55 protein-coding genes (1 of these 55 cut by a window edge) are annotated in these 51,486 nt (G+C 72.2%); 27 read left to right on the forward strand and 28 right to left on the reverse strand.

Annotated features, from left to right (window positions below; translation table 11 throughout):
- The 3 genes from N912_RS0131805 to N912_RS0131815 form a co-directional block, all read right to left on the reverse strand.
- Positions 1 to 77: the 5' portion of a DUF899 domain-containing protein gene (locus N912_RS0131805; protein WP_028925572.1), read on the reverse strand. The gene continues 613 nt to the left of window position 1, outside the view; only the first 77 of its 690 coding nucleotides appear in the window; it begins with the start codon at positions 75 to 77; its stop codon lies off the left edge, out of view.
- A gap of 60 nt (positions 78 to 137) precedes the next feature.
- On the reverse strand, positions 138 to 1,286 hold the full coding sequence (locus tag N912_RS0131810) for a hypothetical protein (protein WP_037067563.1): 1,149 nt from the start codon (positions 1,284 to 1,286) through the stop codon (positions 138 to 140).
- 107 nt (positions 1,287 to 1,393) lie between these two features.
- Complete coding sequence (locus N912_RS0131815; RefSeq protein ID WP_245645547.1) at positions 1,394 to 2,599, reverse strand: hypothetical protein; 1,206 nt, start codon at positions 2,597 to 2,599, stop codon at positions 1,394 to 1,396.
- A gap of 180 nt (positions 2,600 to 2,779) precedes the next feature.
- Between N912_RS0131815 and N912_RS0131820 the strand changes: the two genes are divergently transcribed.
- The 3 genes from N912_RS0131820 to N912_RS55975 all read left to right on the forward strand — a co-directional run bounded on the left by N912_RS0131820 (position 2,780) and on the right by N912_RS55975 (position 5,721).
- The gene (locus N912_RS0131820) at positions 2,780 to 4,045 is read left to right on the forward strand and encodes an aspartate kinase (protein WP_028925575.1); all 1,266 of its coding nucleotides are present in this window, start codon (positions 2,780 to 2,782) and stop codon (positions 4,043 to 4,045) included.
- A gap of 4 nt (positions 4,046 to 4,049) precedes the next feature.
- Complete coding sequence (locus N912_RS0131825) at positions 4,050 to 5,105, forward strand: aspartate-semialdehyde dehydrogenase (RefSeq protein ID WP_028925576.1); 1,056 nt, start codon at positions 4,050 to 4,052, stop codon at positions 5,103 to 5,105.
- Between the two features lie 79 nt (positions 5,106 to 5,184).
- Positions 5,185 to 5,721 (forward strand): beta-class carbonic anhydrase, encoded by a 537-nt coding sequence (locus tag N912_RS55975; protein ID WP_051581087.1) that lies wholly within the window; start codon positions 5,185 to 5,187, stop codon positions 5,719 to 5,721.
- A 79-nt stretch (positions 5,722 to 5,800) separates the two neighbouring features.
- Here the strand turns inward: N912_RS55975 and N912_RS0131835 are convergent, their stop codons facing one another.
- Positions 5,801 to 6,466 (reverse strand): diacylglycerol kinase family protein, encoded by a 666-nt coding sequence (locus tag N912_RS0131835; RefSeq protein WP_028925577.1) that lies wholly within the window; start codon positions 6,464 to 6,466, stop codon positions 5,801 to 5,803.
- Positions 6,467 to 6,633: 167 nt separating this feature from the next.
- Between N912_RS0131835 and N912_RS0131840 the strand changes: the two genes are divergently transcribed.
- On the forward strand, positions 6,634 to 7,911 hold the full coding sequence (locus N912_RS0131840) for an adenylosuccinate synthase (protein WP_028925578.1): 1,278 nt from the start codon (positions 6,634 to 6,636) through the stop codon (positions 7,909 to 7,911).
- Positions 7,912 to 7,953: 42 nt separating this feature from the next.
- Here the strand turns inward: N912_RS0131840 and N912_RS0131845 are convergent, their stop codons facing one another.
- On the reverse strand, positions 7,954 to 9,519 hold the full coding sequence (locus N912_RS0131845; protein ID WP_028925579.1) for a Na+/H+ antiporter: 1,566 nt from the start codon (positions 9,517 to 9,519) through the stop codon (positions 7,954 to 7,956).
- Positions 9,520 to 9,559: 40 nt separating this feature from the next.
- Between N912_RS0131845 and N912_RS65975 the strand changes: the two genes are divergently transcribed.
- Positions 9,560 to 9,874 carry a UBP-type zinc finger domain-containing protein gene (locus N912_RS65975; protein ID WP_342670885.1) on the forward strand — a complete coding sequence of 105 codons (315 nt, stop codon included), beginning with the start codon at positions 9,560 to 9,562 and terminating at the stop codon, positions 9,872 to 9,874.
- Here N912_RS65975 and N912_RS55980 read toward each other — a convergent pair.
- Positions 9,871 to 10,914, reverse strand: a complete 1,044-nt coding sequence (locus tag N912_RS55980; protein WP_084211400.1) for a glycerophosphodiester phosphodiesterase — start codon at positions 10,912 to 10,914, stop codon at positions 9,871 to 9,873. The genes N912_RS65975 and N912_RS55980 overlap by 4 nt on opposite strands.
- Positions 10,915 to 11,108: 194 nt before the next feature.
- Here N912_RS55980 and purD point away from each other — a divergent pair, with 194 nt between their 5' ends.
- Positions 11,109 to 12,347, forward strand: coding sequence for a phosphoribosylamine--glycine ligase (gene purD / locus N912_RS0131860; RefSeq protein WP_028925581.1), 1,239 nt, complete (start codon positions 11,109 to 11,111; stop codon positions 12,345 to 12,347).
- A 1-nt stretch (position 12,348) separates the two neighbouring features.
- Here the strand turns inward: purD and N912_RS0131865 are convergent, their stop codons facing one another.
- Entirely contained in the window at positions 12,349 to 13,569 is a 1,221-nt protein-coding gene (locus N912_RS0131865; RefSeq protein ID WP_028925582.1) for a glycosyltransferase, read from the reverse strand.
- A gap of 393 nt (positions 13,570 to 13,962) precedes the next feature.
- On the opposite strand from N912_RS0131865, the gene dusB reads away from it, so the two are divergent.
- The 4 genes from dusB to phoU all read left to right on the forward strand — a co-directional run bounded on the left by dusB (position 13,963) and on the right by phoU (position 19,270).
- Positions 13,963 to 15,126, forward strand: a complete 1,164-nt coding sequence (dusB, locus tag N912_RS0131875) for a tRNA dihydrouridine synthase DusB (protein ID WP_245645549.1) — start codon at positions 13,963 to 13,965, stop codon at positions 15,124 to 15,126.
- Between the two features lie 226 nt (positions 15,127 to 15,352).
- Entirely contained in the window at positions 15,353 to 16,165 is an 813-nt protein-coding gene (locus N912_RS0131880) for a GGDEF domain-containing protein (protein ID WP_245645551.1), read from the forward strand.
- Positions 16,166 to 16,279: 114 nt separating this feature from the next.
- Positions 16,280 to 18,523 carry an LCP family protein gene (locus N912_RS0131885; protein WP_028925585.1) on the forward strand — a complete coding sequence of 748 codons (2,244 nt, stop codon included), beginning with the start codon at positions 16,280 to 16,282 and terminating at the stop codon, positions 18,521 to 18,523.
- A 90-nt stretch (positions 18,524 to 18,613) separates the two neighbouring features.
- Positions 18,614 to 19,270, forward strand: a complete 657-nt coding sequence (gene phoU / locus N912_RS0131890; RefSeq protein WP_028925586.1) for a phosphate signaling complex protein PhoU — start codon at positions 18,614 to 18,616, stop codon at positions 19,268 to 19,270.
- Between the two features lie 54 nt (positions 19,271 to 19,324).
- Here phoU and N912_RS63950 read toward each other — a convergent pair whose 3' ends face one another.
- The 7 genes from N912_RS63950 to N912_RS0131925 all read right to left on the reverse strand — a co-directional run bounded on the left by N912_RS63950 (position 19,325) and on the right by N912_RS0131925 (position 25,790).
- Positions 19,325 to 19,771 carry a hypothetical protein gene (locus N912_RS63950; RefSeq protein ID WP_156994174.1) on the reverse strand — a complete coding sequence of 149 codons (447 nt, stop codon included), beginning with the start codon at positions 19,769 to 19,771 and terminating at the stop codon, positions 19,325 to 19,327.
- 116 nt (positions 19,772 to 19,887) lie between these two features.
- On the reverse strand, positions 19,888 to 20,664 hold the full coding sequence (gene pstB / locus N912_RS0131900) for a phosphate ABC transporter ATP-binding protein PstB (protein ID WP_028925588.1): 777 nt from the start codon (positions 20,662 to 20,664) through the stop codon (positions 19,888 to 19,890).
- Positions 20,665 to 20,671: 7 nt separating this feature from the next.
- On the reverse strand, positions 20,672 to 21,595 hold the full coding sequence (gene pstA, locus N912_RS0131905) for a phosphate ABC transporter permease PstA (RefSeq protein ID WP_028925589.1): 924 nt from the start codon (positions 21,593 to 21,595) through the stop codon (positions 20,672 to 20,674).
- A complete protein-coding gene (gene pstC, locus N912_RS0131910) occupies positions 21,592 to 22,737 on the reverse strand; it encodes a phosphate ABC transporter permease subunit PstC (protein WP_084211381.1) in 1,146 nt (381 codons plus the stop codon). The genes pstA and pstC overlap by 4 nt, the downstream gene beginning before the upstream one ends.
- Before the next feature lie 47 nt (positions 22,738 to 22,784).
- Positions 22,785 to 23,897 carry a phosphate ABC transporter substrate-binding protein PstS gene (pstS, locus tag N912_RS0131915; protein WP_028925591.1) on the reverse strand — a complete coding sequence of 371 codons (1,113 nt, stop codon included), beginning with the start codon at positions 23,895 to 23,897 and terminating at the stop codon, positions 22,785 to 22,787.
- Positions 23,898 to 24,135: 238 nt separating this feature from the next.
- Positions 24,136 to 25,008: a mycothiol synthase gene (gene mshD, locus N912_RS0131920; protein ID WP_051581089.1), complete on the reverse strand. Its 873-nt coding sequence runs from the start codon at positions 25,006 to 25,008 to the stop codon at positions 24,136 to 24,138.
- 11 nt (positions 25,009 to 25,019) lie between these two features.
- Complete coding sequence (locus N912_RS0131925; protein ID WP_028925593.1) at positions 25,020 to 25,790, reverse strand: winged helix-turn-helix transcriptional regulator; 771 nt, start codon at positions 25,788 to 25,790, stop codon at positions 25,020 to 25,022.
- Positions 25,791 to 25,949: 159 nt separating this feature from the next.
- Here N912_RS0131925 and N912_RS55990 point away from each other — a divergent pair, with 159 nt between their 5' ends.
- From N912_RS55990 to N912_RS0131940, 4 genes are all read left to right on the forward strand, one after another.
- A complete protein-coding gene (locus N912_RS55990) occupies positions 25,950 to 26,765 on the forward strand; it encodes an LmeA family phospholipid-binding protein (RefSeq protein ID WP_037067570.1) in 816 nt (271 codons plus the stop codon).
- 54 nt (positions 26,766 to 26,819) lie between these two features.
- Complete coding sequence (locus N912_RS67115; protein WP_425415334.1) at positions 26,820 to 26,894, forward strand: putative leader peptide; 75 nt, start codon at positions 26,820 to 26,822, stop codon at positions 26,892 to 26,894.
- Positions 26,895 to 27,053: 159 nt separating this feature from the next.
- A complete protein-coding gene (locus N912_RS0131935) occupies positions 27,054 to 27,893 on the forward strand; it encodes a sulfurtransferase (RefSeq protein ID WP_028925594.1) in 840 nt (279 codons plus the stop codon).
- Complete coding sequence (locus tag N912_RS0131940; protein ID WP_028925595.1) at positions 27,893 to 28,195, forward strand: DUF1416 domain-containing protein; 303 nt, start codon at positions 27,893 to 27,895, stop codon at positions 28,193 to 28,195. The genes N912_RS0131935 and N912_RS0131940 overlap by 1 nt, the downstream gene beginning before the upstream one ends.
- Here N912_RS0131940 and N912_RS0131945 read toward each other — a convergent pair.
- Positions 28,145 to 29,125: a DMT family transporter gene (locus N912_RS0131945; protein WP_064745452.1), complete on the reverse strand. Its 981-nt coding sequence runs from the start codon at positions 29,123 to 29,125 to the stop codon at positions 28,145 to 28,147. The two genes, N912_RS0131940 and N912_RS0131945, sit on opposite strands and share 51 nt — an antisense overlap.
- 70 nt (positions 29,126 to 29,195) lie before the next feature.
- Here N912_RS0131945 and N912_RS0131950 point away from each other — a divergent pair, with 70 nt between their 5' ends.
- Positions 29,196 to 30,050 carry a LysR family transcriptional regulator gene (locus N912_RS0131950; protein ID WP_028925597.1) on the forward strand — a complete coding sequence of 285 codons (855 nt, stop codon included), beginning with the start codon at positions 29,196 to 29,198 and terminating at the stop codon, positions 30,048 to 30,050.
- 13 nt (positions 30,051 to 30,063) lie between these two features.
- On the opposite strand, the gene N912_RS0131955 is transcribed toward N912_RS0131950, so the two are convergent.
- Positions 30,064 to 30,651 (reverse strand): TetR/AcrR family transcriptional regulator, encoded by a 588-nt coding sequence (locus tag N912_RS0131955; protein ID WP_028925598.1) that lies wholly within the window; start codon positions 30,649 to 30,651, stop codon positions 30,064 to 30,066.
- A gap of 119 nt (positions 30,652 to 30,770) precedes the next feature.
- On the opposite strand from N912_RS0131955, the gene N912_RS0131960 reads away from it, so the two are divergent.
- Positions 30,771 to 31,979 (forward strand): FAD-dependent monooxygenase, encoded by a 1,209-nt coding sequence (locus N912_RS0131960; RefSeq protein ID WP_028925599.1) that lies wholly within the window; start codon positions 30,771 to 30,773, stop codon positions 31,977 to 31,979.
- Here the strand turns inward: N912_RS0131960 and N912_RS0131965 are convergent.
- Positions 31,969 to 32,835: an NAD(P)H-binding protein gene (locus tag N912_RS0131965; RefSeq protein WP_037067572.1), complete on the reverse strand. Its 867-nt coding sequence runs from the start codon at positions 32,833 to 32,835 to the stop codon at positions 31,969 to 31,971. The two genes, N912_RS0131960 and N912_RS0131965, sit on opposite strands and share 11 nt — an antisense overlap.
- Positions 32,836 to 32,924: 89 nt before the next feature.
- Between N912_RS0131965 and N912_RS0131970 the strand changes: the two genes are divergently transcribed.
- From N912_RS0131970 to N912_RS0131980, 3 genes are read left to right on the forward strand one after another with little or no spacing between them, the layout of a single operon-like run.
- A complete protein-coding gene (locus tag N912_RS0131970) occupies positions 32,925 to 33,308 on the forward strand; it encodes a winged helix-turn-helix transcriptional regulator (RefSeq protein WP_028925601.1) in 384 nt (127 codons plus the stop codon).
- A 33-nt stretch (positions 33,309 to 33,341) separates the two neighbouring features.
- A complete protein-coding gene (locus N912_RS0131975; RefSeq protein ID WP_211261463.1) occupies positions 33,342 to 34,661 on the forward strand; it encodes a cytochrome P450 in 1,320 nt (439 codons plus the stop codon).
- Between the two features lie 34 nt (positions 34,662 to 34,695).
- Entirely contained in the window at positions 34,696 to 35,076 is a 381-nt protein-coding gene (locus N912_RS0131980) for a VOC family protein (protein ID WP_028925603.1), read from the forward strand.
- On the opposite strand, the gene N912_RS0131985 is transcribed toward N912_RS0131980, so the two are convergent.
- Positions 35,073 to 36,407 (reverse strand): cytochrome P450, encoded by a 1,335-nt coding sequence (locus N912_RS0131985; protein ID WP_051581091.1) that lies wholly within the window; start codon positions 36,405 to 36,407, stop codon positions 35,073 to 35,075. The genes N912_RS0131980 and N912_RS0131985 overlap by 4 nt on opposite strands.
- A gap of 212 nt (positions 36,408 to 36,619) precedes the next feature.
- Between N912_RS0131985 and N912_RS0131995 the strand changes: the two genes are divergently transcribed.
- On the forward strand, positions 36,620 to 37,264 hold the full coding sequence (locus N912_RS0131995) for a heme-binding beta-barrel domain-containing protein (RefSeq protein WP_028925605.1): 645 nt from the start codon (positions 36,620 to 36,622) through the stop codon (positions 37,262 to 37,264).
- A gap of 7 nt (positions 37,265 to 37,271) precedes the next feature.
- On the opposite strand, the gene N912_RS0132000 is transcribed toward N912_RS0131995, so the two are convergent.
- The 3 genes from N912_RS0132000 to N912_RS60925 form a co-directional block, all read right to left on the reverse strand.
- Positions 37,272 to 37,682: a hypothetical protein gene (locus N912_RS0132000; RefSeq protein WP_051581112.1), complete on the reverse strand. Its 411-nt coding sequence runs from the start codon at positions 37,680 to 37,682 to the stop codon at positions 37,272 to 37,274.
- A gap of 92 nt (positions 37,683 to 37,774) precedes the next feature.
- Complete coding sequence (locus N912_RS0132005; protein WP_156994176.1) at positions 37,775 to 38,818, reverse strand: hypothetical protein; 1,044 nt, start codon at positions 38,816 to 38,818, stop codon at positions 37,775 to 37,777.
- A 110-nt stretch (positions 38,819 to 38,928) separates the two neighbouring features.
- On the reverse strand, positions 38,929 to 40,227 hold the full coding sequence (locus tag N912_RS60925) for a hypothetical protein (protein WP_156994177.1): 1,299 nt from the start codon (positions 40,225 to 40,227) through the stop codon (positions 38,929 to 38,931).
- A 211-nt stretch (positions 40,228 to 40,438) separates the two neighbouring features.
- On the opposite strand from N912_RS60925, the gene N912_RS56000 reads away from it, so the two are divergent.
- The 3 genes from N912_RS56000 (at position 40,439) to N912_RS0132025 (ending at position 42,365) form a co-directional block, all read left to right on the forward strand.
- On the forward strand, positions 40,439 to 40,882 hold the full coding sequence (locus tag N912_RS56000) for a Fur family transcriptional regulator (RefSeq protein WP_037067574.1): 444 nt from the start codon (positions 40,439 to 40,441) through the stop codon (positions 40,880 to 40,882).
- On the forward strand, positions 40,879 to 41,988 hold the full coding sequence (ygfZ, locus tag N912_RS0132020; RefSeq protein ID WP_028925609.1) for a CAF17-like 4Fe-4S cluster assembly/insertion protein YgfZ: 1,110 nt from the start codon (positions 40,879 to 40,881) through the stop codon (positions 41,986 to 41,988). Before N912_RS56000 ends, ygfZ begins: the two co-directional genes overlap by 4 nt.
- Positions 41,989 to 42,185: 197 nt before the next feature.
- Positions 42,186 to 42,365 (forward strand): DUF3073 domain-containing protein, encoded by a 180-nt coding sequence (locus N912_RS0132025; RefSeq protein WP_028925610.1) that lies wholly within the window; start codon positions 42,186 to 42,188, stop codon positions 42,363 to 42,365.
- 85 nt (positions 42,366 to 42,450) lie between these two features.
- Here the strand turns inward: N912_RS0132025 and purM are convergent, their stop codons facing one another.
- The 4 genes from purM to N912_RS0132045 form a co-directional block, all read right to left on the reverse strand.
- Positions 42,451 to 43,569: a phosphoribosylformylglycinamidine cyclo-ligase gene (purM, locus tag N912_RS0132030; protein WP_037067577.1), complete on the reverse strand. Its 1,119-nt coding sequence runs from the start codon at positions 43,567 to 43,569 to the stop codon at positions 42,451 to 42,453.
- A gap of 55 nt (positions 43,570 to 43,624) precedes the next feature.
- The gene (purF, locus tag N912_RS0132035; RefSeq protein WP_084211403.1) at positions 43,625 to 45,142 is read right to left on the reverse strand and encodes an amidophosphoribosyltransferase; all 1,518 of its coding nucleotides are present in this window, start codon (positions 45,140 to 45,142) and stop codon (positions 43,625 to 43,627) included.
- 268 nt (positions 45,143 to 45,410) lie between these two features.
- Positions 45,411 to 45,623, reverse strand: a complete 213-nt coding sequence (locus N912_RS0132040; RefSeq protein ID WP_028925613.1) for a DUF397 domain-containing protein — start codon at positions 45,621 to 45,623, stop codon at positions 45,411 to 45,413.
- Positions 45,624 to 45,625: 2 nt separating this feature from the next.
- Entirely contained in the window at positions 45,626 to 46,489 is an 864-nt protein-coding gene (locus tag N912_RS0132045) for a helix-turn-helix domain-containing protein (RefSeq protein WP_028925614.1), read from the reverse strand.
- Between the two features lie 192 nt (positions 46,490 to 46,681).
- On the opposite strand from N912_RS0132045, the gene N912_RS56005 reads away from it, so the two are divergent.
- From N912_RS56005 to N912_RS0132060, 3 genes are read left to right on the forward strand one after another with little or no spacing between them, the layout of a single operon-like run.
- The gene (locus N912_RS56005) at positions 46,682 to 47,059 is read left to right on the forward strand and encodes a hypothetical protein (RefSeq protein WP_156994178.1); all 378 of its coding nucleotides are present in this window, start codon (positions 46,682 to 46,684) and stop codon (positions 47,057 to 47,059) included.
- An 11-nt stretch (positions 47,060 to 47,070) separates the two neighbouring features.
- Positions 47,071 to 47,262 (forward strand): hypothetical protein, encoded by a 192-nt coding sequence (locus tag N912_RS0132055; protein ID WP_028925615.1) that lies wholly within the window; start codon positions 47,071 to 47,073, stop codon positions 47,260 to 47,262.
- Positions 47,259 to 47,489 (forward strand): hypothetical protein, encoded by a 231-nt coding sequence (locus tag N912_RS0132060; protein WP_028925616.1) that lies wholly within the window; start codon positions 47,259 to 47,261, stop codon positions 47,487 to 47,489. The genes N912_RS0132055 and N912_RS0132060 overlap by 4 nt, the downstream gene beginning before the upstream one ends.
- A gap of 75 nt (positions 47,490 to 47,564) precedes the next feature.
- Here the strand turns inward: N912_RS0132060 and N912_RS56010 are convergent, their stop codons facing one another.
- Positions 47,565 to 49,610, reverse strand: coding sequence for a putative bifunctional diguanylate cyclase/phosphodiesterase (locus N912_RS56010; RefSeq protein WP_051581092.1), 2,046 nt, complete (start codon positions 49,608 to 49,610; stop codon positions 47,565 to 47,567).
- 223 nt (positions 49,611 to 49,833) lie between these two features.
- Positions 49,834 to 50,235, reverse strand: a complete 402-nt coding sequence (locus tag N912_RS0132070) for a sterol carrier family protein (RefSeq protein WP_028925617.1) — start codon at positions 50,233 to 50,235, stop codon at positions 49,834 to 49,836.
- A 56-nt stretch (positions 50,236 to 50,291) separates the two neighbouring features.
- Between N912_RS0132070 and N912_RS56015 the strand changes: the two genes are divergently transcribed.
- On the forward strand, positions 50,292 to 50,990 hold the full coding sequence (locus N912_RS56015; RefSeq protein WP_156994179.1) for an SGNH/GDSL hydrolase family protein: 699 nt from the start codon (positions 50,292 to 50,294) through the stop codon (positions 50,988 to 50,990).
- Positions 50,991 to 51,059: 69 nt separating this feature from the next.
- Here N912_RS56015 and N912_RS64675 read toward each other — a convergent pair.
- A partial coding sequence (locus N912_RS64675; RefSeq protein ID WP_028925618.1) for an efflux RND transporter periplasmic adaptor subunit occupies positions 51,060 to 51,486 on the reverse strand: 427 nt, incomplete at its 5' end.

The following is a 51,486-nucleotide window of genomic DNA, read 5'->3' on the forward strand; positions in this document are numbered from 1 at the left end:
CGTGCGCGCAGGTCGTCGAGCGCGGCCTGCCAGGTCTGCCGGTCGACGATGGTGGGTAGGGCGGTGTGTTCGGTCACGGTTCCTCCCGGGCTCGGATGGTTGTGCTCCGAGGTGTTGACCGGGGAGGGCCGCGAAAGTCATCGGCCCCCGCGGCGCCGCGCCTTCGCCACCAGGTAGCGGCGGCGGAGCTGGCCGAGGGCGGCGTTGCGTTGGCTCAGCTCGACGGCCGTGCGGCGCCATCCGGGTTGCTTCGGCGGCGTGTGATCGGCCGACCACCGCAGCATGCCGGCGAGCGCGTGGATCGCGGCGTCCAGGAGCTCGGCGTCGGTGGCGTCGTCGGGGTGGCGGTGCTCGGGGTCGGGCGCGGCGGGGATCAGGTCGTTCAGGTCGCCGATGACCGGGTAGTCACGTTCGCGGAGGGTGTCCACCATCTCTTTGGAACGGCGGGTTACCCACTCCTGGTCGGTGGCGGGCAGCCGCAGTGGGACGCTGGATTCGCGGCGGGCCAGGACGGTGACGGCCAGGTAATCTTTCACCAGCTCGTCGTAGGAGGGCCAGTCGAGGCCGTCCGCCATTGCGATGTTGAGGCGGCGCACCACATTGGTCTCGACAATTCCCATCGAATGGTTCGCCTTATCGACGAGATCGATGTCACAGGTGTCCGGGGCGATATCGATCGCCCGACTGAACCGCGTCCACAGCTCGCTCGGCCTACTTCCGGGTGGCGGAACGGTGACCAGGTGCACTCGGCCGGCGCTCTCGGCCCAGGCGTCGAGCACGCGCGGGATGTCCTGCAGCCGCCAGAACAGGTCGACCAGGTAGTGCGGCCGCTCACCGGGCGCGGACAGCTCGCGGGCGAACTCCGCGAACGTGAGCGTCTGCCGGTTCTTGACGTCCTCCTGCCAGACCGCGGGCACCTGCCGGGCCAGGTCCCGGGCGGTGAGCACCACGTGTACGTCCGCCCAGGCCAGGTCGGCCAGCGCGGCACGGACCTCCCGCTGGTCGAGCATGCTGAACAGCTCGTGGGAGAGGACCACGTCGCCGCGCCAGGACCGGGCCTGGTCCGCCAGCCGCCGCCAGGCGCCGGCCACCGCCGGGTTGGCGTGCTCCTGGTAATGCGCCTTCCGCAGGTCCATGACGGCGTGGAACTGGGCGTCCTTGCTCAGGCCCGGATAAAGCACGCCGGACCGCCGCAGCGCGTCCCTATTGGCCCACAATACTTCCTGGACGAACGTGGTGCCGGTTTTCGGCGCCCCAACGTGCACATAGACGCGGTTCGCGCACATTGGAGGCACCCCCTCACACTACTTATAAACTCTCAGGATCGTATCAAACGGCCGAGGGGGTGCCTCGATGGGCCGTTCTCGAAATAAGCCTGTGAGTTCCCTATGAATTAAATCGCGTACGACCAGCCGGTGAGCGCGTAACCGCCGAACCACGCCGAGGCCAGCGTGACCGCCGTGAGCACCGCCATCGCGGTGGCCCGCCGCCGCTTCGCCAGCGCCAGCGCGACCGGCACCAGCAGCGTCACCGCCGGCAGCGCCAGCCGGGCCTTGGAGTTCATCAGGCCGTTCGAGGCCAGCGTCATCGCCAGCACCCCGGCCGCGTAGGCGATCAGCGGCCACGGCACCCGCCGCGCCCAGCAGACCGCCAGCAACACCACGGCGCCGACCAGCACGCCGACCGTGACCACCTCCAGCACCGACCGCCCGCTGGCCAGCACCTCCTCGGTGAACGCCCAGGTCGCCGCGCCGCCGTCGAAGCCCGAGCTCCAGCCGCGTTCCTGCAGCTCGAACCAGCCGCCGAGCGACCCCGTCCGGGACGCCACGAACCCCAGGTAGCCGACCAGCCCGAGCGGGGCGATCATCCCGCCCACCCAGGGCCGCCAGCCGTCCTCGCGCCTGAACACCGTGACCAAAGCGGCCAGCCCGACCGCGAGCAGCAGCGCGGCCCCGGTCGGCCGGATCGTCCCGGCCAGCGCCGTGCAGCAGCCCGCGAGCACCCAGTTGCGCCGCAGCACCGCGACCAGCGCCCAGACCACGAAGGCGCAGAACAGCCCCTCCGAGTACGTCATGCTCCAGACCACGCCCATCGGCGCCGCCGCCACCAGCGCGACCAGCAGCAGCCCGACCCGCCGCGAGCCGCCGGGCACCAGCTCGCCCAGCCGCGCCAGCCCGTACGCCAGCACCACGCCGGCGACCAGCGACACCATCAGCCCGGCGACCACCAGGTTGGCCCCGGTCACGAACCGCACCACCGCCACGGCGGCCGGGTAGCCGGGGAAGAACGCCAGCGGGGTGGTCGGGTCGCGGTGGCCGAACGCGTCCACCAGCCCGTGCGGCACGCCGGAGTACCCGCCGCCGGCGATGGCCAGCATCCACTGGCCGTCCCAGACCGAGAGCCTGGACAGCAGCAGGCCGCCGTTCACCTCGGTCTGCCAGCCCAGGATGAGCACCCCGACCAGCCGTACCCCCAGGAAGACCAGTGCGGGAGCGGTCACCTCGAGCAGCCGGGAGGCGCGGGCGAGCAGTTCCGGGTCGGGGGTGGGGTCGGGAGCGTCGGTCCGGTTGGCGTCCACCGCCGGCTCGGTCACTGCCACTGAGACAACCCCCTGGCGCCTGTCCTTCGACTGTGTGGGCTGAACCATGAAGGCTAGTGATGCGTACCAGCGTCGGTAGGGTGGGTTCGCGAAACTGAACTAAACAGACGCACGGCGCGCCTGGTCACCCGGTTGGGCGAGGGCCGGCAGACCCCCAACGGTGACTGGAGGCGATCGCAGGTGGCTCTTGTCGTACAGAAGTACGGCGGATCCTCCGTGCAGGATGCCGAGCGAATCAAGCGGGTGGCGGAACGGATCGTCCGCGCCCGCAAGGAAGGCCACGACGTGGTGGTGGTCGCGTCCGCGATGGGCGACACCACCGACGAGCTGATCGACCTGGCCGAGCAGGTCAGCCCGGCCCCGCCGCCGCGCGAGCTGGACATGCTGCTCACCTCGGGCGAGCGGATCTCCAACGCGCTGCTGGCCATGGCGATCCACGCGCTGGGCGCCGAGGCGCGCTCGTTCACCGGCTCGCAGGCCGGCATGATCACGACGTCCAAGCACGGCGACGCCCGGATCCTGGAGGTCAACCCCGGCCGGCTCAAGGCCGCGCTGAACGAGGGCGCCGTGGTCCTGGTGGCCGGCTTCCAGGGCATGAGCGGGGACTCCAAGGAGATCACCACGCTCGGCCGGGGCGGCTCGGACACCACAGCGGTCGCGCTGGCCGCCGCCCTGCAGGCCGACGTCTGCGAGATCTACACCGACGTGGACGGCGTCTTCTCCGCCGACCCGCGCATCGTGCGCAACGCGCACCACCTGGACACCGTCTGCTACGAGGAGATGCTGGAGCTGGCCGCGTGCGGGGCGAAGGTGCTGCACCTGCGCGCGGTGGAGTACGCGCGGAGGTATCAGGTGCCGCTGCGGGTGCGCTCTTCATACAACGACAAGCCAGGCACGCTGATCACCGGCTCGCTGGAGGACATCCCGATGGAACAGGCCATCTTGACGGGCGTCGCGCACGACCGTTCCGAGGGAAAGGTCACGGTCACCGGCGTTCCGGACACGCCCGGTCACGCCGCGAAGATCTTCCGGACGGTGGCGGACGCGGACATCAACATCGACATGGTGCTGCAGAACATCTCGCACGAGTCCGACAAGCGCACCGACATCACGTTCACGCTGCCCCGCTCGGACGGGCCTACGGCGGTCTCGGCGCTGACGAAGGCACGCCACGAGATCGGCTTCGACGAGGTCATCTACGACGACAACGTGGGCAAGGTGTCGCTGGTCGGCGCGGGGATGCGCTCGCACCCGGGGGTCACCGCCACGTTCTGCGAATCTCTGTCGCGGGCGGGTATCAATATCGAGACGATGAACACCTCGGAGATTCGCATCTCGGTGCTCTGCCGGGAGGATCAGCTCGACGACGCGGTGCGCGCGCTGCACGACGCGTTCGAGCTGGGCGGCGAGGAGGAGGCTGTCGTGCACGCTGGATCGGGTCGGTGATCTCGTGACCGTATTGGCAATCGTGGGCGCCACCGGGGCGGTGGGTTCCACAATGATCGACATCATCGATGCGCGGGAGAGCGTGCCGTGGTCGGAGATCCGGCTGGTGGCCTCGGCCCGGTCGGCGGGCAAGGTGCTGACAGTTCGCGGTGAGCAGGTCACCGTGCGGGAGCTGGCGCCCGAGGTGTTCGACGGGGTGGACGTCGCGCTGTTCGACGTGCCGGACGAGGTCAGCGCCGAGTGGGCGCCGGTCGCGGCGGCGCGCGGGGCGGTCGCGGTGGACAACTCCGGGGCGTTCCGGATGGATCCGGACGTGCCGCTGGTCGTCCCCGAGGTGAACGCCCACCAGGTGGCGGAGCGGCCGAAGGGCATCATCGCCAACCCGAACTGCACGACGCTGTCCATGATGGCCGCGATGGGCGCGCTGCACCGGGCGTTCGAGCTGCGCGAGCTGGTGGTGGCCTCGTACCAGGCCGCGTCCGGGGCGGGGCAGGTCGGCGTGGATCGGCTCTACGCCGAGCTGGCCGCCGTGGGCGGCAAGGAGGTCGGGGTGCGCGCCGGGGACGTGGCCGAGGCGCTGGCCGAGGCCGGGCTCGGGTCGGACTCGCCGTTCCCGGCGCCGCTGGCCATGAACGTGGTGCCGTGGGCCGGTTCGTTGAAGGACGACGGCTGGTCGTCCGAGGAGCTGAAGGTCCGCAACGAGTCGCGCAAGATCCTGGGCATCCCGTCCCTGAAGGTGTCCGCGACGTGCGTGCGGGTGCCGGTGGTGACCACGCACGCGCTGGCCGTGCACGCCACGTTCGGCTCGGAGGTGTCCGTGGACAAGGCGCGCGCCGTGCTCGCCGCCCAGCCCTCGATCGTGCTGCGCGATGACCCAGCCGCCGGCCAGTGGCCCACGCCGGCCGACACCGTGGGCGGCGACCCGACCTGGGTGGGCCGGATCCGTCAGGCGCTGGACTTCCCGAACACCCTGGAGCTGTTCCTCTGCGGCGACAACCTGCGCAAGGGCGCCGCGCTGAACACCTACGAGATCGCCGAGGCGGTGGTCGCTTCCGGTTAGCCGCCGCCGGCGGACGCGCCGGTTACCGATGTGCCCGAGTCTGAGCCACCGATAACGACGCGCTGAGAGGTTTCGCACCATGAGCATGGAAGAGCTGCTGTCCCGCCGACCCAACCCGGCCGGGGTGGTGCGGAACCTTGCCGCCACGCCGCTGGAACGGCTCGCGGTCGTGACCTGCATGGACGCTCGCATCGACACGTTCGGTGTGCTCGGGCTGCGGATCGGCGACGCGCACGTGATCCGCAACGCGGGCGGCGTGGTGACCGACGACGTGATCCGCTCGCTGGCCATCAGCCAGCGCAAGCTCGCCACCCGCTACGTCATCCTCATCGCGCACACCGGCTGCGGCATGCTCTCGTTCACCGACGACGAGTTCGTCGCCGAGCTGGCCCACGAGACCGGCCAGCCGCCGACCTGGCGCCCCGGCACCTTCCCCGACCCGGCCCAACACGTCCGCCACGGCATGCAGCAGCTGCGCACCAGCCCGTTCCTGCGCGCGGACACCGAGGTCCGGGGGTTCGTGTTCGACCTCACCACCGGCGCGGTCGACGAGGTCCACACGCCGGCCGCCACCGCCGCCACGCCCGCGCCCCGCGACGCGCCGGCCAACGACTAGGGGCTCGCACATCCGGTGTGTACGTGGCACACGCGCTGCAGCGGGTGTGCGGGGTACGAACTGGGTGTGCGAGCCGATGTCAGGGCTGGCCGCGGACTAGGCGGAGGTCCTCGGTGTGCTTGTACCAGGTCCAGCGGGTTACGGGGCGGGGGTGGGGGGCGCCGTCGTGGAGGACGGTGGCCGGTAGGCAGCCGATTTGGACGGCTCGGCCCGTGGCGGCGCGCACCTTTCGTCCTAGTAGGCCTACGCGTACCGCTCGGACGTCCACGCCGACCGGGGCGATTGGGGTGACCTCCAGGCGGTTCGCCTGGCCGCGCAGGACAAGCTCGTCGTCGCAGTAGACGACGCCGCGCGCCGGGCGCACCTCGCCCCGGCCGAGCAGGATTCCGCCGGCGTCGTCCCTGATCAGCGGCACCCGGTCCGGCTCGCCGTGTAGCGCCAGGGTGACCGCCTGCGTTGGGTCGGTGGGCAGGCCCCAGGTGGCGGCCACCGCCGAGTCCGCCGACGCGGGGAGGTAGGCCACCGCCACGGACGCCAGCCGCTCGGTACGCAGCAGGCGCAGGACCACCGCGGCGAGGTCACCGTCCGTACCCGCCACCACGACGCGGTCCGGTGCCAGCTCGGCCAGCAGCGGGTCCACGTCGGCGCGCTCCGGCCGGCCGGCCAGCTCGCGGACCACCACGTCGTCCGGCACGGGCAGCTCGCCGCCCGGCCAGGAACTGCAGCGCAGCGCCAGGATCGTCATAATGCTCGGCAGCTTCGCACACGGCCGGGGCCGGCGTGTGTGATAGCACGCTGCTTGGGTACCGCCGTCCCGGGCTCGTTGAGTTAGGCTCTCAGGGGCCCCATGACGGCCCCGGTAGTGCGTGATACCGAGAAACGAGCCGAAACCGGGATTGGGGTCGGACTGACATGCCCGCGATTGTGTTGATCGGCGCCCAGTGGGGCGACGAGGGCAAAGGGAAGGCCACCGACCTGCTCGGCGGCCAGGTCCAGTGGGTGGTGCGTTACCAGGGCGGCAACAACGCCGGGCACACGGTGGTGCTCCCTGACGGGCAGGACTACGCGCTCAAGCTCATCCCGTCCGGGATCCTCACCCCGGGGGTTCGCAACGTGATCGGCAACGGGGTGGTGGTCGACCCCGGCGCGCTGATCGACGAGCTGGGCGGCCTGCAGGAGCGCGGGGTGGACACCTCCGGCCTGCTGCTCTCGGCGGACGCCCACCTGATCATGCCGTACCACACAGCGATCGACCGGGTCAGCGAGCGGTACCTGGGCAAGGCCAAGATCGGCACCACCGGCCGGGGCATCGGCCCCGCGTACCAGGACAAGATCGCCCGCGTCGGCGTCCGCGCCGCCGACCTGCTGGACGCCAAGATCCTGCGCCAGAAGGTCGAGGCCGCGCTGGAGTACAAGAACCAGGTGCTGGTCAAGGTGTACAACCGGCGCGCGCTGGACCTGGACGAGGTGCTGGACACCGTGCAGGCCGCCGGCCGCCGCATCGAGCACCTGATCGCGGACACCCGCCTGCTACTCAACCAGGCGCTGGACGCGGGCGAAACCGTCCTGCTGGAAGGCTCGCAGGGCACCCTGCTGGACGTCGACCACGGCACCTACCCGTTCGTGACCTCGTCCAACCCCACGGCGGGGGGCGCGGCGGTCGGCGCCGGGATCGGGCCGATGCGGATCGACCGCGTGATCGGCATCCTCAAGGCGTACACCACGCGGGTGGGCTCCGGCCCGTTCCCGACGGAGCTGCACGACGCGATGGGCGAGCACCTGCGCAAGGTCGGCGGCGAGGTCGGGGTGAACACCCGCCGGCCGCGCCGGTGCGGGTGGTTCGACGCGGTGATCGGGCGGTATGCGACCAGGGTGAACGGCATCACCGACTACTTCCTGACCAAGCTGGACGTGCTGTCCGGGCTGGAGAAGGTGCCGGTGTGCGTGGCGTACGAGGTGGACGGGCGCCGCTGCGACGAGATGCCGATGACGCAGACGGACGTGCACCACGCCGTGCCCGTATACGAGGAGTTCCCCGGTTGGTGGGAGGACATCTCGCGGTGCCAGACGTTCGACGAGCTGCCCGCGAACGCGCGCTCGTACGTGCTGCGGCTGGAGGAGATGATCGGCGCGAAGGTGTCCGCGATCGGCGTCGGGCCCGGGCGCGACCAGACCATCGAAAGGCCGTGAGTGGCTAAGGGGGCTATGGCACCCCTAGCCACTCACGGCTGGTCAGTCGTCCCTGCTGAGCATGGCTTCTTCGAGGTCCAGCTCGCGCAGGACCCTGCGGAGGACCTCGTCGTCGATGCGGCGTTCGTCGCGGAACCTGACGAAGGTTTCGCGTTCGGCGGCCACCATGGCGCGGCGTAGGCGGCGGTGGGCCGCGCTCGGGCTCTCGCCGGTCTCCGAGGCGTCGCGGCCCAGGCGTTCCCAGGACGAGTTGGTGCGCATCTGGGCCAGGTAGCGCAGCTTCTGGACGGTGCGTTCGATCGCGGCGTCGCCGTCCTCGGCCAGGTCGTCGAGCCTGGCCACGGCGGCGCGGCCGGCGGCGTGCTGGGCCTCGGCCTCGGCGAGCGCGTCGGAGGCGGACTCCGCGCCGTGCACGCCGAGGCGGCGGATCAGCCAGGGCAGCGTGGTGCCGTGCAGGAGCAAAGTGGCCACCGTGACCACGAACGCCAGGAAGATGAGCTTCTCCCGCTGCGGCACCTGCGCGGTGATGGCGAACGCGGCGGCCAGCGACACCACGCCCCGCATGCCCGCCCAGGAGAGCACCGCCGGGGTCCGCCAGTTCGGGTACGGGTCGCGGGCGCGCAGCTTGGGCATCAGCAGCCGGGGCACGTAGGTCGCCGGGTACACCCAGACGATCCGGGCCAGCACGGCCACCCCGGTCAGCGCCAGCCCGACCACCACCAGCGGGCCGACCGCGCCGACCTCGCGGACCACCGTGGTCAGCTGCAGGCCGATCAGCGCGAACACGATCGACTCCAGCACGGTGTCCGAGGCCCGCCACACCGCGTCGTCCTGCAGCCGGGTGGCGTAGCCGGTCTGCGGGGCGCGGTGGCCCAGGTAGAGGCCGGCCACCACGACCGCGAGCAGGCCGGACGCGTGCACCTCCTCGGCGACCAGGTAGACGGCGAAGGGCACCACCAGCCCGAGCGCGCTCTCGATCGGCGGGTCGTTCAGCCGCACCCGGATCCGGTGCACCACCCAGGCCATGGCCAGCCCGATCGCCACCCCGCCCACGCCGGCGACCAGGAACATGCCCACCCCGGACAGCAGCGAGAAGCTCGCGCCCGCTGCCGCCGCCACCGCGACCCGGAACAGGGTCAGCGCGGTGGCGTCGTTGACCAGGCTCTCGCCGGCCAGCACCGTCATCACCCGTCTGGGGAGCCCGAGCTGGCGGCCGACCGTGACGGCGGCCACCGCGTCCGGCGGCGCCACCACCGCGCCGAGCACCAGCGCGGCCGGCAGCGGCAACCCCGGGATGAGCCACCACGCGGCCACCCCGACCGCGGCCGTGGTGAAGATCACCAGCCCGACCGCGAGCAGCCCGATCGGGCGCAGGTTGGCCCGAAAGCCCAGGTACGAGGAGTCCAGGGCGGCGGAGTAGAGCAGCGGCGTGAGCACCAGCAGCAGCACGATGTCCGGGTTGATCCGGAAGTCGGGCACGAACGGCAGGAACGACACGGCGATGCCGACCACCACCAGCACCAGCGGCGGGGCCACCCGGAGCCGCCGGCACACGGCGGTCACCGCGAGCGACCCGATCAGCAGCGCAATCAGCGGTACACCTTCCACATCGGGAAGGATGGACCGTGCCGGGCCGCTATGCACCCCGGTGAGCACGATCGATGCGCTCGAAGCAAGGAAGGCCAGACCAGTGAGCTGCCAGCACACCGAGAAAATCGACGCGCCGGGCTGGACCGAGCCGGCGCCGGACACCACCGAGGGCTGCTACGACTGCCTGGCGGCCGACGAGCACGTCTGGGCGCACCTGCGCATCTGCCTGGAGTGCGGCCACGTCGCCTGCTGTGACTCCAGCCCGCACCGCCACGCCGCCGCGCACGCCCGCGCCGACCACCACCCGGTCATGCGCTCGTTCGAACCCGGCGAGACCTGGCGCTGGTGCTACCTCGACGAACGCCTGGTCTAGCCGGTCAGGTGTTCGGCGCGGGCGAAGACGGCCGTGTCGGGGTGGTCGGCGAAGACGGCGTCCACGCCGAGGGTGAGGAAGCGGGCCAGCTCGGCCACCGCGTCGCCGTGGCCGTTCGGGCCGGTCGCCGAGCGCAGTGACGCCGGCAGGAAGCGGTTCTCGTTGCGGAAGGTGTACGGGTGCACGCGCAGGCCGGCGGCGTGCGCGTGGGCCAGCAGCGTGGTCGGCACCCCGTCCGGGGTCACGACCAGGTTCTTGTCCGGCGCGAGCACCGTGGCGTACTCGGCGATCTCGCGCAGCCCGTCCGGGCAGAGCATCGTGCGGTGGTCGGCGGGCAGGCCGGCGGCGACCAGGTCGGCGGGCGGGTCGTCCGGGTCGACCAGCTGCACCAGCGGCACCTTGAGCACGGCGGCCAGCTCGCGCAGGTTGGCCGTCTCGAAGGACTGGACGAACACCGCCGCGTCCGGGCGGTCCAGGCCGGCGTCGCGGAGCTGGCGGACCAGGGTCGGCTCCAGCGGCAGGCCGATCGAGGCGTGGTAGCCGGGGTGCTTGGTCTCCGGGTAGACGCCGACGGTGCGGCCCAGCTCCTCGGACAGCCGGACCGCGAGCGCGAGCACCTCGGCGAAGGTGGGCACTGTGTAGCGCCCGTCGAAGCGGGTGTTGCGGCCCCGGGTGTCCGGGATCCGCTCCATGGCGCGCAGCGTGCGCAGCTCGGCCAGCGTGAAGTCCTCGGCGAACCAGCCGTGGCGCAGCTGCCCGTCGATGAGCTTGGTGCACCGCCGGTCGGCGAACTCCGGGTGCGCGGACACGTCGGTGGTGCCGCCGATCTCCGGCTCGTGCCTGGCCACCAGCACGCCGTCGGCGGTGCTCACCAGGTCGGGCTCCAGGAAGTCGGCGCCGAGCCGGGCGGCCAGCTCGTAGCCGGCCAGGGTGTGCTCGGGGCGGTAGCCGCTGGCGCCCCGGTGGCCGATGATCAGCGGCAGCTGCGTGGTCAGCGAGAGCTCGAGCGCGGCCGGCTCGGTCGCTACGAGGGAGGCCATGTCGGCCACGATTGTGCGTGGACTCGACGACGCCGCGACGGCGGGGGTGCCGGAGCCGGTCGGTCAGGTGAACGACCGGCGGCCGCGTTAACACCGGGTGAACATTGCCTGACCTGCGCCGTCAGGTGTGCTGAACGTAACGTACGGGACGGCCGGGGAACACGCGAAACGGCGCACGGCCTAGGCTCGCGCCCGTGCGAGTCCTGGTGATAGGGGCTGGAGCCCGCGAGCACGCCCTGGTGTTGGCCATGGCGCAGGATCCGGCCGTCACGGCGCTGGCCTGCGCCCCCGGCAACGCCGGCGTCCATTCCGTGGCCGAGCGGCTGGGGCTGCCCGACCCGACCGACGGCGAGCAGGTCGCCGGGCTGGCCCGCCAGTGGCACGCCGACCTTGTGGTGATCGGGCCGGAGATGCCGCTGGTGGCCGGGGTGGCCGACGCGGTGCGCGCGGCCGGCGTGGCCTGCTTCGGCCCGAGCGCGGCGGCCGCCGCCATCGAGGGCTCCAAGGCGTTCGCCAAGGACGTCATGTCCGCCGCGAAGGTGCCCACCGCGCACGCCGAGACGGTGGACAACCCGGCGCACCTGGACGCGGCGCTGGCCCGGTTCGAGCCGCCGTACGTGGTCAAGGACGACGGGCTGGCCGCCGGCAAGGGCGTGGTCGTCAGCTCCGACCTCGACGAGGCCAGGGCGCACGCCATGACGCTGCTCGACGCCGGCCACCCGGTGCTGCTGGAGTCGTTCCTGGACGGGCCGGAGGTCTCGCTGTTCTGCCTGGTGGACGGCCGCACCGTGCGCCCGCTGCTGCCCGCGCAGGACTTCAAGCGGGTGGGCGACGACGACACCGGCCCGAACACCGGCGGGATGGGCTCCTACGCGCCGCTGCCGTGGGCCGAGGCGTCGCTGGCCGACGACGTGGTGAGCACGATCGTCGAGCCGGTGGTGGCCGAGCTGGACGCGCGCGGCACGCCGTTCTCCGGGCTGCTCTACGCCGGGCTGGCGCTGACCTCGACCGGCCCGGCAGTGGTGGAGTTCAACTGCCGCTTCGGCGACCCGGAGACCCAGGCGATCCTGCCGCTGCTGCGCACCCCGCTGGCCGGGCTGCTGCACGCCACCGCCACCGGCCGGCTGGCCGAACAGCTCGCGCTGGACTGGGCGCCGGGCGCGGCGGTCGTCGTGGTGCTGGCCGCCGAGGGCTACCCGGGCACGCCCCGGATCGGCGACGTGATCGTCGGCGCGGACGCGGACGGCGTGCTGCACGCGGGCACCCGCCGGCGCGACGACGGCGCGGTGGTCAGCTCGGGCGGGCGGGTGCTGTCCGTGGTCGGCACCGGCTCGGACCTGACGGCCGCGCGCGAGGACGCCTACCGCCGGGTGGCCAAGATCCGCCTGCCCGGCTCGCACTACCGCTCGGACATCGCGCTCAAGCGCCAGTGAGTCACGACCACAGCTCGTCGGCGAGCTTGTCCAGGTGGTTGATGCGGGTCTCGATGCCGGGCGAGAGCGGGATGCCGGCGAGCGCGGCCATCTCCCGCCAGCGGTGCGCGACGTCGTTGTAGCGCAGCGCGGCCTCCCTGGCGGTGGTGCCCAGCCGCTCGCTCTCCGCCGGGTCGGCCAGCGCGGCGGCCACCTCGGCCGGCAGCCGGTCGGCGGTCATCGGGAAGTGCATCGGCGCCGCGGCCGACACGTACTCGCCGAACTGGCGCGACGAGATCGGCAGGTCACCGGCCAGCGCGCAGCCGGCGGCCATCGCCTCGTAGAACCGGGGCCCGACCTCGCGGTGCGCGCCGGCGTGCTTGCGGTGGCCGAACTGGTCGTAGTTGGTCAGGAACAGCCGCGACCGGGTGGCCATCGTGGTGAAGATCCGGCGGTGCTGGGCCAGCGAGGTGATCAGCCCGAGCTGGCCGATGTCCTGCTGGTACTTGCCGTCGTGCGCGCTGGCCCACTGGCGCAGCAGCAGGTGCTGGCCGGGCGGGTCGACACCGGGGCTGAAGATGTCGATGTTGCGCTCGGACTGCTCCCTGGCCGGGAACGCCAGCACGTCGAGCAGCGGCGGCACCACCCCGACGGTGCGTAATCGGTCCGAGAGCAGGTGCCCGAGCGGCGGCATCTCGCTGCCGCTGAACAGCGCGTCCACCCGCCGGCGCAGCTGCCCGACCAGCTCCGGGTAGCGGCGCAGCTCGTACTCGGTGACCACCGAGACGTGCACGATCACGTACTCCGCGAGCCGGTGCCAGTCCGGCACGCCGACCAGCACCGAGGCGTCCGCCAGGTCGCGCGCGAGCACGACCAGCACGTCGGCCGGCTCGCCCAGCCACTGGTGGTGCTCGATCCGGTACGGGCGGGCCAGCCGGGTGCTGGCCAGCAGGCGGCGCACCTCCCGGCGGTCCAGCGGCGGGCGGGTGTACCTCGGCGAGGACACCATGACCCGGTACAGCCCGGCGGACAGGGCGTCGCGCAGCACGTCCTCGGCCTCCAGCAGCCCGCCGAAGTCCGCGACCGGGCGCACCTCGCGCAGGCTCAGGATGGTCACCCTCGGGCCGGCCTCCGGCTCGGTGGTGTCCGGGCGCTCCGGCCGGGGGCGCGGGATCTCGACCACCTCGCCGGGCACCACCGAGGGCAGTTCGGTGCGCGGGTACGGGGTGGGACGCTGCGGCATCTGCGGACTTCTTCTCCTGCTGTCGAGAGCTGTCCTCCCTGATCGGGTGACAGTATGGCCCAGCACCCGTCCAGAAACACTGAGTTCACCGCACAACGCGCCCGCGTTCCATCAGGCGCGCCGACCCGTCGGGTTGGCCGTGCGGGCGCCCCGGCCGCGCCCGCGCGCCCTCCGCGGCCGCTCCCGAGGCCACCTGAGGCCCCGGTGACAGATCTTCATATTGCTTGATATCACCGGTCACCGCGTTGAACCGGGCCTTCACCGCTTCGGGCGGCAGGGTGGTGGCCTTGGGTCACCGTTGACCGCGCCCCGCTGGCCTCCCGTGGAGTGGACGTCGGGCGGGTTCACCCGGCCCGGTACCGTCGGGCTCGTGACCGGGTTGGTGGCCGGCGGGTGGCCGGGCGGGTGGCGCAGCTGACCGCGCCCGCCCCCACGCGGGCGACGCCGCGGATCGGACCGTTCCAGGTTGATCCGCCGGTCGTTCTCGCCCCGATGGCGGGCATCACGAACCTGGCGTTCCGCCGGCTGTGCCGGGAGTACGGCGCCGGGCTGTACGTGTGCGAGATGATCACCTCGCGGGCGCTGGTCGAGCGGAACGCCGAGACGCTGCGGATGATCCGGTTCGCGCCCGAGGAGCGGCCCCGGTCGCTGCAGCTCTACGGCGTGGACCCGGCGACCGTGGCGGCCGCCGTGCGGATGGTGGCCGACGAGGACCTCGCCGACCACGTGGACCTCAACTTCGGCTGCCCGGTGCCCAAGGTGACCAGGCGCGGCGGCGGCGCGGCGCTGCCGTACAAGCGCCGGCTGTTCGAGCGGATCGTGGCGGCCGCCGTGCACGCGGCCGCACCGGCCGGGGTGCCGGTCACCGTGAAGATGCGCATCGGCATCGACGAGCAGCACCAGACCTACCTGAGGGCCGCGCGCGCCGCCGCCGACGCCGGAGTGGCCGCCGTGTCCCTGCACGCCCGCACCGCCGCCCAGCGCTACTCCGGGCGGGCCGACTGGTCGGCGATCGCGCGGCTGCGCGCCGAGCTGCCCGCCGAGCTGCCGGTGTTCGGCAACGGCGACGTGTTCAGCGCGGCCGACGCGCTGGCGCTGATGGCGGCCACCGGGTGCGACGGGGTGGTGATCGGCCGGGGTTGCCTCGGCCGGCCGTGGCTGTTCGGCGAGCTGGAGGCGGCGCTGCGCGGCCAGCCGCCCCCGCCGGCGCCCAGGCTGGGCCAGGTGGCCGCCACGCTGGCCCGCCACGCGCGGCTGCTCACCGAGCTGCACGGCCCGGACAAGGGCATCCGCGACCTGCGCAAGCACGTGGCCTGGTACCTCAAGGGCTTCCCCGTCGGCTCCGGGCCGAGGCGCCGGCTGGGCATGGTCTCGTCCCTGGACGAGCTGGACGAGCTGCTCGGCGGGCTGGACCCTTCGGCGGTGGCCGAGGACGTGGACGGCCCGCGCGGGCGCCAGGGCTCGCCGGGGCGGGTGGTGCTGCCGGAGGGCTGGCTGGACGACCCCGACGACCTCACCGTGCCCGGCGGAGCCGAGCTCGCCGACTCCGGGGGTTAGCGCGTGTTGGGCACATTCACAGGCTTCATCGCTCACACGGGCGAAATGCTCAGGACAACGAGTGTGATCACCGGTAAACGGACGGGACAGCACGGACGATGGGCCGTGAGGAGGTGGATGCCACGTGAGTGCACAGCGGCGCGGCCACACGGCCGAGCGACCCTCTCCCCGTAAGGAGGGTCCGGCCGGGGCTGCGCGCATCGCCGCCTCGCACCCGGGTGCCTCGTTGCAGCCCCACTTGGACGTGCGCTTCGACGCGCCGGTCGAGGTGCCGGAGGCGCACCTGGACTCCGATCCGGTGCAGGCGCACATCACCGCGTCCGAGGAGCTGGCCAGCCTCGGCTACTGGGAGGACGCCTACCAGCGGCTGCGCAGCGCCGTCGAGCTGATGGCCGGCCCCGAGCACCGCCCGCACCTGGTGCGCGCCGAGCTGGACCGGCTGCGCCGCGAGCACGCGATGGTCCACGAGCAGGCCCGGCGCGACTTCCTCACCGCCAGCTACAACCGCCGCTACCTGGACGACCGGCTGGCCACCCTGCTGGACGACCCGTCGGTGGCCAGGTCCGGGATGGGCCTGGCCATGGTGGACATCGACCACTTCAAGAAGGTCAACGACAGGTACGGGCACCCGTTCGGCGACCGGGTGCTGCAGCGGGTGGTGGCCGAGCTGGGCGCCGCGCTGCCGGAGGGCGCGTTCTGCGCCCGCTACGGCGGCGAGGAGTTCGCGCTGGTGCTGCCAGGGTGCGACCCGACCGAGGCGGTCGCGGTATGCGAGCGGGCGCGGATCCGGATCGACAGGCACCGCTGGCTGGAGCTGGACCCGGAGCTGCGGGTGACGGTGAGCGCCGGTGTGGCGCACACGGTCGCCCAGCCGCCCGATGTGGAGCAGCTGTTAGTCGGGGCCGACGTGCTGCTCTACGCGGCCAAGGGCGCCGGCCGCAACGCGGTGGCGTTCCGCGAGGAGAGCGGCACGGTGGCCCTGGCCGGCGCGGCGGGAGCCCGCCGGGACATACCCCAGCCGGCGTCCCTGGACTACTGAGGCGGCCGCCGAAGCGGCGCGTGACCAGGACTTATCAGGCAGACCCCGTGCGATCGGCGCGGGGCGGCAGCGGTTAGCATTCCGCAACAATCAGCTCGCGGCGGGGAGGCGGCGGTGAACCACGGCGGCGAGGAGGACGAAGCGGGTCCCCGCTCGCGTCGCCACCGCCACGACACCGACGCCCCCGAAGGCCTGAGCGTCGCCGACCTGCTGGCCCGGCACGGGGTGGCGAACGAGTCGGCCGACGGCGGTGCGTCCAGGCGGCACGGCTTGGACGACGAGCCACCGGTGGCCGACGAGCCGCCAGTGCCGATCTCCGAGCCGGAGGACGCCGACCAGTTCGTACCCGAACCGCCGGAGCCGCCCGCGCCCGCCGAGCCCGTCCAGTCCGTCCAGAGCCAGCCCGTCCGGAGCCAGCCCGAGCCGCCGGCCGAAATCGGCTTCGCCCGCCGCGTCATGCTGCCGTCCGACCTGTCCGCGAACCTGTTCGCCCAGCTGGGCAAGGCCCCACCGGACGACTCGCCCACCGACATCGTGCCCAAGGTCCCCGCCGACGTCCCACCACCGCCGGCCGAACCTCCGCGAGTCGGGGCTCCTGGCACACCGAGTCGGGACGTTCAGCACACCGTCGAACCGGAGCCCCCGGCGGAACCCGAACCGCCCGTACCCCCGGTGCCCCCCGCACCCCCCGACACCCCGGGCGACGATGAGCGCGGCTTCGAGCTGCGCACCCAACGGATCGACGAGAGCCTCACCAGGCTGACCGCCATCCACGCCGGGCTGGGCAGGGAGATGACCGAGCGGGTCAGCCGGACCCGAGGGCTGCCGGTGGTCGACCGCACCGCCGACGCCGCCCCGGACACCGAGGACGACAAGCCGCCCCGGACCCCGCGCTGGCTGCGCCGCACCGCCAAGGGCATCACGCTGGCCGCCGCCCTGTCGCTGTTCCTGGCCACGGCGGCCGGCTGGGGCACCCGGGCCTGGCTGGACGGCAAGCTGCGCACGGTGGCCGCCCTGGACCCGGGCTCGGAGGCGATCGTCGACCCCGCCTCGCAGGCCGGCGACCAGAACTACCTGCTGGTCGGCCTGGACCCGAGCAACCCCCAGGCCGGCGCGCGCGGCGGCCCGCTGCCCGGCGTGCTCCCGACGGCCGTCCCGGCGCCCGCGCTCGCACCCGGCACCCACCCCGGCGGCCCCGGCACGATCCTGCTGGCGCACGTGCCGGCCAAGCGCGACCGGGTCGTCATGCTGGCCTTCCCCGGCGACCTCGCGGTGGACCGGCCGAGCTGCGACAGGTGGAGCCAGGCCAGCGGCGGCTACCCCGGCGGCACCTCGCCGGCCCAGTCCGGCGTGCAGCTGGCCAGCGCGTACACCATCGGCGGGCCGCGCTGCATGACCAAGACGATCCAGAAGCTCACCGGCATGGCCGTCAACCACTACACCGACGTCGACCTCGCCGGCATCAAGGACATGGCCGACGCGGTGCACGGGGTGCCGATCTGCCTGCCGAAGCCGGTGCTGGACGGCCAGCTCGGGCCGGTGGTGCCGAGCCCGGGCGGCGCGGTGCTGACCGGCGACCGGGCGCTCGCCTTCGCCCGTGCACGGCACGTGCAGGGCGACCCCAGCCCGACCGTGGGACAGCTCCAGCGCCAGCAGATGCTGCTCGCCGCGCTGCTCGACAAGGCCGGATCCGACCAGGTGCTGGCCGACTTCAACGGGCTGGACGGCCTGGTGACCGCGTTCGGGACCAGCACCCACAGCGACAACTCCGGGCTGGAGGCGCTGGGCGCGCTGGCCGGGTCGATCCGCACGGTGGACCCGAGCCAGGTCTCCTTCGTCACGGTGCCCACCTCCGGCCAGCCCGACCTGCAGGGCAACGAGCTGCTGCAGGTGGAGCCGGCGCTCGCGCTGTTCGACGCGGTCCGCACCAAGCGGCCGCTGCCGACCGGCGACAACGCGGACGGCCGCACCCCGAACCGCCTGATCGCCAACCAGCTCCCGCCCAGGGCCGTCACGGTGAACATCCGCAACGCCTCCGCCCGCAAGGGGCTGGGCAACCAGGCCGCCGACTCGCTGCGCACGCTCGGGTTCACCGTGGCCTCGGTCGGCAACGCCCCGCCCGCGCCCGGCGGCCGCACCGTGATCAGGCACTCCCCGGACCGCGCCGAGCAGGCCGCCGCGCTCGCCGCCGCCGTGCCGTCCGCGCTCACCGAGCCCGCCCCCGGCACCGTCGGCCAGCTCGACCTGGTGCTCGGCGACGGGTTCGACGGTCAGGTCAGGGCCGCGCCGATGGCCGGGATCGCGACCGCCCCGAGCGGACCGCAGATACTCACCGCGGCCGCCATGTCATGCGACTGACCGGCCTAATCGACCGTACGCCACTCGACGTTCACCTTCCGTTCACCTTGCGCTGCTGATCGGGTGACTCGCTACGCATACGCTCGTGCCATGCGTGACGCTTACCAGTCCAAGCTTGACGGGCTCGCCGAGCAGCTGGCGATCATGACTGAGACCGTGGCCAGCGCCATGCGCAAGGCCACCGACGCTCTCCTGAACGCCGACCTGCCGCTGGCCGAAGAGGTCATCTCCGAGGACCTGAGGGTCGACGAGCTGCGCAACCAGGCCGAGGAGGATGCGTTCGCGCTGCTCGCGCTGCAGGCCCCGGTCGCGGGCGACCTGCGCGTGGTGGTGAGCACCATCCACGCCGCCGGCGACCTGGAGCGGATGGGCGACCTCGCGCTGCACGTGGCCCGCGCCGCCCGCCGCCGCCACCCCGCCGACGTGGTCCCCGAGGAGGTCAAACCGTACTTCGCCGAGATGGGCAAGGTCGCCTTCGAGCTGGCCCGCAAGGCCGCCGACGTGATCCGCCACCCCGACGTGGAACGCGCCAAGCAGCTCGAGTCCGACGACGACGCCATGGACGACCTGCACCGGCACATGTTCACCGTGCTGATGGGCCGGGACTGGACGCACGGCGTGGCCGCCGCCGTCGACGTCACCCTGCTGGCCCGCTTCTACGAGCGCTACGGCGACCACGCCGTCGCCGTGGCCCGCCGCATGGTCTACGTCATCACCGGCGAAATGCCGTCCCCCGAAACCCCCTGACCCGTGAGTGGCTAGGGCCGCCATAGCGACCCTAGCCACTCACGACCAACCGGGTCACTTGTGCCAGGTTGACCAATCCGCGCATCGGTCGCCTTTGCACGTCCGGATCTTCCTGCCCAACACGTGTATTCCACTGCCGTCGGGCGAAGAGACCGCGGTGACGTAGTTGTCGCGATCAAATGGGCCATTGATTCGCGCGGGCATCACGCGCTCCTTGTTGTCACCCCAGGCAACGGCTACCTGCGCGTACGCATTGCAGTCCTGTTGCGCATCGGAACCGGTCATGTACCCGTTGAACTTGATGCCCAGAACCGGCGTCCCGCCGCCGCTCGACGTACCCCCCATAGGTATCCCCTGGACGCCGTACGAGCAGTTTTCAATTTCCGAGACCGTGATGCCGTCCGGGCCGGGCGTGCTGTTCTCTCGCGCGCTCGCCTGCGGGATACAGAGGACGGTAATGGCTACCGCCGGCACGCCGACCAGGAGTGCTTGACGCTTCATGTGCCACCAGTTTCGAATAGTCTTGCGGTCGCAAAGATAATATCCGGGAAAACTGGAGCACAGGGCGATAACCGCGCGGCTTGAGTAGAAGTACTCAAGCCGCGCGGTGCATTATTTTATCCGAAGCGGCCGGAGATGTAATCCTCGGTGGCCCGCTCAGTGGGGTTGGAGAAGATTTTCTCGGTGTCGTCGATCTCGACGAGGCGGCCCGGCTCGCCGGTGGCGCGCAGGTTGAAGAACGCGGTCTGGTCGCTGACCCGGGCGGCCTGCTGCATGTTGTGCGTCACGATGACGATCGTGTAGGACTTCTTCAGTTCGCCGATCAGGTCCTCGATGGCCAGGGTGGAGATCGGGTCCAGCGCGGAGCAGGGCTCGTCCATCAGCAGCACGTCCGGCTGCACCGCGATGGCGCGGGCGATGCACAGCCGCTGCTGCTGACCGCCGGACAGGCCGCCACCGGGCTTGCCCAGCCGGTCCTTGACCTCGTTCCACAGGTTCGCGCCGCGCAGCGAGCGCTCCGCGATCTCGTCCAGCTTCTTCTTGTCCCGCACGCCCTGCAGCTTCATGCCGGCCACCACGTTGTCCCTGATGGACATGGTGGGGAACGGGTTGGGTCGCTGGAACACCATGCCGATGGTGCGCCGCACCGCCACCGGGTCCACCGCGCCGGCGTAGATGTCCTCGCCGTCCAGCAGCACCTGGCCCTCCACCCGCGCGCCCGGGATGACCTCGTGCATCCGGTTCAGGGTGCGCAACACGGTGGACTTGCCGCAGCCCGACGGCCCGATGAACGCCGTCACGCTGCGCGGCGGCACGGTCAGGCTCACGCTGCTCACCGCGTGGAACGTGCCGTAGTAGATGTCCACGTCCTTGAGGTCCAGCCGCTTGGCCATCAGATCCTCATTTCGTCTTCGGCGCGGTCAGCTTGGACAGCGCGGCCGCGATCAGCTGGAAGATGGTGATGATCAGGATGAGAGTCAGGGCGGAGCCCCAGATACGAGCCGCTCCCGCGTCCGTCGGGTTGCTCCGCTCGACGGTCATGACCAGCGGCAGCGACGCCATGTTGCCGCCGAAGATGTCGAAGTTGATGTACGGCGCGTAGGCCACCAGGATCAGCACCGGAGCGGTCTCGCCCATCACCCTGGCCAGCGCCAGCACGATGCCGGTCAGCATGCCGGACAACGCCGTCGGGACGACCACCTTGACGATGGTGCGCCATTTCGGCACGCCCAGCGCGTAGGACGCCTCGCGCAGGTCGTGCGGCACGATCTTGAGCATCTCCTCGGTGGAGCGCACCACCACCGGGATCATGAGAAGCACCAGGGCCAGCGACACCGCGAGCGCGCTACGCGGCAGCCCGAGTATGGAGATCCACACTGCATAGACGAACAAGGCGGCCACGATGGACGGGACGCCGGTGAGGATGTCGACCATGAACGTGGTCGCCCGGGAGAGCCTGGTCTGCGCCTTCCCCACTCCGCCGTACTCGACGAGGTAGATGGCCACCATGACGCCGATCGGGGTGGCGATCACCGCGCACACCAGGCCTTGCACCAGGGTGCCGTAGATCGCGTGGTACACCCCGCCGCCCATCTGCCGGGCCAGCAACCCGTTCAGCGACTGGAACCACCAGTTGATGTTGACGATGACCCCGGCGCCCTTGGCCAGCACCGTGTAGATCACCCACACAAGGGGTACCACGGCGAGCGCGAAGGCCAGCGTGACCAGCCCCGTCGCGACCCCGTTGCGGACCTTGCGGCCGGTGCTGATGCTGGTGAAGGCCGGACGGATCGCCGGCGCGTCGATGGGTGGAGAGGTGGTCACGACCCACCGGCCTTTCGGTTCACGATGGAGCGGGCCAGCGCGTTCACCACGAAGGTGAGCACGAACAGCACCAGGCCGGCGGCGATGTACGCGCCGGCGGACAGGGCGTTGTTCAGCTCCGCGAAGGACAGTGCGATCTTGGAAGCGAAGGTGGCGCCGCCGTCGAACAGGCTGCCCCGGAACGGCGCGTTCACGGCCGCGAGGATGATCATCAGTGCGATCGTCTCGCCCAGCGCCCGCCCCAGCCCGAGCATGGACGCGCTGACGTAGCCGGCCCGGCCGAACGGCAGCACGGTGGTCCTGATGACCTCCCAGCGGGTCGCGCCCAGCGCCAGCGCGCCCTCGATCTGCATCCGGGGGGTCCGCTCGAACACCTCACGGGTGATCGAGGTGATGATCGGCAGGATCATCACGGCCAGCACGATGCCTGCGGTGAACAGGTTGGCGCCCCGGTTGAGCGGCACGTTGTCCGGGTGGGCCTGGAACAGGAACAGCCAGCCGAGGCTGCCACTCAGCCACTCGGCGACCGGGTAGATCACCGGCGCCAGCACCAGCAGCCCCCAGAGGCCGAAGATGATCGACGGCACCGCGGCCAGCAGGTCCACCAGGTAGGCGAACGGGCGGGCCAGCTTGCGCGGCGCGTACTGGGTCAGGAACAGCGCGATGCCCAGGCCCACCGGCATCGCCAGCACCAACGCGAACACCGACACCTCGACGGTGACCATCAGCAACTCGAGGATGCCGAAGCGCAGGGCGTTGGGGTCGCCGGCGTTGAACTCCCGGCTGGTCAGGAAGTTGGCCTGGTCGGCGAGCAGCGACGGTACGGCCTGGATGAGCAGGAACAGCCCGATCGCGCCGATCAGCAGGACGATGAACCAGCCGGAGCCGGTGGCCAGGCCGGCGAAGATCCGGTCGCCGCGCTGGACGAAGCCGCCGCCGGCGTCGCCGGGCGGGTGGGGTGGTTCGGCGGGCTGCCGAGGGGTGCCGGTCGGTGGCGATGTGCTGGAGATGCCGGCCTCCGTGGTTGTGCTGGTCTCCGCTGTTGTGCTGGTCTCTGTGGCTGTCTGAGCGGCGGGCAGCCCCGCGCGCTCACCGGGGTCACCGGTGGCGGCGGGGCTGCCAGGGCCGAGCGGATCGCTCATCTAATTTCTCCACACCCTCCCAGGTACGGCCCGGGCCGATCGGCGGGTTAGGCGATGGCCTGGATGGCGGTGAGCAGCTTGGCCTTGAACGACTCGGGCAGCGGGGCGTAGCCGGCATCGGGGAGCTGCGCCTGGCCGCTGGTCGCGGCGGTGGTCAGGAACGCCTTGACGGCCTGCGCCACGTCCGGGTCGTAGCCCTTCGAGCAGACGATCTCGTAGGTGGCCAGGATCAGCGGGTAGGCGCCCGCGGTGTTGCCGCCGTAGACGGACTTGAGGTCCAGCTTCAGGTCGTTGCCCTGGCCGGTCACCTTGGCGGTCTCGATGGCCTTGCCGACCGCGGCGGAGTTCAGCTCGACCGGGCCGGAGCCGCTGTCCAGCTTGGCCATGCTCAGCTTGTTGTCCTGGGCGTAGGACAGCTCGACGTAGGTGATCGAGCCGTTCGCGCCGGACACGGACTGGGCGACGCCGGCGGACTGGTTGGCACCGGAGCCGACACCGCCGTTGAACTTCTTGCCCGCACCCTGCGTCCAGGCGCCCTTGCCGGCGGCCTGCAGGTACTGCTGGAAGTTGTCGGTGGTGCCCGACTCGTCGGACCGGAACACCACGCTGATCGGCGTGTTGGGCAGCTGGGCGCCGCTGTTCAGCGCCGCGATCGCCGGGTCGTTCCAGGTCTTGATCTGGCCGTTGAAAATCTTGGCGGCGGTCTCGCCGTTGAGCGTCAGGCCGGTGACGCCGTCGAGCTTGTAGGCGATGGCCACCGGGCCGAACACCAGCGGCAGGTTCCACGCCGGGTTGCCCTTGCAGCGCTGCTGCGCGGCGGCCACCTCGGCGTCCTTGAGCGCGGAGTCCGAGCCGCCGAAGTCGACCAGGCCGGCGTTGAACTGCTTCACCCCGGCGCCGGAGCCGGTCGGGTTGTAGGCCAGGTTCTTGCCCCCGCACTGCTGCTGGTAGGCCTGGATGAACACGTCCACGGCGTTCTTCTGCGCCGAGGAGCCTTCGGCGGACAGGTTCTGCTTGCCACCGCAGTTCACCCCCGGGGCGGCCCCGCCGGCGCCACCACCACCGCCGCCGCTGGGGGTCGGGTTGCTACCACAGGCCGCCAGGGCCATCGCGCCGGCCGCAGCCAGCGCGAGCACGGCACCGTGCCGCTTGAGCTTCACGAAGGTCCTCCGGGATTGGATCGTGCGGCTCGGGGCGGCCGCTTCACCGCAGGACGGTAGGGACGCAGGGTGGACGTCATCCGCCGAAAAGGTAAACGGAGAGTGAACAGAGGGCTCTTCGTGATCGACCCCACGGCCGCCGAAGCGGTTTGGCCACCCGGACGTGACCTCCCCGTTGACGGGCCGTGACCTGCTGTGACGTTCTCCGCCCGGCGATGGTCCCCGGTATATCGTTAGGTCAACGAAGGAACGCGGCATCGGCGTGCCAGCGGGTAAACCCCAGTTTCTGATAGACGCGCACCGCGGCGTGGTTGTCGGCCTCGGTGTAGAGCATCACGTCGCGCAGGCCCAGCCCGCGCAGGTGCCGCAGCCCGGCCAGGGTCAGCGCGGCGCCGAGGCCGCCGCCCTGCGCCGCCGGGTCGACGCCGAGCACGTACACCTCGCCGATCCCCTCGGGGTGCACCTTCGTCCAGTGGTAGCCCAGCAGCCTGTCGTTCTCGTCCACCGCGAGCAGGAAGCCGGCCGGGTCGAACCACGGCTCGGCCTCGCGCACCTTGACCTGCTCGATGTCCCAGCCGCCCTGCTCCGGGTGCCAGTCGAACGCGGCGTTGTTGACCCGCAGGAACTCCGCCTCGTCGGCGCCGACGACGAACGTCCGCAGCCGCACGCCGGGCTGGAGCTCCGGCTCCGGGATCTCCGGGGTGTCCAGGCTCCGCCGCATCTGCCACAGCGTCCGCACCCGCCGGAACCCCAGCTTCTCCGCAATGCGCAGCGCGCCGGGGTGCTCGCCGTGCGCCCACAGCCGCAGCGGGGTGCCGTCCGCGCGCTCCAGCATGGCGGTGACCAACGCGGTGCCCACGCCGTGCCGGCGGTGCTCGGGATGCACGGCCAGCTCCCCGACGACCTCGTCGGCGTCGCTGAGGTCGATGCCCGCGTATCCGACCAGCTCGGAGCCGGCTCGGGCCAGCAGGTGCGCGCCGCCCCGCCCGCGCAGGTTCAGCAGCGCGTTCTCCGAGATCGGGGCGGTGTGGTCGGCGGCGGTGGCGGCGTCCAGCAGGGCCGTCACCTCGGCGCCGTCCGGGGCCGAGCGCCAGATCAGATCAACGCTCACACGGCCCGAGGCTACCCGCGCTGGCCGACCCTCGCCTCCTCCTCGGTGCTACTCGGAGGGTTTGCCAGCGGATCGACCTCCGCGGTGCCGCTATTGGCGTTCTTCGCGTTCGCCCCGCCCCGCCCGGGACGGACGAACTTGTAGCCGACGTTGCGCACGGTGCCGATCAGCTGTTCCTGGTCGGGGCCGAGCTTCGCGCGCAGCCGCCGCACGTGCACGTCCACCGTCCGCGTCCCGCCGAAGAAGTCGTACCCCCAGACCTCCTGCAGCAGCTGGGCCCTGGTGAACACCCGCCCGGCGTGCTGGGCCAGGTACTTGAGCAGCTCGAACTCCTTGTACGTCAGCTCCAGCACCCGCCCGCGCAGCCGCGCGGTGTAGGTCGCCTCGTCGATGACCAGCTCGCCGAGCACCAGCGCGCCGCCGTCCCCGGACTCAACCCCGGGCCGGGTCCGCAGCAGCCGCAGCCGGGCGTCGATCTCGGCCGGGCCCGCGCCGGGCAGCAGGATGTCGTCCACCCCCCACTCCCCGGAGACCGCGACCAGCCCGCCCTCGTTGAGCACCGCGACGATCGGCACCTCCATGCCGGTGGTGCCCAGCAGCCGGCACAGCCCGCGCGCGGCGACCAGGTCGCTCCGGGCGTCCACCAGCACCACGTCGTGCGGGCGCGCGTCGAGCAGCGCGGCGACCTCGGGCGCGCCGGTGCGCACCCCGTGCGGCAGCAGCGACAGCGCCGGCAGCACCGCCTCGGGGCTCGGATCTGCGGTGAGCAGTAGCAACTCCATTCGTTGCCTCCTCCGCACGGCACGGACACCCGGTGGGCCCTGAATTCGTCGTAACGGGGAGGATACCGGGGTAAGCACCACCGGTGACCCCCGCGCGTCGCAGGTCACGCCGTCGCGCGACGGGGTTCGGGTGGGCCATACCCGTACGGGAGATACTGGATGAAGCGAATCGTGATCGGACTTGTCGTGGCGATCGTGTTGTTGGTCGCCGCCGACTTCGCCTCCGCGTCCGCCGCCGAATACCAGGTGGCCACCCGGATGCGTGAGCAGCTGGCGCTGCCGGACACCCCGGCCGTGAAGATCAACGGCTTCCCGTTCATCACCCAGGCGCTGGCCGGCGACTACCGCCAGATCGACGTCTCCGCCGAGCGGCTGACCGTCGGCCCGCTGCGCGCGGTCGGCGTGCGCACCGAGCTGTACCACGTGCGGGCGCCGCTGGGCGAGCTGCTCGGCGGCTCGCTGCGCAGCATCAGGGTGGACGACGCCAAGGGCACCGTGCAGATCACCAAGGACGACCTGATGCGCCAGATGCCCGGGGTGACCAAGCTGGTAGTGGGCCCGGTCGACCAGGGCGCACTGGACGCCGCGCTGGCCAACTCCTCGGCCGCCGCGCCCGGTTCCTCGGTGGACGGCATCACCCCCGACCAGGCGGTGCGGATGGTGGCCACCACGTCGGTGCTCGGGCAGAAGACCGAGGTCTCGGCGATCGCGGTGCTGCAGCTGGTCGGCCGGCAGGTCCAGATCAGCCCGAGGGACGTCCGGATCGGCACCGGCTCGCAGGCCAAGCAGCTCCCGGCGGCGGCCCAGTCCGCGCTGCGCGGCATGTTCACCGTGAAGCTGGACCCCGGCACGCTGCCGTTCGAGGTCAGGCCGACCTCGCTGCGCGCGGTGGACAGCGCGCTGGAGGTCTCCGGCGTGGCGCACGACCTCGTGATCAGCTCGGGCTCCTCCGGCCGCCGCGCCGGAACCCCGTGAGTGGCCAGTCTCAGGTCTAACCACACCCGGCTGGAACGGGTTACCCTGTACGCCGTGTATTGGCCGCTGACCCGTCGCCGCGCAGTCGACCTGTGCCGCGTCGGCAGCTGCCTGTGTCCGGCCCGCTGAGCACGGACCGACCGCGCTCGGCCATCGGTCGAGCCTTCGCGTCCGGCTGACGGGCCGTCAACTCCTTCTCGGAGCCATGCTCGCACCCGGTTCGCGGACGTCCGTGCTCGAACCCGTCCCACACAGATGCGCAGTGCCACACCGAGGAGCGAAACACACATGAGCCGCGAGCAAGCCCTGGTCTCCGCGGACTGGGCCGAACAGAACCTCGACGCAGACGGGGTCGTGTTCGTCGAGGTCGACGAGGACACCACCGCCTACGAGGGCGGGCACATCCCGGGCGCGGTCCGGATCGACTGGAAGACGGAGCTGCAGGACCCGGTGGTCCGCGACTTCGTGGACAAGGCCGGCTTCGAGAAGCTGCTCTCCGAGAAGGGCATCTCGAACGACAACACGGTGGTGTTGTACGGCGGGAACAACAACTGGTTCGCCGCGTACGCCTACTGGTACTTCAAGTTGTACGGACACGACAAGGTGCAGCTGCTCGACGGCGGCCGCAAGAAGTGGGAGCTGGACGGCCGCACGCTGACCAAGGACGTGCCGTCGCGCGCGCAGACCAGCTACTCGGCCAAGGAGCCGGACCTGTCCATCCGGGCGTTCCGCCAGGAGGCCATCGACGCGATCGGCACCAAGAACCTGGTCGACGTCCGCTCGCCCGACGAGTTCTCCGGCAAGATCCTGGCGCCCGCGCACCTGCCGCAGGAGCAGTCCCAGCGGCCGGGGCACATCCCGACCGCGATCAACGTGCCGTGGAGCAAGGCGGCCAACGAGGACGGCACGTTCCGCTCCGACGACGAGCTGCGCGAGCTGTACGGCGAGGCGGGGCTGGACGGCTCCAAGGCGACCATCGCGTACTGCAGGATCGGCGAGCGCTCCAGCCACACCTGGTTCGTGCTGCGCGAGCTGCTCGGGCACTCGGACGTGAAGAACTACGACGGGTCGTGGACCGAGTACGGCTCGCTGGTCGGCGCGCCGATCGAGCTGGGGAGTGGTTCCTGATGTGCGGAGCTCCGGACCAGGCGCAGCAGCTGCCGGCCGGCACGGACCTGACCAAGGAGACGGTGTTCGTCGGCCGCGTGGTCGGCGCGGACGAGCAGCCGGTGGCCGGGGCGTTCGTCCGGCTGCTCGACGGCGGTGGCGAGTTCACCGCCGAGGTGGTCTCCTCGGCGTCCGGTGACTTCCGGTTCTTCGCCGGGCCAGGGACGTGGACGGTGCGCGCGCTGTCCCGCTCGGGCAACGGCGAGACCCGCCTAACGGCGTCGGGGCCGGGCCTGCACCGCGCCCAGGTCGCCGTCGCCTGACCTACCGCCGCGGGGTCGTCTCCCCGGTGCCGCGCTCGTGCCGGCGCCGGGGAGACGTCGCGTTGCCACCAGGATCCCGGCGATCACCAGCGCGGCGCCGGCCACCGTGTGCCAGCCGACGGGTTCGGCCAGCAGCAGCGCGCCGAGCGCCGTCGACCAGACCGGGGTCAGGTACGTCACGGTGGCCGCCACCGCCGCGCCGGCCGCCCTGATCACCCGCAGGTTCAGGATGTAGGCGTAGCCGGTGCCCACCGCCCCGAGCAGCGTTAGTGCGACCGCCGCGGTCGCCCCCGGCCAGCTCGGAGGGCCGGCCAGCCACGGCGTGACCAGCGCCAGCTCCACCGTGGCGGTGCCGATCTGCGCGGCCGACAATGCCACCGCCGACCCGCCCCGGCCGGAGAAGAACCGCCGCGTGTAGGCGAACCCGGCGCCGTAACACAGCGTGGCCGCCAGGCAGGCCAGCGCGCCTTCTCCGGCGCCTTGCCCGGCGGTTTGCCCGGGGCCGACGCCGAGCAGCACCAGCACCCCGCCGAGCCCGACCAGCAGCCCGAACACCCGCCGTTTGCTCAGCCGCTCCGAGGGCACCAGCAGCACCGCGAACACCAGCGTGGCCAGCGGCGTGGTCGCGTTGAGCGCACCGGCCAGCACCGAGCTGACCAGCAACTCGCCGTGCGCGAGCAGCGCGAAAGGGACGGCGTTCAACAGCGCCGCGACCACGGCGGCGTGCGCCCAGGTCACCGGGTCGCGGGGCAGCGGCGCGCGGCGCACCGCGCAGGCCGCCAACAGCGCGCACGCACCGAAGCAGCAGCGCCACAGCGCCACCCAGGCCGGCGGCACCCCGGCCTCCACCGCCACCTTGATCAGCGCGAAGCTCGAACCCCAGATCGCGGAGAGCGCCACGAACCCGGGCCACCACCGGTTTGTGTGCATGGACAGGATCGTGGGTGACCGGCCATCATGAGTCCAACAAGTCATTCGTATCTCCTCATGAGGGATGCTCATGGCCATCGGGGTCACCCAGCTCCGGGCGTTCGTGGCGGTCGCCGACACCGGTGGGTTCGGCGCGGCCGCCGACCGTCTCGGCATCAGCCAGTCGGCCGTGTCGCACGCGATCGCCGCCCTGGAGCGCGCCACCGACCGCCCGGTGCTGACCCGCCAGCCCCGCCCGGTGCCCACCCTGTTCGGCGAGCGGATCCTGGACCACGCCCGTGCCGCGGTGGCCGCCGTCGCGGCGATCACCGTGCTCGCGGCCGACCCGGACGCCCGCCCGCGCGGCGAGCTGACCGTCGCCGCGCCGCCGACGGTGTGCCACGGGCTGCTCCCCGGGCTGCTGACGCGGTGGCGGGCGGACTTCCCGGACCTGACGGTCACGCTGTTCGAGGGCGAGGACGACGAGGTGGCCGGCTGGCTGGAGGGCGGCTCGGCGGACCTCGCGGTGCTGGTCGACCCCCGGCCGGCGCCGGAGCGGGGCGCGGTGTTGGGCACCGACCGGTTCCACGCCGTGCTGCGGGCCGACCACCCGCTGGCCGGTCAGGCCGCCGTCGACCTCGCCGACCTGGCCGACGACGACTTCCTGCTCTCCGTCGGCGGGTGCGAGCCACAGGTCCGCGAGCTGCACCGGCGCTCGCGCAGCCCGTTCACGCCGACACACCGGGTGCGGCAGATGAGCACGCTGTTCGCCATGGTGCGGGCCGGGGTCGGGGTGAGCGTGGTGCCCGGGCTGGCCGCCGGCATGCAGGGGCCGGGCCTGGCTCTGGTGCCGCTCCTGCCGGAGCTGGCGCGCACGCTCGTACTCACCGGCCCGGTGCACCGGCCGTGGCATCCGGGCGCCCGGGCGCTGGTCGAGGCGGTCTGACAAATATCCCGACTCACCCTGACAAATGTCCCGACTCGCGGGGGGTTAGGGCGGCGTGCAGGGCGGATACGAGGTCTCCGGGGGACGGGGTGGCGTCGGGGTTTACCAGCCATTGGACGAGTAGGCCGTCGCAGAGGGCTATTTGGAAGGCGGCGAGGGTGCTGGCCTGGGGCTCGGTGAGGTCGCTCAGTTCGGTGATCATGTGGGCGACCTGGGCACGGCTGGTTGCGTAGAGGTCGGCGAGTTCGGCGCGGAGTTGGGGGCTGCGTTCGGCCTGGGCCATGGCCTCGATGAACGCCACCGCCAGGCCCCGGTACTCGGTGAACGAGGTGAGCATGGCGCCCCAGGACGCGACCAGCATGCGGACCGGGTCCGCGTCCGGCTCGGCGGCCAGCGCCAGCGCGCGCACCCGCTCCGCCCACTCCCGGAACGACTCGCTCATCGCGGCGGTGAGCAGCGCATCCTTGGAGCCGAAGTGGTACCCGATGGACGCCAGGTTGGTGCCGGAGGCGGCGACCAGGTCGCGGGCGGTGGTGTGGGCGTACCCGCGTTCCTCCAGGCACCGGCGCGCGGCGGCCAGCAGGTCCTCGCGGTGTCCCATGCGCACAGCGTAGCCGTCCACTTCAGACGTCCGTCTGATGTCGATCAGGGGTTGCGCAACTCCGTTGCCGGTGCGTTCGCGCTGGCCGTACAGTCCGCCCGGGTTTCGAAGGGGGCGGCGTGACACACATCCTGATCTCGGGCGCAAGCATCGCGGGGCCGGCGCTCGCGCACTGGCTGCACAGGTTCGGGCTGCGGGCGACGGTCGTCGAGCGGGCACCGGCGTTGCGCCCCGGCGGCCAGGCCATCGACGTGCGGGGCGTCGCCAAGGAGGTGGTGCGCCGGATGGGGCTGGACGAACAGGTCCGCGCCGCCTGCACCGAGACCCGCGGCGTCTCCTACGTGACCAGGAGCAACCGCCGGATCGTCACCATGCGCTCGGACATGTACGACGGCGACGGCCTGGTCGCCGAGATCGAGATCCTGCGCGGCGACCTGGCCGAGGTCTTCTACGACGCCACCAACGAGCACACCGAGTACCTGTTCGGCGACCGCGTCGAGGGGCTCAGCGAGGACGCCGACGGGGTGGACGTGCGGTTCGCCGGCGGGGCCGAGCGCCGGTTCGACCTGGTCGTCGGCGCGGACGGGCTGCACTCCGGGGTTCGCTCGCTGGCGTTCGGGCCGGAGCCGCCGCACCACCTCGGTCACTACGTGTCGTTCTTCACCGTGCCCAACCACCTCGGTCTGGACAGGTGGATGCTCGGCTACGGCGAGGCGGGCGGGCTCACCGCGGGCATCCGCAGCATCCACGACAACCGCGACGCGATGGCCTTCCTGAGCTTCCGCTCCGGGCCGTTGGAGTACGACTACCGCGACGTCGAGCAGCAGAAGGCCATCCTGCGCGGGCGGATGTCCGGGATGTCCTGGCAGGTGCCCTGGCTGCTCGACCAGATGGACGACTCGCCGGACTTCTACTTCGACTCCTGCGCCCAGATCCGGATGGACTCCTGGACGAAGGGCAGGGTGGCGCTGCTCGGCGACGCCGGGTACTGCCCGTCGCCGCTCTCCGGCCAGGGCACCAGCCTGGCCATCGTCGGGGCCTACCTGCTGGCCGGAGAGCTGGCGGCGCACCCGGGCGACCACCGCGCCGCGTTCGCGGAGTACGAGCGGAGGATGCGCGGGTTCGTACTGGCCAACCAGAAGTTCGGCTCGGACAACGCCAAGCGGGTCGCCCCGACCAGCCGGCTCGGCGTCGCGCTGCAGCTGCTCGGCGTGCTGGCGATGACCCACCTGCCGGGGTCCTCGCTGATCATGCGGCGGATGATGCGCGCGATCAACGACCTGGAGCTGCCGTACTACCCGTTGCCGGAGCGGCCGGTCACGGCCTGATCGCGGCGGCCACCGCGTCGGCCAGCGGTGCGGTCGCGCGCCCGATCAGTCGGCTCAGCTCGCCGGGGGTGGCGGCCAGCTCGCCTCGGTCGGTGGCGGCGTCGGAGTCGACCAGGAGGTCCGCGACCGCGCCGGGTACGCCGGCGCCGACCAGGATCGCCCGGTGCTCCTCCGGGCTCACCTGGCGGTACTCCACCGTGCGGCCGGCCTGCCGGGACACCTCCTCGGCCAGGCCGGCCATGGTCCACGCGGTGTCGCCGCTCAACTCGTAGACCGACCGTCGGTCGGTCTCTTTCGCGGTGAGGACGGCGGCGGCGGCCTCGGCGTACTCCTCGATGGCCGCGGACGCCACCCGGGCCTCCGGGCTCGCGGAGCGGACGATCGCGCCGTGTTCCAGCGCCACCGCCAGGTGCTCGGTGTAGTTCTCGGTGTACCAGCCGTTGCGCAGCATCACGTGGTCCAGCCCGGACTCGCGGACCAGCGCCTCGGTGGCCCGGTGCGCGTCGGCCAGCCGCAACGTGGCCCGGTCGCCGCCGAGGATGCTCGTGTACGCCAGCAGCCCGACCTTGGCGTCCACCGCCGCGTCGATCACCGCCCGGTGCTGCTCCTCGCGCGCCCGGGTGGGGTCTGGCGCGGAGACCAGCAGCACGGCGTCGGCCCCGGCCAGCGCGGTGGCCACCGACTCGGGCTTGTCGTAGTCGGCGTGGCGCACCCGTACACCGCGCTCGGCAAGGTCGGCCGCCCGCTCCGGGGTGCGGGCGGCGGCGACCACGTCGTCGGCCGGGACGCCGGCGGCCAGCAGCTTGGCGATCACGAGCCGGCCCAGGCGTCCGGTGGCTCCGGTGATGACGATCATGCGTGCTCCGATCTCTCTGAGGTTCGCGGAGCACGTTAGGTCGGGACACTATCTTTTCGTAAGTACCCACTTTGAAGTACGGTAATTGCATGCGGGTAAGTGTCGAGGTTGACGGGCATGTGGTGGATGTCTACGACGCGAAGTGTCCATCCCGGGCCGTCCTGGAGCACGTCACCAGCCGCTGGGCAGTGCTGGTGCTGGCGATCCTGCTGGACGGCACCTGCCGGTTCAGCGAGCTGCGCCGCCGGATCGGCGGCGTGAGCGAGAAGATGCTCGCACAGACCCTGCGACGCCTGGAACGCGACGGCTTCGTACGCCGGGTCGCACACCCGGTGATCCCGCCGCACGTGGACTACTCGCTCACCGAGCTCGGCGAGCCGGCGGCCCGACAGGTGGCGGGGCTGGCGTACTGGATCGAGGAGCAGATGCCCGCGGTCAGCGTCGCGCGCGCGTCCTACGACGAAAGAAGCTAGACGACCGTTTTATACAAGCGTATGATGTTGATCATGCGGGATGGACTTCCACCAGGGCCTCGGATGCCGCACGCGGCGCAGACCGTCCTCATGTGGCGGTTCGCGCACCACTGGCTGCGGCGCTGCCGCCGCCGCTACGGCGACACGTTCACCGTGTACGCCGCGCCCTCGGGCACGATCGTCTACCTGACCAACCCCGCCGACATCAAGACGGTGTTCGCCGGCGACCCGGCCGTCTACCACGCCGGCGAGGCCAACTCGGTGCTGCGCGGCGTGCTCGGCGACAGCTCGGTGCTGCTGCTGGACGAGGACAGGCACCGCGACCGGCGCCGGCTGATGCTGCCGCCGTTCCACCGCGACGCGGTGCGCCGCCAGGCCGACCTGATGGCCGAGATCGCCGCCGAGGACGTGGCCCGCTGGCCGGTCGGGCGGGCGTTCCCTGTCGCGCCGAGGATGGCCGCGATCACCCTCGAGGTCATCCTGCGCACGGTGATCGGCACCCGGGAGCCGGAGCGGCTGGCCGCCCTGCGCCGCGCGCTGCCGCCGGTGGTGAACATGGGCCTGCTCGACGTGACCTCGATGATCTACCCCGAGCTGCTGCGCCACCGGCCGTGGCACGGGGTGCGCCGCCGCCGCGAGGAGGCCGACCGGCTGCTGCGCGCCGAGATCACCGCCCGCCGCGCCGACCCGGAGCTGGCCGAGCGCCCCGACGTGCTGTCCATGCTGGTCCGGGCCGCCGACGAGGACGGCAGGGGGATGACCGACGACGAGCTGCGCGACCAGCTCGTGACCCTGCTCGCCGCCGGTCACGAGACCACCGCGACCGGCCTGAGCTGGACGCTGGAACGGCTGGTCCGCCACCCCGAGATCCTGCGCAGGGCCGTCGAGGCCGCCGACTCCGGCGACGACGACTACCTGGACGCGATCGTCAAGGAGTCGCTGCGGATTCGCCCGGTGGTCTACGACGTCGCCCGCAAGCTGACCGCGCCCGCCGAGGTGGCCGGCTACCGCCTGCCGGCCGGCACGCTCGTGATGCCAGGGATCGGCCTGGTGCACGAGTCCGCCGACAGGTACCCGACCCCGGAGCGGTTCGACCCCGACCGCATGCTGCGCACCACGCCCCCGCCGACCGTCTGGCTGCCCTTCGGCGGCGGTGGCCGCCGCTGCCTCGGCGCCACGTTCGCGCTGATCGAGATGCGTGTCGTGCTCCGCGAGATCCTCCGCCGCGTCCACCTCGAACCCACCACCGCGCCCGCCGAACGCCAGCGGGTCAAGGCCATCACCCTGGTGCCGCACCACGGCGCCCGCATCCGCGTCCGCACCCGAACCCGTGAGTGGTTAGCGTTGTCATAGCAACGCTAACCACTCACGGGTCAGGATGGGCGGTATGCGGATCGAGCGGTTGGATCACCTGGTGTTGACGGTCGCGGACATCGGGCGCACCGTGGCGTTCTACGAAGGCGTGCTCGGGATGCGGGCGGTGAGCTTCGGCGACGGGCGCACGGCGCTGCACTTCGGCCAGAGCAAGATCAACCTGCACCAGGTCGGCCGGGAGTTCGAGCCCAAGGCACGCCGCCCGGTGGCCGGCAGCGCGGACCTGTGCTTCCTCGCGGCCGACCCGTTGGAGGACGTGCTGGCCCGGCTGGCCGAGTACGGCGTGGCCGTCGAGGAGGGACCGGTGGAGCGGACCGGTGCCACCGGGCCGCTGCGCAGCGTCTACCTGCGCGACCCGGACGGCAACCTGATCGAGATCAGCAACCCCGCCTAGGCCCGGGTCCAGCGCAGCGGCAGCCGTTTGACGCCGCGCTGGAAGTTGGACCGCAGCAGCGCCGGCTCGCCCGCCGGTTCGAGCCACGAGGTCCGGGCCATCAGCTCGCCGAACAGCGCGCGGATCTGGGTACGGGCGGCCACCGCGCCGAGGCAGAAGTGCGGCCCGTGCCCGAACACCAGGTGCGCGCCCGGCTCGCGGTGCACGTCGAAGGCGTCCGGGTCGGCGAACACCGTCTCGTCCCGGTTCGCGGACAGGAACGACACCACCACCTTCTGGCCGGGCTGGATGTCCACGCCGGCCAGCCTGACCGGGGCGGCGGCGGTGCGGCGGAACACCATGACCGGCGTCCACCAGCGCAGCATCTCCTCCACCGCGCCGTTGAGCAGGCCGGGGTTGGCCCGCAGCGCGCGTTGCTGCGCGGGGTGGCCCAGCAGCGCGATCATCCCGCCCGGGATGCCGTTGCGCAGCGTCTCGTTGCCGGCCACCGCGAACAGCCAGAACAGGTTCTCGAACTCCTCCACGGAGACCGTGTCGTGCGGCTGGGCGAGCAGGACGGACATCACGTCGTCGGCGGGCGTGCGGCGCTTGTGCTCGGCCAGCAGGTGCGCGTAGGCGTACAGGTCGGCCATGCCGGCGCGGGTGCGCGGGTCGGGCATCCGGCCGTTCGCGTCCGGCTCCGGCCGCAGCGCGAGCGCCCTGCGGGCCATCTCGGTGCCGCCCTGGGGGTCGAACGCCGCGCTGGTCGCGTAGTCCCGGTCCTGCCAGCCGATCACCCGGTTCGACCAGTCGAACAGCAGCCAGCGGTCCTCGGGCGGCACCCCGAGCACCTCGGCCAGGGTGAACAGCGGCAGGTCGGCGGCGACGTCCTTGGCGAAGTCGCACTCGCCTCGGGCCGCGCCGCCGGCGAGCATCCGGTCGACCAGCGCGCGGGCGTGCCCGGTGATCCGGTCGGTGAGCGCGGCCACCGCGCGCGGGGTGAACGACCTGGACACCAGCCGGCGCAGCCGGGAGTGCTCCGGCGGGTCCATGTTGAGCATCATCCGCCGCACGTAGCCCAGGTCCTCGGGGCTGGCGGGGTCGCGGATCTGGGTGCCGCCCAGCGCGGAGGAGAACCTGGCCGGCTCGCGCAGCACCCTGGTCACGTCGGCGTGGCGCAGCACCAGCCAGTAGCCGGGCCCCTCGGGTTCGTCCACCCAGACCACCCCGTGCTCGCGGCGCAGCCTGTCCAGCTCGGCCAGCGGCGGTCCGACCTGGTAGGTCGACGGGTCGTGCAGCAGCGCGGTCGCCGGGTCCCGGTGCGCCGCGGGGTTCGAGCCGATGGCCGTCATAGCCGGTCACGGTAGGCGTCGGACGGCGTCCGGTCATCCGCTGGCGTGAGTCCGGGCGCGTGGCCGTCGGCCGGTCGGGGGCAGCGGCTACGCTGCGTTGCCGTGACCTTCATGTCGTGGTTGTTCACCGGCGTGCTGCTGGCGGCCTGCGCGGCGCTGCTGTGGCTGTGCGCGGCCTGGCTGTACCGGGCTTCGGATCGGAGCGGGCGGTCATGACCTCGCCGGACACCTCTCCCGAGCCCGAGCCCCAGCCGGTCCCGCCCGGCCGCCTCAACGTCCCGACGTTCAACGACGTCGCCGACCTGCCCGACCTGCCGATCCCACCGGACACCGCGAACCTGCGCGAGGGCCCCGACCTGCACCCGCTGTGCACCGCGCTGCTGCCGCTGGTCGGGGTGTGGCGCGGCGAGGGTGAGGTGGTCTACCCGACCATCGACGGCCCGCTGCACTTCGGCCAGCAGATCGAGTTCGCGCACGACGGCCGGCCGTTCCTGACCTACAGCGCGCGGGCCTGGCTGCTCGACGGGCCGGGCGGGGCGGTGGTGCGGCCGGCGGCCAGGGAGACCGGCTGGTGGCGTCCCCAGGAGGACGACACCATCGAGGTCCTCATCGCGCACGCCACCGGGATCGTGGAGGTCTACTACGGCCAGCCCCGGACCACGACGTCCTGGGAGCTGGTCACCGACGCGGTGGTCCGCACCCAGACCGCGAAGGAGGTCAACACCGCGCAGCGCCTCTACGGGCTGGTGGACGGCACGGACGCCGGCCGGGACCTCGCGTACGTGGACGAGCGCGCGATGGTCGGCCAACCGCTGCAGCCGCACCTGTCCGCCCGCCTGAAGCGCATCGTCGGCTGAGCCCGCCTCAGCCCTGCTCGGCCAGCCAGGCTTTGATCAGCTTCTCCCACTTCTTGTCGTCCGTGGTCTCCATGATCTCCTTGCGGTTGACCAGCAGGTAGATCTCTCCGACCGGCGCGGTGTCGATGACCAGCGGCTTGCACGCGCCGAGCAGGCCGCCGACGAAGCGGCCGTAGTGCTCGGTGAACCTGGTCTCGACCGACCGGATGTCGGTCCGGCGGAAGGTCAGGTCGCCGGCGTCGTTCCAGGCGGAGAGCACGAGGCGGTCGGGGTAGAGCACGATCTCGCCCCGGCGGCGGAACAGGGCCTTCTGGGTCAGCATGCCGGCGACCTGGTCGCCGCTGGACTTGCGCGCGAGCTCGTCGGTGGTCGCGCCGATGTACGGCGCCTGGGCCGTTGCGGTGTTCTGTGTGGCCATGCCGGTCATGATCTGAGCGGGCGGCCGGCGGGCGCGTCGGTCTCGCGGTTCGCCCACCGTCGACTTTCGTAGCCGGGCGGGTCGGGCTTCGGTCAGCTCGGGTTGGCGGATCCGTTGGCGTCGCCGGGCCGGGCGTCCCGGGGGACCGGCGACGGCGCGTGCTCGGCGAGCAGGCTGACCAGCTCGCCTTCGCCGAACCCGGCCAGCCGGGCCACCTGCGCCGGGGTCAGGCCCGCGCCCCGGAGCCGACGGGCCGCGTCCGCGAGCTGCCGGCGCTGCTGGTGCATCGACTGGTGCAGCTCGTCCAGCTGTTCGCGGCAGGTTTCGAGGTCGCCGACGGCGTGCAGTGCCCGGTCCGGGTCGGTGAGCAGCACCCGCAGCAGCCGGTCCTTGGCGTCGGCGGTGGGGGCCGCGTCGGCGAACCGGGTCGAGTTCACCGCGGCGGGCGCGGCGTCGGCCCGGCGGACGATGTCGGCGGTGGCCGTGGTCGGCGCGCTGGGCCGGGGCCGCCGCGCGAAGGGGTCCGGCCGCTCGGTCGGCCTGGACGGCGCCGAGGGCTCGGGCTCCTCGTCGCTCGCCTCGGGCTCGGCGGTGGGCTCGGAGTCTTCGGTCGGCTCGGAGTCGTCGGGCCCGGCGGTCGGCTCGGGCTCGGGCTTCGGTTCGGGCTCGTCGGTCGGGGCGGACTCGTCGACGGGTTCGGACGGGGCGGGCGCCAACGGGCCGATGAACGGCGCGGGCCGAGCGGCGGTCTCGGTCTCGGCGTCGTCCGTGTCGGCGGGCTCGCGTTCGTCGGCGAGCTGGGCGCTGGAGGACGACGGCGCGGCCCCGTTGTGTTCCGCCTCCGTGGACGTTGGTTCGCTGGTCGGGATGGGTTCGGTGGGGCTGCGCTCGACCAGCTGGGCCACCGTCCTCGGCCCCGGCGGGTACCGGGGCGGCGACGCCTTGATCGTCGGCGGCTCAGGGGCCGGCAGCGTGTCGCTCGGGTTCGGTGCCCCTAACGCGGCCTCGGTACGCGCTCGGCGCCTGGCCCTCGCCCTGGCTCGACGAATCAGTATCACGATTAGCACCACCAGCACCAGGACGACCAGGACCCCGACGCCTACCGCCGTCTGCGTCGGGGAGAACGGCAGCCTCATAGAAGTGCACCGTACGCGGCCGAGGCCGAGCTTTCCCAAAACTCCGCCCGCTCACGCGTGTCACGGACGGATCTTTCAACCAGAAGCGCGGCGCCGCGGCCCCTCGCGGGTCAGCGTGCGCCGGTCCCGAAGCCGCCGTCCGGCTCATCACCGCGGACGGCGCCGTTCTCCCGGTTGAACAGGCCGTTGCGGGCCTGCTGGCCGACCGGGTCCGGGACGCTGGGGGTCGGCCGGGGCCGAGGTGACGGCGTGGGCCGGGGCTTGGGCTGCGGGGTCGGGATGCCCGGCCGGGCGGGCTTGCCCTGCGCCGGGGGCCCGTGCGGGGTGGGGCTGGGCGCGGCACCCGACGGCCTCGGCGACGGGCTCGGTGCCTTCGGCGCGGGCGACGGGGTCGGCCGGGGCCTGGGCGGCGCGGCCTCCTGGGCGGGCTGCGGCTCAGGGCGCGGCGACGGCTCCGGACGCGGGGACGGCGACGGCTTCGGCCGGTTGCCGTCGGCGGGTGGCGTGCTCGTCCTCGGCTCGGCGCGCTGCGCGGGCTCGGGACGGGAGGGCGACGGCGACGGCCGCCGCTCCGGCTCCGGACGGCCCTCGGCACGGGGACGCGGCTCGGGACGCGGCGACGGGCGCGCCTCCCCACGGGGCTCGGGGCGCGGCTCGGGACGCTGCTCACCGCGAGGCTCCGGGCGGGGCTCGCGTCGAGGTTCGGGGCGGGGCTCCGGACGAGGCTCCGGACGGGACTCGGGACGAGGTTCGGGGCGGGGCTCGCGCGCCTCCGCGCCGGCCTCCTTGCGCGGGGCCGGCCTCGGCTCCCCACGGGACTCCGAACGCGCCTCCATGCGCTCGGTGCGGCGCTCGGTGCCGGGATCCGGGCGGGCCGGGGGCTGGGGCGCCCGCGCCGCGTACGCCCGCGAACCACCGCCCGCGACACCCTCCTGCACGAGCAGCGCGTCGAGATGACCCCGCACCCGCAGCAGGTCCTCGAGCACCCCGTCGCGGCGCTGCTCCAGGTCGGCCAGGCGAGCCCGGCCGGTCTCCTCCTCCTGGCGGGCGAACTTCTTGGCGGCCGTCCGGACCTCGTCGGCCTCCTCCTCGGCGGCCTGCAGGATGGACTGGAGCCGGGAGGTGAACGCGCCGATCATCTCCGGGTTGAGGCCCTTCGCGCCCTCCAGCCCGGCCATCTTGCCGCCGTCCCCGACCGCGGCGGCGGCCGCCACGGCGGCAGCGGACTTCGAGGCGCCGGCGGCCTCCAGCTCGGCGCGCTGGCACGCGATCGTCGACTCCAGGCCGGAGACGTACTCGTCCACCTGCCGACGGTCGTACCCGCGAACCACCAGGTCGAACAGGGGTGCTTCGTCACCGCCGTCCGACTCGCGGTCCACGCCGGAGCTTTCGTCTTGATCAGCGGTCATCGGTCGCCCCCAGAAGATGGTGCTGGGCCGAGGAACCGGATGCGCCCCGACCCTGTGTGGTCAGCGCCGAGCGTAGGGTTACCGCGCCGGCCGGTCGTGGCGTTCACTCTAGGGTGTGAGCGGTCGTGAGCCCACTTGGGGGATAGCGCTCACCCGATCGCCCCCGGTCAGGGTCGTCGACGCCGTCCGGGGCGGGGCTACCATCGAGGCAATGGAGACGCTGCGGCGGACGTTGCACGAGCGCGGGTTCCGGATGACCCCGCAACGGCAGTTGGTGCTGGACGCCGTTCAGCGGCTCGGCCACGCCACCCCCGAACAGATCTGCGGCGCGGTCCAGCGGCAGGCCCCGGCGGTCAACATCACCACCGTGTACCGCACGCTTGACCTGCTCGAACGCCTCGGCGTGGTGCGCCACACGCACCTCGGCCACGGCGCGCCCACCTACTCCGCGCACGAGCACGAACACGTCCACCTGGTCTGCCACCGCTGCGGCGAGGTGGCCGAGGTGCCGACCGAGTTGCTGGACGACGTCGCCCGCCGGCTGCGCGCCGAGTACGGCTTCCGGCTGGACGCCACCCATGTGGCGCTATCAGGGGCCTGCTCGAACTGCGCCGACGAAGCCGATGCAACCGACGCGACCGAGGAGGACCGGTGAACCCGCTACTCACCCTGCCGGGTGCGGTCGCCGTCGAGGACGGCCCGGACGCCGGCGTGGCCGCGCACCACGGCGACCCGCTGGCCGAGCAGCGCGCCATGGACCGCTCCGCCGCCGTGGTGGACCGCTCGCACCGCGAGGTCATCGCGGTGCCCGGCGAGGACCGGCTGTCCTGGCTGCACCTGCTGCTCACCCAGCACGTCAGCGAGCTGACGCCCGGCACCGGCACCGAGTCGCTGGTGCTGGACATCAACGGCCGTGTCGAACACCACGCCGTGCTCGCCCACGTCGACGACACCGTCTGGCTCGACGTCGAACCCAACACCTCGGCCACGCTCCTGGACTACCTGGAGAAGATGCGGTTCTGGTCCAAGGTGGAGCCGCGCTCGGCCACCGACGAGCTGGCGCTGCTCAGCGTCGTCGGCCCGGCCACCGACGAGGTGCTCGCGGCGGCCGGCGTGGCCGTGCCGGACCAGGCGTACGGCGCGGCGTCACTGGGCGCGGACGGTGGGTTCGTCCGGCGGATGCCCGCACTCACCGCGATCGGCGTCACAGGCACGGGAACGGGCGGCGCGGTCGACCTGTTGGTGCCGCGCGCCGAGGTGGCGAACTGGTGGCGGCGGCTGCGGGACGCCGGTGCCGCGGCGGCCGGGATCATGGCCTACGAGGCGCTGCGAGTGGCCGCGCTGCGCCCCCGCCTCGGCGCCGACACCGACGAGCGGACCATCCCGCACGAGGTCGGCTGGATCGGTTCCGCCGTGCACCTGGACAAGGGCTGCTACCGCGGCCAGGAAACCGTGGCCCGAGTGGCCAACCTGGGCCGCCCGCCCCGGCGGCTGGTGCTCCTGCACACCGGCGACGACGAGCCGCCACAGACCGGCGACCAGGTCATGCTCGGCGCCCGCACGGTCGGCCGGGTGGGCACGGCCGTGCAGCACCACGAGCTCGGGCCGGTCGCGCTGGCTCTGGTCAAGCGTTCGACCCCGGTGGACGCCGAGCTGACGGTCGGCGACGTCCCGGTCCGTATCGATCCAGACTCGGTGCCGCCGGAGGACGGGGCGGAACCGCCCGGACGGCAGGCCCAGGCCCGCGCCAGGGGCCGCTGAGGACACCGGTCCCGCCCGAACGCGGGTACTCGGCGACGAGACCACGTCGTGACGTGAAAGCCACCCGGTGCGGGGAGTGCCACGTCGCACAGAGCGGCGCGCGCAAGGTACGGTAGAGGGCAGGACATTCAAACGAGATGAACGGGGCCGCCGCTTTCCCCCGGCCGCCCCGTCCCTGCTGTGAGGGGGGTCGAGCCATGGGGCGCGGCCGTGCCAAGGCCAAGCAGACGAAGAAGGCCCGAGAGCTCAAGTACAGCTCCCCAGGGATGGACGTCGACGCCTTGCAACGAGAGCTCGCCGGCATCTCCTCTCGGCCCGAGCCGGAGGACGCCGAGCTCGAGGACGAGTACGAGGAAGACGACTACCGCCGCCGTTGAGCGCGCGGTGGTCTCCTCGGCAATTCACCCGTAGCACTGACCGTCCGTACCGAGGTACGGACGGTCAGTGCTGGGGGTTGACTGGTTAGAACCGTGGGTGCTCGCCGCGCAGCAGCACGCGCGGGCCGTCGGCGTCCGCGTCCACCTCGCGGGCGCGGCGCACGTCGCCGAGCACCCACGCCGGCACGTGCCGGGCGGTGAGCACGGCCAGCGCGCGGTCCACGTCCTCCGGGTCGAGCACCGCGACCATGCCGACGCCCATGTTGAACGCCTGCTCCATCTCCGCGCGCTCCACCCGGCCGCGAGAGGCGATCAGCTTGAACACCGGCGCCGGCGTCCAGCTGCCCCGATCGCACACCGCGACCAGCCCGCGCGGCAGCACCCTGGACAGGTTGCGGGCCAACCCGCCGCCGGTGATGTGCGCGAACGTGCGGATGTCGGTCTCGGCGGCCAGCGCCATGCAGTCCGGGGCGTAGATCCGGGTCGGCTCCAGCAGCTCCTCGCCCAGCGTGCGGCCGAACTCCTCCACCTGCCCGGTCAGCGGCATCCTGGCCAGGTCCAGCAGCACGTGCCGGGCCAGCGAGTAGCCGTTGGAGTGCAGCCCGGACGAGCCCAGCGCGACCACCACGTCCCCCGGCCGGACCCGCTCCGGGGAGAGCATCGCGTCGGCCTCCACGATGCCCACCCCGGACGCGGACAGGTCGTAGTCGCCCGGCTGCATCAGCCCGGGGTGCTCGGCGGTCTCGCCGCCCAGCAGCGCGCAGCCGGCCCGCTGGCAGCCGTCCGCGATGCCCTTGACGATCGAGGCCACCCGCTCGGGCACCAGCGCGCCGACGGCGATGTAGTCCTGCAGGAACAGCGGCTCGGCGCCGCACACCACCAGGTCGTCGACGACCATCGCGACCAGGTCCAGCCCGATCGTGTCGTGCTTGTCCAGCGCCTGCGCGACCGCGATCTTGGTGCCGACGCCGTCGGTGGAGGCGGCCAGCACCGGCTCGGTGTACTTGCCGATCTTGAGCTTGAACAGCCCGGCGAACCCGCCGAGCCCGCCCAGCACCTCCGGGCGGGTGGCCTTCTCGGTCCACTGCCGGAACTGCTCGACGGCGCGTTCGCCGGCCTCGATGTCCACCCCGGCCGCCGCGTAGCTGGCCGGGCGGGGAGCGGAGGGGGAGACTTCCTCGGGGCTGGCGGATGGCACGGGCATGACCGGGTGGCTCCGATGGTCGGCGGTGGGTAGCTGTCTCTCGGGGCAGCGGCGCTCAGGGTTGATGCATGGCGCCGGCCGCCCCGTATCCGGCGGCGAGGGCTCCCTCGTCAGAAATGATCTCTTCGAGCAGGTGCTTGCCGAGCTGCGCGTCCTCCGGCAGCGGGATCGGGTAGTTCCCGTCGAAACAGGCCGCGCACAGCCGGCTCGCCGGCTGCTCGGTGGCCTGCACCAGCCCGTCGATGGACACGTAGCCCAGCGAGTCCGCGCCGATCGAGCGGCGCACCCCGTCCAGGTCCAGGTCCCCGGCCACCAGCTCGGCGCGGGAGGCGAAGTCGATGCCGTAGAAGCACGGCCAGCGCACCGGCGGCGAGGCGATCCGCACGTGCACCTCCAGCGCGCCGGCCTCGCGCAGCATCCTGACCAGCGCGCGCTGGGTGTTGCCGCGCACGATGGAGTCGTCCACCACGACCAGCCGCTTGCCCCTGATGACCTCGCGCAGCGGGTTCAGCTTGAGCCGGATGCCGAGCTGGCGGATCGTCTGCGACGGCTGGATGAAGGTGCGGCCCACGTAGGCGTTCTTGACCAGGCCCTGCCCGTACGGGATCCCGGAGCCCTGGGCGAACCCGATGGCCGCCGGCGTGCCCGACTCCGGCACCGGGATCACCAGGTCGGCCTCGGCCGGGTACTCGGCGGCCAGCCGGCGCCCGATGCTCACCCGCGCCGCGTTCACCGAACGGCCGGCGATGGTGGTGTCCGGGCGGGCCAGGTAGACGTACTCGAAGACGCAGCCCTTCGGCTCCGGCGCGGCGAACCGGCTGGACCGCAGCCCGTTGCCGTCGATGGCGAGCAGCTCGCCGGGCTCCACCTCGCGCACGAAGCTCGCGCCCACGATGTCCAGCGCCGCGGTCTCGCTGGCCACCACCCAGCCGCGCTCCAGCCGCCCGAGCACCAGGGGGCGCACCCCGTGCGGGTCGCGCGCGGCGTAGAGCGTCTGCTCGTCGGAGAACGCCAGCGAGAACGCCCCGCGCACCCGGGGCAGCAGCCGCACCGCCGCCTCCTCCAGCCCGACGTCCGCCGAGGTGGCCGCGAGCAGCTCGGTGATCAGGTCGGAGTCCGTGGTCGCCGTCACCGCCCCGTGGCCACCCCTGCCGACCAGCGCGTTCACCTCGTCGCGCAGCTCGGCGGTGTTGACCAGGTTGCCGTTGTGGCCGAGCGCCAGCCCGCTCCCGGTGGCCGTCGTCCGAAACGTCGGCTGGGCGTTCTCCCAGGTCGTCGACCCGGTCGTGGAGTAGCGGGTGTGGCCGACGGCGAGGTGCCCGCGCAGCGAGCTGAGCGTCTGCTCGTCGAACACCTGGCTGACCAGGCCGAGGTCCTTGAACACCACGACCTGCCGGCCGTCACTGACGGCGATCCCGGCGGCCTCCTGGCCCCGGTGCTGCAGCGCGAACAGGCCGAAGTAGGTGAGCTTGGCGACCTCCTCGCCCGGCGCCCACACGCCGAACACGCCGCACTCCTCGTGCGGACCGTCATCGCTCGGGGAACAGTTGGGGTCTTCGGCGGTCACTGTCAGTTCCAACGCACGCTCCCGGCACGGTTGCGGTGATCTGACGTACACCCCAGTCTAGCCGCCTGAGCCGCGAATCCGGTTTGCGCAGTGCGGCGGTTCACGCCATCCAGTCGGCTACTCAACGTGACCGATCGCCACCAAGCGCCTCCTGTCGACCTCGGCGCCGGCAGTGGCCATGCGCACCGCCGACCGAGTACCCCATGTCCGCCCACCCGAACCGTCGAGCTTCCGAGCCGTGAGTGGTTAGCGTTGCTATAGCCACGCTAACCACTCACGGGTTGCCGAACTCGCCGTTCTTCACGCCTCGGACAAAGGCAGCCCATCCGCGGGCGGTGACCTCCAACGGCGGCCGCTCCCGATGCTTGCTGTCGCGCACCCACCGACCACCGCCGGCCGCCACGGCAATCTCGACGCACTGGCCGTTCGCCCTGCTGTAACTCGACTTGCGGTACTCGGACACTGGCGCGTCGACCGTGTCGTTCACGGCTACACCTCCTTCATGACACGCCCAATTATGCGCCTCGATTCCTCGGTCGTCGCTGCTAGCGAGCGCACCCGGGCCAGCGCACGCTCGTAAAGAGCTATCTCTTCCGGGTTCTCGACAAAGAGCCCGGCGCTGATCACCTCTTGGTAGACGACACCGGGGTCGCCCACCATGTCCGGCGGAAACTTCATCACGGTGAAGTAGCCACCCTGCTGCGCGGTGTGCGCACCTGCGTCCAGCGTGAGCACCTGGATGTCGATGCGCGGACGTTCGGACATCTCCAACAGGTGAGCAAGTTGCTCACGCATCACCGTCGAGTCGCCTCGCTTGCGGTGAAGCACAGACTCGTCCATCACCGTCCACAGGCGCACAGGGTCCTCGACCCGATCCAGGATGCGCTGGCGCCCCATTCGCAGCTCGGCGCGCCGTTGGATCTCCTCGGTCGTGATGTCGGTATCCCCACCGATCACAGCCTCGGCATAGCTTCGTGTCTGCAGTAGCCCGTTGACCAGGAGCGGATCGAACGAGGACAGCTCCGCCGCGCCGACTTCGAGACCGAGGAAGAACTCGAAGCCGTCGGGCACCGCGTCGCTCAGGTTGGCCCACCAGTTCTTGCCCTTGCGGGCGGCGGTGAGCAGTTCGCGCATGAAGTCGTTGCGCTCGGGCGTGCCGTAGAGGCCGAGCAGTAACTCCAGGTCGCCGACGGACGGCAGGTTCCGCGCGCTCTCCAGGTAGCCGATGTGCTGCTGGGACCGGCCGATCCGGTTGGCCGCGTCCTTCTGCGTGAGCCTGGCTTCCTTGCGCAGCCGTCGCAGCTCCAGCGCGATCCAACGCTTGAGTACGGCCGGACTCGACGACGTGACCACGCTGTGCCTCCTCGGGTTCCGTGGTTGCCCACCCTGCACCACGCGACAGGCGTCACCCGTATGAGTGGCCGTCGCACGTTGACATTGTTGTCACAACTGAGTTGTATCAACCACACTCCGCTTCACCTTCTTCAGCACAACGAACTTGGCCCCATGAGCGACACGGCCCGGGCCACGCGAGGTGAACCCACCATGAGGCGTAGACGACGTCCGCCGACCGGGACGCCGGCGCGCGTCACCCTGCGCGTACACGCCCACCTCGACGGCCTGGACAACGTGGGCGTGGCGCCGATGACCTGCACGATCGACCACGCCGAGCATGGGGTGACCGACGTCGAGTTCGCCCGCGCCGGCCGTACCGGCCTTTACCGCGCGGTGTGCGGCCACGTCGTCGTACCGGGTTCGCTCGCCGACCCGCCGGGCGATCCTTGCGCCCACTGCGTGTCGTTGCTCGCGCCCGTACCCGCCCCCGCCCCGACCACGTCATGGCTGCTCATCGTCCGGCGGTGGGTGCGCGGCCGGCGTCGATTAGCCCCGGCCGCCGGCCGCTCGTCACCCACGCTCGCCTGAGGAGGACAGGAATGAAGGTTCACTTCGTACTCACCGAACCGCACGGACCGATCGTGGCCTCCGGAGAGCACCCCACGGACTCCGCGTTCCTGGGCAGCCTGGTCAACCTCGGTCACGTGGTACGGCTGTTGCGCGCGGGCAACGTGGTGCCGGGCATCGGGCAGCGCCTCACCGTCTGGATCGAGGAGGACCGGCGGCGATGATCCCCGAGGACGCCGTCGACAAGGCGGCCGCCGCGTTCCACGACGCGCTCGACACCCACCTCGATGCCCCGCTCGCGTCCCACCACCGCGAGACCGACTGGGTGACCGCTCCCGTCGTCGAGGTCGTGGAGGCGCTGCTGCTCAGCGGATGGGTACCTCCCACGAGCGACGAAAACCGGCCGGACCCTCCCGCCGGCGCCGTACCACCGCCCCGGACCGGCGCATGATCGTCGGTGTGGCCGGCCGTGATGTGTGCCGAAACGCGCGACTCAGTGTGCTGAGATCCCCGACTCGCGGGGGGTTTAGCCGGCGAGGGGGCGGCGGAGGAGGGCGTCCAGCTCGGACGGTGGGACCGGGTCGCCGTACCAGTTGCCCTGGCCGATGTCGCAGCCCAGGGCGGTCAGCCAGCGGGCTTGGCCGGCGGTTTCGACCCACTCGGCGGTCACCACCAGGCCCAGCGCGTGCGCCATCCGGATCAGGGCTTCGACGATCTTGGACTCGCGGGACTCCTCGGAGCCGGCGGCGCACAGGCCCTGGATGAACGAGCCGTCGATCTTCAGGCCGTGCACCGGCAGCCGGCGCAGGTAGGACAGGCTGGAGTAGCCGGTGCCGAAGTCGTCGATGGCCAGTTGGACGCCCATCTCTCGCAGCGTGCGCAGGGTCTCCGAGGCGGCCGGCTCGTCGACGAGCACGGCGCGTTCGGTGATCTCGAGCTGCAGGCGGCCGGGGTCGAGGCCGGAGTCTTCCAGGACGGTGGACACCTCGGCGAGCCAGCTTGGTTCGATCAGCTGGCGGGGGGCCACGTTGACGCTCACGTACGGCGCGGCGGACCCGAACCGGTCCGCCCAGCGCCGGGCCTGGCGGCACGCCTCGGTGAGCACCCAGCGGCCCAGCGGGACGATCGCGCCGTTGCGCTCGGCCAGCTCGATGAACCGGGCCGGGCCGAGCACCCCGTACTCCGGGTGCCGCCAGCGCACCAGCGCCTCCACCCCGGTCAGCTCGCCGCTGGCCAGGTCCATCAGCGGCTGGTAGAGCAGGTGGAACTCGTCGCGGTCCACCGCGCCGGACACGCTCGCGGCCAGGGTGAACCGGCTGGTCTCGCCGGCGTCGCGGACCGCGTCGAACACCGCCCACCGGCCGCCGCCCTCGGCCTTCGCCCAGGACCGGGCGGCGTCGGCGGCGCGCTGCAGCTCACCGGGCCAGGTGTCGGTGACCGCGTCCTCGGCGATGCCCATGCAGGCGGTGATGGACAGCCGCTGGGAGCCGATCACGAATGGCGGCCGCAGCCCGGCCAGCACCCGCTGGGCCAGCTCGCACAGGTACTCCACGCCGGGCGGGTCGGCGACCAGGATCGCGAACTCGTCCCCGCCGGCCCTGGTGACCAGGTGCTCGCCGGCCAGCAGCTGCAACCGGTGCGCCACCGCCAGCAGCAGCTGGTCGCCGATCTGGTGCCCGAGCGTGTCGTTGATCGAGCGGAACCCGTCCAGGTCGAGGTGGCACAGCCCGACCCGCTGCACCGGGGAGCCCTCGGAGAACGCCCACCGCAACTGCGCGTCCATCAGCGAGCGGTTCGGCAGCCGGGTGAGCTGATCGTGGTACGTCTGGTGGCGTAACCGCGAGCGCAGTCGATGACGCTCGGTGACGTCCTCGATGACGCCGATCAGGTAGTCCGGCTGGCCGGCGTCGTCGCGCACCAGCGAGACGGTCAGGTACGTCCAGACCACCACGCCGTCCGGCCTGACGAACCGCACCTCGCTGCGCAGCGAGTCGCGCACGCCGCCGGCCAGCTCGCCGAGCTCGGTGACCAGCCCGGGGGCGTCCTCGGGGTGCACGTGGTCGGTGATGGGGCGCGGCGACGAGCGCGGGTCGGCCCCGCCGAACAGCCGCAGCAGCGCCGGGTTGACGTCCAGCACGCGGCCGTCCAGCGCCGCGATCGCGATGCCGACGCCGGCCTCGGTGAAGATCGTCCGGAACCGCTTCTCGCTGGCCCGCAGCGCGTGCTCGGCCTCCCGCCGGGTGCGCAGCACCGCGCCGAGCACCGCCTGCTGCTCGCGCCGGGTGCGGGCGCGCATGCCCTCGGCGTAGCCGGTGGCCAGCTCGTCGGCCAGCTCGCCGATCCGCTCGGCCGGGTGGCCGGCCACGTCGAACAGCTCGGGTGCCCTGGTGCGGAGCAGTCGCAGGGTGGTGCGCAGGGCGTTCGGCCCCCGGAACGGCGGCTCGGCGAGCCGGGCGCCCAGCCGACGGGCCTCGCCCGAGGCCAGCCGGTCGGCGCGCAGCAGCTCGACCAGCTCGGTGGCCAGCTCGGTCGTCAGCCCGGTGGAGGTCCGGGACAGCCTCGGCCCGGGCACAAGCGTTCCGTGAACGTTATATCTGGCCCGATCCAGTGCGTCGGCCCACTCCTGCGCGAATATCCCAATGGCCAGTACACCGTGTGATCGGCGCCCCCCGACCTGCGGCACTGCTAAGCCCCTTTCGGCCGACTGGCGTGCCAATTGGCCTAATCCTGCGATGCGCCGGCACGGCGCGCTACCGTTACGAGCGAGTCATCACTCGAATCGGGTACCGTAGAAATTACTCTGAGTCGCGACTTTGCGCAGTGTGGACCAACGGGAGCAGCGCTCCGATCTCGGCGGCGCGGTGGCCCGAGGCCCGGACGGCGGCGCTGTCCACGGCGGCCGCCCAGGCCAGCCGGCCGGTCGCCAGCCGTAGCCAGTCGCGGGGGTCGGTCTCTACTACGTGCGGCGGGGTGCCCCGGGTGTGTGCGCCGCCCTCCAGGCATTGCACGGCCGCGAACGGGGGGACCCTGACCTCGACGGCCTTGCCCGGGTACCGCTGGGCGAACGCGCGCAGCGAGGTGCGGACGGCGGCGGCGATCACGGGCCTCGGGGGTGGTTCCTCGGTGCCGTCGAGCCAGGCGTGGACGGGGGCCAGCGCGGTCCGTAGCTGGGCGGCATCGATGGGTCGGTTGGGCACGGTGTTCAGCCTAGAACGGGCTCCGGTTGGCTCGGCTCGCTCTACGCTGCGCAGGCGTGGGCATCGCGGGAGCGGCGGGACGGACGTTGGTGCTGGCGGCGGCCGGGCTGGGGTGGTGGATGCGGCGGCGGGCGCGGCTGGCCGGGCTGGAGGAGGACTTCAGCGCGTACTGGCGCCGGCGCGCGCGCCGTCCGGGCGAGCTGCGATACGTGGCGCTGGGCGACTCGTTGGCGCAGGGGTTGACCGCGCGGCGGCCGGAGCGGGGGTTCGTCGGGTTGCTCGCCTCGCGGTTGGCCCGGTCGTCGGGGAGCACGGTGGCCGTGCTGAACCTGTCGGTGACCGGGGCGACGGTGGCCGACGTGGTGCGCTCGCAGCTGCCGATGCTCGTCCGGCAGGGTGGGGCCGCGCCCGATCTGGTCACGGTGTGCGTGGGCACGAATGATGTGGCGCGGACGGATCCGGAGCGGTTCCGGGCGGACTTCCGGGCGCTGTGCTCCGGGCTGCCGGCGGGCGCGCTGGTCGCGGACATCCCGTACTTCCCGTTCGGGCCGCACCGGGCGGCAGCGGCGGCGTACTCGGCGATCTGCCGGGAGGTGCTCGCCGGGTTCCCGGCGCTGGTCGCGGTGCCGATCGAGCGGGCGACCACGGGGTTTCGGCCCTGGGAGCTGGGTACGGACCTGGTGCATCCCGGTGATCCCGGGCACCGCCGCTACGCCGCCGCGTTCTCGGGCTGTATGGCGGCGGCTGGCCGGTGAAACGCCGATGGCCCGCACCCCTCGTTGTCGAGGAGCGCGGGCCATCGGCGCTACTGAGCGGTTAGGGCGTCAGCCTCCGCCGCCCTGCTTCGGTCCGGTGCCCTGGACCTGAGCCTGGGGCAGCAGGATCTCCTGCCCCTCGCGCAGCCCCGAGAGCACCTGGGTGGTGTCGTCACCGACCGCACCGGGCTGGAACGGCAGCTGCATCGGCTTGCCGTCCGGCCCCGGGGCGTTGACGAACGAGCGGCCGCCTTGACGGACCACCGCCGCGTTCGGCACCACCAGGACGTTCTCCATCGAGTTGACCAACACCCCGGCCTCGGCGGTCTGGCCCGTCTTCAACCGTGGGTCGGTCTCGGTGAGCAGCACCGTGGCGTAGTAGTTCGTCACACCCGAGATCGCCGTACCGGACGGGGCGATGGACAGCACGGTGCCCTCCCGCGTCAGGTCCGGGATCGCGTCGAAGCTGACCTGCACCTTCTGGTTCGGCTTGACC

Origin of the sequence: Actinospineispora acaciae DSM 45401, from assembly GCF_000620785.1 — a bacterium.
GTDB classification, from domain to species: Bacteria; Actinomycetota; Actinomycetes; order Mycobacteriales; family Pseudonocardiaceae; genus Pseudonocardia; species Pseudonocardia acaciae.

What these genes read in the sequence shown, in the direction of transcription:
- N912_RS0131810 (WP_037067563.1), bottom strand. Translation starts at nt 1,286, where the DNA reads ATGTGCGCGAACCGCGTCTATGTGCACGTTGGGGCGCCGAAAACCGGC.
- N912_RS55975 (WP_051581087.1), top strand. Translation starts at nt 5,185, where the DNA reads ATGAGCATGGAAGAGCTGCTGTCCCGCCGACCCAACCCGGCCGGGGTG.
- N912_RS0131835 (WP_028925577.1), bottom strand. Translation starts at nt 6,466, where the DNA reads ATGACGATCCTGGCGCTGCGCTGCAGTTCCTGGCCGGGCGGCGAGCTG.
- N912_RS0131840 (WP_028925578.1), top strand. Translation starts at nt 6,634, where the DNA reads ATGCCCGCGATTGTGTTGATCGGCGCCCAGTGGGGCGACGAGGGCAAA.
- N912_RS55980 (WP_084211400.1), bottom strand. Translation starts at nt 10,914, where the DNA reads ATGGCCTCCCTCGTAGCGACCGAGCCGGCCGCGCTCGAGCTCTCGCTG.
- N912_RS0131865 (WP_028925582.1), bottom strand. Translation starts at nt 13,569, where the DNA reads ATGCCGCAGCGTCCCACCCCGTACCCGCGCACCGAACTGCCCTCGGTG.
- phoU (WP_028925586.1), top strand. Translation starts at nt 18,614, where the DNA reads ATGCGTGACGCTTACCAGTCCAAGCTTGACGGGCTCGCCGAGCAGCTG.
- N912_RS63950 (WP_156994174.1), bottom strand. Translation starts at nt 19,771, where the DNA reads ATGAAGCGTCAAGCACTCCTGGTCGGCGTGCCGGCGGTAGCCATTACC.
- pstB (WP_028925588.1), bottom strand. Translation starts at nt 20,664, where the DNA reads ATGGCCAAGCGGCTGGACCTCAAGGACGTGGACATCTACTACGGCACG.
- pstC (WP_084211381.1), bottom strand. Translation starts at nt 22,737, where the DNA reads ATGAGCGATCCGCTCGGCCCTGGCAGCCCCGCCGCCACCGGTGACCCC.
- N912_RS0131925 (WP_028925593.1), bottom strand. Translation starts at nt 25,790, where the DNA reads ATGGAGTTGCTACTGCTCACCGCAGATCCGAGCCCCGAGGCGGTGCTG.
- N912_RS55990 (WP_037067570.1), top strand. Translation starts at nt 25,950, where the DNA reads ATGAAGCGAATCGTGATCGGACTTGTCGTGGCGATCGTGTTGTTGGTC.
- N912_RS0131935 (WP_028925594.1), top strand. Translation starts at nt 27,054, where the DNA reads ATGAGCCGCGAGCAAGCCCTGGTCTCCGCGGACTGGGCCGAACAGAAC.
- N912_RS0131940 (WP_028925595.1), top strand. Translation starts at nt 27,893, where the DNA reads ATGTGCGGAGCTCCGGACCAGGCGCAGCAGCTGCCGGCCGGCACGGAC.
- N912_RS0131945 (WP_064745452.1), bottom strand. Translation starts at nt 29,125, where the DNA reads ATGCACACAAACCGGTGGTGGCCCGGGTTCGTGGCGCTCTCCGCGATC.
- N912_RS0131950 (WP_028925597.1), top strand. Translation starts at nt 29,196, where the DNA reads ATGGCCATCGGGGTCACCCAGCTCCGGGCGTTCGTGGCGGTCGCCGAC.
- N912_RS0131955 (WP_028925598.1), bottom strand. Translation starts at nt 30,651, where the DNA reads ATGGGACACCGCGAGGACCTGCTGGCCGCCGCGCGCCGGTGCCTGGAG.
- N912_RS0131965 (WP_037067572.1), bottom strand. Translation starts at nt 32,835, where the DNA reads ATGATCGTCATCACCGGAGCCACCGGACGCCTGGGCCGGCTCGTGATC.
- N912_RS0131970 (WP_028925601.1), top strand. Translation starts at nt 32,925, where the DNA reads ATGCGGGTAAGTGTCGAGGTTGACGGGCATGTGGTGGATGTCTACGAC.
- N912_RS0131975 (WP_211261463.1), top strand. Translation starts at nt 33,342, where the DNA reads ATGCGGGATGGACTTCCACCAGGGCCTCGGATGCCGCACGCGGCGCAG.
- N912_RS0131980 (WP_028925603.1), top strand. Translation starts at nt 34,696, where the DNA reads ATGCGGATCGAGCGGTTGGATCACCTGGTGTTGACGGTCGCGGACATC.
- N912_RS0131985 (WP_051581091.1), bottom strand. Translation starts at nt 36,407, where the DNA reads ATGACGGCCATCGGCTCGAACCCCGCGGCGCACCGGGACCCGGCGACC.
- N912_RS0131995 (WP_028925605.1), top strand. Translation starts at nt 36,620, where the DNA reads ATGACCTCGCCGGACACCTCTCCCGAGCCCGAGCCCCAGCCGGTCCCG.
- N912_RS0132000 (WP_051581112.1), bottom strand. Translation starts at nt 37,682, where the DNA reads ATGGCCACACAGAACACCGCAACGGCCCAGGCGCCGTACATCGGCGCG.
- N912_RS0132005 (WP_156994176.1), bottom strand. Translation starts at nt 38,818, where the DNA reads ATGAGGCTGCCGTTCTCCCCGACGCAGACGGCGGTAGGCGTCGGGGTC.
- N912_RS60925 (WP_156994177.1), bottom strand. Translation starts at nt 40,227, where the DNA reads ATGACCGCTGATCAAGACGAAAGCTCCGGCGTGGACCGCGAGTCGGAC.
- N912_RS56000 (WP_037067574.1), top strand. Translation starts at nt 40,439, where the DNA reads ATGGAGACGCTGCGGCGGACGTTGCACGAGCGCGGGTTCCGGATGACC.
- N912_RS0132025 (WP_028925610.1), top strand. Translation starts at nt 42,186, where the DNA reads ATGGGGCGCGGCCGTGCCAAGGCCAAGCAGACGAAGAAGGCCCGAGAG.
- purM (WP_037067577.1), bottom strand. Translation starts at nt 43,569, where the DNA reads ATGCCCGTGCCATCCGCCAGCCCCGAGGAAGTCTCCCCCTCCGCTCCC.
- N912_RS56005 (WP_156994178.1), top strand. Translation starts at nt 46,682, where the DNA reads ATGAGGCGTAGACGACGTCCGCCGACCGGGACGCCGGCGCGCGTCACC.
- N912_RS0132055 (WP_028925615.1), top strand. Translation starts at nt 47,071, where the DNA reads ATGAAGGTTCACTTCGTACTCACCGAACCGCACGGACCGATCGTGGCC.
- N912_RS0132060 (WP_028925616.1), top strand. Translation starts at nt 47,259, where the DNA reads ATGATCCCCGAGGACGCCGTCGACAAGGCGGCCGCCGCGTTCCACGAC.